Origin of the sequence: Marinomonas algicola (assembly GCF_014805825.1) — a bacterium.
GTDB lineage: Bacteria > Pseudomonadota > Gammaproteobacteria > Pseudomonadales > Marinomonadaceae > Marinomonas > Marinomonas algicola.
Map to the genome: position 1 here is coordinate 519045 of NZ_CP061941.1, position 57671 is coordinate 576715.

Below are 57671 nucleotides of genomic sequence, written 5' to 3' on the forward strand. Positions count from 1 at the left end.
TTATGTTGCCTTGACTCCGGGCGATGACTTTGGGTTTTATAATTCACATAAGTACGTTCGCTTTGCTTATACCTGTGATGAAGCTCGTTTAGAGGAAGCGTTATTAAGGATAGAAGCGTACATCACTCAAGAGAGCTAAAAAATAGACAAGGTAGGGGGTGTGTTTCCCTATCTTGTCTGTTATATAGCCATTAGATTGAAAACGATTAGAGCTATTTGTAAAAACGGCTTATTTCCTTCAATACATCAATCGTTACGGCCGCTGGCATGGTGAGATTGGAAGGCTGCTGCTGCGGATCCGTAATTTCATATTGGCCTGTAGGGAAGGTTGTGATCAGGCGGTCTGGCATAATCACACCATAATTGAAATAGCTGTGTACTAAAAGCCAATCCCTTCCCCCTTCTTCAAAAAGTGAATGGCCGCTACTGTAGCTTTGTATGGGTTCTTTTACTGAGAATGCTTCTTGTAATATTGTGGGTACAATGTCGTAGTGACTTGTGCGGTACTCGATTGTTTTTGCTGGTTTTTTGGGCCAGATTATTAACAAAGGCACCTGAGTTTGATGTGGTGTGAAATTGCTGCCATGTCCCCAATAATTTAATTTTGTCTCGTTAAACTCTTCCCCATGATCTGATGTAATTACAATAATACTGTTGCTATATAAATCTCGTTTTTTTAAATCATCAATGACGTTTTTTATCTGTGCATCAACAAAATGTAGCGCAGTTCTATAACGGTTTTTATAGGGGATTGGGTCAAAATCTGGCCCTAATTTAACGTGATCAACTCTGTCCCAATAAGGCTTAAATTTAGGTTCGTAGTCTTCCGGTGGGGCGTAGCCGTGTGCGGCATCAAAGAATAAAAAGCCAATAAAAGGTTCTTGCTGGTTTTGATCTAAAAAGGTTTGAAAGTTCTTCACCATTTGAAGATCTCTTTGAGCCGCGGTATTGCCTTCTGTCATCGTTGTAAGATTCTGGATGCTGCTGAAGACATTACGATGAAAGCTTGGGTTTATTAATGGCCCAGAGCCAAAGATGCCCGTATTATAACCCTCGTTTTGTAATGTCTGAAAAAAAACGGGAGCGTGTTGTGCTGCGGTGAAAGCATCCCAGTACGTCGCAGGTAGTGCATAAAATAAACTGAAAATCCCTCCTTTTGTAACGTTGCCGCCGCTGTGGTGATCCTTAAAGTATTGTGCGTGCTGCGCTTCTGTTAGCTTAAACGTATTCGGTGTTGTGACTGGCTCAAAGGCATCTGCCCGCCATGCATCAACGGTAATAAATATAACGTTTTGCCTCTCATTTGAGTGGGTCTTAAAAGGCGTCGTAGGGTAAGATAGATCCGAACGGGTATGCTGGTTATTTAGCTTGGGTTGTTGGTTTACTTGATGAGCATCAATCCAGCCATGTTTCGCCATAAACCGTACTGCGGTTGCTGGTTGGTAAAGAGGTATGTGGCGTGTCATGGCACGTATTTCGGTGTTACCATGGGCATCAAACCAAATGTGGATACCGTTCGCGCTTAAAAAGCTTATTAAAATTAAGGTAAAGCCAATTCGTATCGGTGCTTTTCTTTGCTTCGAGATTCTTTTTATCGAAAAAAATAGTAAAAGGAAAATCAGCGTGCATAAAGCAAAAATACCAATTATCGATAATAAAATTGAGTACCATGAGAGGTGGATGATTTGGCTGCCACCTTCCCCAAAGGCTAGGTTCCAAATAAAGCCGCTTAAATGAAAGCGATATAAAGAATATATTTGAGTGTCTAGTGTGAGTAGTAGGAGTACTGAACAAGCGCTTAACCATAATAGTAGGGTGTTTATGATTTTTTGCCTTATCAAGGTAACCAATAAGGATATAGGAAGTGTTAATATCACGCCTAAAATGCCTATTTGTCCAATAAAAGCGACACTTAAATAACCCGCACCCAGTGTGCTAGAAACGTGTATATAGGAAAGATATTGCAGTGAAATACCATAGGATAAAATAATACAAGATAGACTAAACAGCCACGATACTTTGAACCATTGTAAACGTGTTAAATTGGGTATAATCATTAAGATGCTCAAGTAACTGGATTGATAGAAGTATAGACAATTATTATATCTAACTAAATTTTAATAAAGTGACAAAGATTATGAATCTAATAAAAGTGAATTTGTGGCGTCGACTTGCCGCTGCTTTATATGACAGCTTCTTGTTGATGGCGTTGTATTTTGTTTTAGGTTGGATTGCTGTGTTGCTAAATGATGGCTTGGCCGTCGAAGGTCCTTGGATGTTTTGGATTTTATTGCTTGTTTCTTGGGCATTTTTTGTTAAGTTTTGGTGTCGTCCAGGGCAAACGTTGGGTATGCAAGTATGGAAAATAAAGGTGGTGGCAGAGGATGGTCGTGACCTGTCATTGCGTCAGGCCAGTGCACGTTTTGTGTTTTCTCTTGTGTCTTGGGCTGTTTTAGGAATGGGGTTTTTATGGTGTTTAATCGACAAAAATGCCTTGTCTTGGCATGACAAGCTGAGCGACACCAAGTTAATTTATATCGATCACAAGAAGAATAAATAAAGTTAACTTACTCTTCTCATCAATATAAGACCTATTAGAAAGCAAATTGAAATAGGTACAATCACACCTATCAAGGGTGAAAAACCAATGGCTAAGCTCATTTTACCAAATAGGCTGAGGCCATTTTGAAATACTAAGCCAATCATAACGCCTGAAAATATTCGACCTCCCATAGTTGAAGATCTAAGAGGCCCAAAAACAGTCGAAAGCGCGACGATAACCAGAGCAATTGAGGCTAACGGGCTTAGTGCTTTACTCCAAAATTCGAGTTTATATTGTGCACTATCAAGCCCTTGTTGAGCCAAGTAGGTCTGGTATTGACTGGACTGGCTTAAGGAGAGCGATTCGGGCTCTTGAGCCGCTAGGAATAAGTGTTCGGGCTTAAGTGATGTTTGCCATAAACGTGTTTGGTAGTGAGTTGTTTCAACAGAGTGCTCGAGAAAGCGAGTGGTGCTGGTGTTATTTAATTGCCATTGATTGTCTGAAATATGTTCCGCTGTATTTGCTTGGCTGATGTCAGACAGCTTTTTGCCATCAGGTGTGAATATTTGTAATCCATAGAGTGTGCCATTTTTATCCGCTGCGTTGATATAAATGAATTTACCTTCTGAGCGAATCCAAACCCCACCAGTCAGTGAAAACTGGTTGTCTTTTTGGTTTCTTAGTTTTTCAATAAGGTCGGCTTGCTGTTCAACTTCCGGTGCAATGTATTCCATTGTGATCATGCCAAAAGCAGAAATTAATAAAATAGGTTTAATCGCCGAATAGCCTATTCTCCATAAGGGGATGCCAGCGGCTCTTATAATAGTAAGTTCTGAGTTCGCCGCCATGGCGCCGAGCCCGACAAGTGTTCCAATTAATGAGGCGATGGGAATGTATTCTGTAAACTTGCCTGGTAAGCGAAAAACCAATACTTGTAAAAGGGAATTAATTGGAAATGAGTCGTTTACTTTTTTGACTTGGTCGATAAAGGTAAGTACGAAATCCATTCCAAGCAACACAAAGGTAACAATTAAAAAGGACCAGAAAACACTGAATCCAATGTGACGATCAAGCTTTTTCATGAATTTTGGCTCTGCTTTTTAAACGTAAATCCGATAAATCGTAATAGTAATACCATCGCGAAAATAAGAAAAATCCCATGAACCCACCAAAGTCCAAATTCTTGAGGGATCTTTTCTTTGTCGAGAGCGGTTCGGGCCCAAATGAGTATGCCTAAATATAAAATAACCAGAATAATGGCAGGTAAAATTTTGAAAAAACGGCCTTGTCTAGGGTTTACATGACTTAGCGCCGTGCCAATAATGGCAAGGATAGGGATCATCAATACAATTGAGATGCGCCATTGCATCTCCACATATTCATCCAGTTTGGTGCTTTTCCAAATGGCTGTGGTTGGACGTGTAACAAGGTCGGTGATTTCTTTTTGTTCCGAGTTCTCTAGTCGTACGGCATAAGTGTCGAATGTGGTGACTTTGTAGTTATTGGTTCCTGGTATGCCTTCGTATCGTGTCCCATCTTTGAAGATGAGGTAGTTATTTCCTCCCTCATCATCCATTTTTACTTGTTCTACATAAGAGGCCAGCGTTTGCACAGGGATGTCATTGTTTTTAATCTGTATGAAATCAGAAATAAAAACATCGTTCATCCAGCCCTCATTTGGTGTTAGGCTGGAAACGTAGGTTGTTTTTTGGCCTCTTCCTTGGAAGCGTCCGGGTTTTACAAAGTCAAACGCAGTTAATTGATTTTGCTGTTGATAGGCTTGTTCAACTTGGTATTCGCTGTAAGGCGCAATCCAGAATGAGAAAATGGCGTTGAGCGTCGTTACGATCAGGGCAATTCCAATAGTATAGCCAGTGAGTTTTAGCTTACTTATGCCACATGAAAATAAGATAGCCATTTCATTTTCAACATACAATCGCCCATAGGCTAAAAGTAGGGAAAGGAAAAAAGCGAGTGGCAAAATCATTTGTGCAAAGCTGGGTATATGGAACGCTAAAATAATGAAAAGAAATTCAAACGTCATTTTTCCTTCAGCGGCGTTGCCTAGATAGCTAACGAAGCGACCACTTATAATTATGAGCAGTAATATAAGGGAAACCGCGGCCGTTGATACGAGAACTTCTTTTGCCAAGTATCGGAATAATATCAAGAGTACCTCGTTTGTGTTGTGTGCGCTTTTCGTTGTTAACGAATGTTTAGAAAGTTGACAATAGATATAAAGTCCCCATTATCACGTGCTAGTATGGTGATTATCCAGTTTTTTTTGAAATTATAATTAGAGGGTTTATAAATGAACACGGCATTATTCGATCGTTTGTCAGCAGTTCAAGCCGATTTGCTTGTGGCCTTTGTTCCAAGTGACTCTGCATTACCAGATTCAACAAGTTGGTTGAATGAAAGCTTAGATGGCAGTATTGAACAGCTAAGAACATCAAAAGTGTTTTCTGGTAAATTAGCTGAAACTTTATTGTTGCCAGTAACGCATCAGGATTTTGCTCAACCGATTTTACTTGTTGGTGTGGGTAAAGAACGTGCGTTATCTGATGCGCAAGCGCGAAAAGTCATTGCGTCTGTCGCATCGCAAATAAAAAAATTACCCTATAAAAGTGTGGCTGTTGCCAGTGCTGAGTTAGTCGTAAAAAATCGCTCAGAAGTGAATGTGCTTACCTTGGTTGCTCAATGGATTAATGAGGGCTTCTATGAGTTTTTGGGCTTTAAAAAAGAACCTGAAGTAGCGCCTGACGTAGAAACAATTTTGCTGCAAGGCACCGATGAAGTGGCACTTAATATCGGCGTTGCAACGGCCAAAGGGTCACATTACGCTCGTCAGCTAGGCAATTTACCTGGCAACGTTTGTACGCCGAGTTACTTAGCGTCTCAAGCTCAGCAACTGGGTGAAGAATACAAATTCAGTGTTGATCTACTCGATGAAAACCGTATGGATGAATTAGGAATGCAATGTTTGCTTTCTGTTGGTCGTGGTAGTGATCAGCCTAGTTACTTAATTGTTATGGAATATAAGGGCGGAGAAGACGGTGATGCGCCTCATGTGTTGCTTGGTAAAGGTATTACCTTTGATACGGGTGGCATTTCGTTAAAACCTGGTGCCAAAATGGATGAAATGAAATACGACATGTGTGGTGCAGCCAGTGTATTTGGAACCATGAAAGCGATTTGTGAATTGCAACCTAAAATGAATATTACTGCTGTGGTTGCGGCGGCTGAAAATATGCCAAGTGGAAGAGCGACTAAGCCTGGTGATGTTGTGAGAACCATGTCTGGACAAACGGTAGAAATTTTAAATACAGATGCGGAAGGTCGTTTAGTGTTGTGTGATGCATTGACATACATAGAGCGTTTCGAGCCTAAGTCAGTGGTTGATATTGCCACATTGACTGGAGCTTGTGTAGTGGCTTTAGGTAGTGTTAATTCTGGAATGTACGCGAATAATGATTTGGTTGCCGCGGACCTTAAGACAGCAAGTACCACTTCTGCTGATAAATTATGGCAGATGCCGCTTGACGAAGAGTACCAGCAGCAGTTGGACAGTAACTTTGCTGATATCGCTAATATTGGCGGTCCTGAAGCGGGCTCTGTCACAGCGGCTTGTTTCTTGTCTCGTTTTACAAAAGCTTACCCTTGGGCTCACCTTGATATTGCCGGAACGGCTTGGTCTGGTGGTGCATCAAAAGGTGCTAGTGGTCGACCTGTTGCGTTATTGACTCAATACCTATTATCTAAAGAAAGTGCTTAATTCAAACCCAAGCTAAAACAGCTAAGTTGCATTTTTGTCATGATAGCAGAGGATTAAGCGTCGTATGGGTCTTAGTCCTCTGTTGAGCTTTTATAATACGTGATGTTTTTTAGAATTAGCCAAACGTTAGGTATTATCTTTTTGATTTTTAAAAATAATTTTTTCTTTTGATCTTTGATCAATCTATTTATCTGATCTCCTTCTCATATCATGGGTAGACTTTTGGCTCTTGCAATGAGAAAGTTATTTAATTGAATTCCTTAAAATCTTAACTAATTGCTAGGCGTTGTTATGTCTGATTTCCCTGAAGAACATGAACATACCGTTGTAGAACCTGATGAGAATGTCTTGATAGCGGCGTTGAGAAATCAAGATGATATTCCTATTCTAATGGATATAGTAGGCGACCATGTGTCTCTAAATATGAGTCAAGAGGGGCATCTTTCTGACACAATGCATCATGAACAATCCGACGATCAACACGCCACAACCGATTTTTTGAGTGAGGCTGATACGAAACCTATTGTTGTATCTGAAGTTGGGGTGGCTAGTTCCCTCCATTCCGAACGCATTCAAGCGGCCGTGCAGAAAGCAATGGAAAAATTCTTGCCAGATATCGTGCAAGAAGTTGTAAAAGAGTTGCAGGCTGACTCAAAAAAAATTGATACTATGTAATTCAGTCGATTTTTCTACCTCCCTTTTTGATGTGACTATTTGTTCTGCTTCTATGGCGGGCTATAATGCAAAAAATTCCTTTTTACGTGATGACGAGCTTTAAGAAACCATAATGGAAAAAACTTACCAACCTCAAACAATTGAACAGCCGATTTACCAAAAGTGGGAAGAGTCAGGGTATTTTTCTCCTCAAGGTGATGGGACTCCTTTCTCTATCATGATTCCGCCACCAAACGTTACGGGCAGTTTGCATATGGGGCATGCTTTTCAGCATACCTTAATGGATGCAATGATTCGTCGTGAACGTATGCTCGGTAAGCAAACTTTATGGCAGCCAGGTAGTGATCATGCCGGTATTGCGACTCAAATGGTGGTAGAGCGCCAGTTGTTAGCGGATGGTATTAAGCGCCATGACTTAGGCCGTGAGAAGTTTCTTGACAAAGTTTGGGAGTGGAAGGGGCAGTCTGGTGGCACAATTTCAGGACAGATGAGAGTGCTAGGTGACTCCGTTGCTTGGGAAAAAGAACGTTTTACCATGGACCCTGGTATGTCAGATGCGGTTCAAGAGGTGTTTGTACGTCTTTATGACGAAGGCATTATTTACCGTGGCCAAAGGTTGGTGAATTGGGATCCAAAGTTGCACACCGCCATTTCTGATCTGGAAGTATTGTCTGAAGAAGAAAATGGTTTTATGTGGCACTTCCGTTATCCACTGGCAGATGGTGCAAAAACGGCCGATGGCAAAGATTATATTGTCGTGGCGACAACTCGACCAGAGACTATGTTGGGTGATGCGGCTGTTGCGGTTGCACCTGATGATGAGCGTTATGCTGATTTAGTTGGTAAAGAGGTGTTGTTGCCATTAGTGGATCGCCGTATTCCAATTATTGCGGATAGCTATGTCGATAAAGAGTTTGGCACTGGTTGTGTGAAAATCACCCCTGCCCATGACTTTAATGATAATGAAGTCGGTAAACGTCACGACCTGCCATTAATTAATATCTTTAATGATGATGCCGCGATTAACGACATTGCGCCTGAAAAGTACCGTGGTTTAGATCGTTTTGACGCACGTAAAGTCATTGTGACTGATTTTGATGCGCTTGGCTTCTTAGAAAAAGTAGATGATCATAAACTCAAAGTGCCTCGCGGTGATCGTTCTGGTGTTGCGATTGAACCTTACCTAACGAATCAATGGTATGTCGCGGTTGAATCTTTGGCGAAACCCGCTATTGAAGCGGTTGAGAATGGCGATATTCAATTTGTACCCAAACAGTGGGAAAACACCTATTTTTCTTGGATGCGTGATTTACAAGATTGGTGTATTTCTCGTCAGTTATGGTGGGGGCATCGTATACCGGCTTGGTATGATGCGGAAGGTAAGTTCTATGTTGGGAACAGTGAAGAAGACGTTCGTGCTAAATACAACTTAGCGGCAGATCTTGAACTTAATCAAGATAATGATGTGCTTGATACTTGGTTCTCTTCAGCATTGTGGACGTTTGCAACTCAAGGTTGGCCAGAAGAAACTGAAGACTTCATGAAGTTTAGCGAGTCTGATGTATTGGTAACTGGTTTTGATATTATTTTCTTCTGGGTGGCCAGAATGATTATGATGACCTTGAAGTTTACCGATAAGGTTCCTTTTAAAACCGTTTACATCACTGGGCTCATTCGTGATGAAAAGGGACAAAAAATGTCGAAATCTAAAGGGAATGTTATTGATCCATTAGACTTGATTGGTGGGATTTCATTAGAGTCGTTGGTTGAAAAGCGTACTTCTGGAATGATGCAACCTGCTTTAGCTAAGAAAGTTGAAAAAGCCACAAGGGAAGCCTATCCCGATGGTATTCAGGCTTACGGTACCGATGCCTTACGTTTTACCTTGTGTTCTCTGGCGTCAGGTGGTCGTGACATCAAGTTCGACCTAAACCGTCTAGAAGGCTATCGCAATTTTTGTAATAAAATTTGGAATGCAACCCGTTATGTTCTGATGAATACAGAAGATCAGAATTGTGGACAAAATGGCGAAGACGTTACACTTTCTTTGGCGGATCAGTGGATTATTTCCCGTCTGCAGAGAACGGAGGAGGTGGTTAATCATGCTTTCGACACTCATCGTTATGATTTGGCATCACAAGCTTTATACGAGTTCATGTGGCATGAATATTGTGACTGGTATTTAGAATTATCTAAACCTGTTCTGTGGGATGAAAGTGCGACAAATGAACAGTTAACAGGGACTCGCCGTACTTTAGTTCGCGTTCTAGAAGCTTTCTTGCGTTTGGCGCACCCTATGATGCCATTTATTACAGAAGAAATTTGGCAGAAAATAGCGCCAATGGCGGGTATTGAAGGTGATACTATTATGCTTGCCAGCTACCCTCAAACCAACTCTGATAAGATAAATGAGCAGGCCGAAGCGGATGTTGAGTGGGTTAAAGGCGTTATTGAGGGTATTCGTAATATTCGCGGTGAAATGAACATTGCTCCGTCGAAGCCATTGACTGTATTAATGCGCAATGGTTCCAGCGAAGATCAGCGTCGTTTAGATTCTAATTTGGCATTTTTGCAAAAACTGGCTAAATTGGAATCCGTCACTTGGCTTGCTGAATCGGATAATGCGCCTATGTCTGCAACCGCTTTGGTTGGTGATATGGAAGTATTGGTTCCAATGGCAGGGTTAATTGATAAAGAAGCTGAATTAGCGCGTTTGCAGAAAGAAATTGACAAGTTTGAAAAGGATTTGCAGCGCATTATGGGGAAATTAAATAATGCTGGCTTTGTTGCTAAAGCGCCTGAGGCGGTAGTAGAGAAGGAAAAAGCAAAAGCGAATGACATTGAACTTGCGATGAATAAGTTACAGCAACAAAAAGAAAGTATTGAATCCTTATAGGGAATGAATATTACACAAAAGTCGGGAGCCTAGGCTCCCGTTTTTGTAGGCTAAAAATAAAAAAAAGAGGCAGCCACGAATGAATAAAAAAATTGGGAAAGTGAAATGGTTCAATAATACTAAAGGTGTTGGCTTTATTGCTCAAGCAGATGCTCCTGATGTGTTTGTGCATTATAAATCGATTTCAGTGGACGGGCATAAAATGCTCAGAAAAGGCCAGCAAGTGTTTTTTCAGTTGGTACAAACAGAGTTCGGATTGCAGGCGGCAGATGTTTCTTTGGTTGAACCCATTAATTAAGAAACGCTTGTCTCAGTTAAGCGGCAGGTTAGAAGTTTAGGTGGTGAAATTGTGGATCATGAGTACTGGATGGAACAGGCGTTATCTTTAGCGGATCGGGCTGAGTCAAAAAGTGAAATTCCTGTGGGAGCCATCGTTGTTTTAGATAATGAAATTATTGGACAAGGCTATAACGCCCCAATATCAAATGTTGATCCTACCGCACACGCTGAAATTCAAGCGATTCGTTCGGCTTGCAATAGAGTCGGTAATTATAGGCTACCAGGTAGTCGTCTTTATGTGACACTTGAGCCTTGTTCAATGTGTGCGGGTGCGATTGTTCACGCACGCATTGCTCAATTGATTTATGGCGCTGTTGAGCCTAAAAGTGGCGTTGTTTGCAGTCAGCATCAGTTTTTTTCTGAAGGTTTCTTAAATCATAAGGTGGACATTGTCGGGGGCGTGCTTGCAGAAAAAGCGTCAGAAAAATTGAGTGGTTTTTTTCAATATCGAAGAAAGCAAAAAAAAATGCTCAAGAAAATGGATTGATAGGATCATTTTTTGATTTTATCATCAATAATATTGACTCTTTGCTAGCCTCCCTTCACTGCCTTGTTTTAAAATACGGTCAAATTCCACCAAACTACTCATAGCGAGGCAATATACGGCATGCTAACTCTGCATGGTTCTTCCGCTCTTTCCGCATTTCAGAAGTCAAAAATCCTGTCAATGATGCAAAGCATTGTTCCAACAGTGATAGATGTTGATGCCCAATTCTTACATTTTGTAACGCTTGAAGATGGTCAGACCCTGTCTGAAGAAGAAAATGGTATTCTTGACCGCGCGTTAACTTATGGTGCGAAAACATCGAATGTAAAAGAATCGAGCTCACGCTTTTTAGTGATTCCTAGGTTAGGGACGATTTCCCCTTGGTCTTCTAAGGCAACGGATATTCTGCATAACTGTGGACTGTCTCAAATCGTAAGAGTTGAGCGTGGAGTGCAATATTTTATCCATAATCATTCTGAATTATCAGAACATGAGCTGTTGCAATTAGTGGATGTATGTCATGACCGTATGACTGAAAGTGTTTTGGCTAATGTGGAACAAGTCTCTCAAATATTCCATCAATCTACCCCTGCACCAATGACGCAAGTTGATGTGCTGAATGGTGGTAGAGTGGCGTTAGCCGATGCAAATATCTCTTTAGGTCTGGCTCTAGCCGAAGATGAAATTGATTATTTGGTGGAAGCGTTTACTCAATTAGGTCGTAACCCTAATGATGTTGAGTTAATGATGTTTGCTCAAGCAAACTCAGAGCATTGTCGTCATAAGATTTTTAACGCAAGTTGGACTATCGATGGGATAGATCAAGAGCGTTCTTTATTTAAAATGATCAAGAATACTCATGAACACAACCCAAAAGGCACATTATCGGCCTATAAAGATAACGCGGCTGTCATGGAAGGGCATATGGCAGGACGCTTTTACCCAGACTCTCAAACGAAAGAGTATGGGTTTCATCAGCAGGCAATTGATATCTTGATGAAAGTCGAAACGCATAATCATCCAACCGCTATAGCGCCGTTTTCTGGTGCTGCAACAGGATCGGGCGGTGAAATTCGAGATGAAGGTGCGACCGGTGTGGGTTCTAAACCAAAAGCGGGTTTGACTGGATACACAGTATCAGACCTTAAAATTCCTAATTTTGTTCAGCCTTGGGAAAGTCAATATGGTAAGCCAAATCGTATTGTATCACCTCTAGATATTATGATAGAGGGTCCTATTGGCGGCGCGGCATTCAACAACGAATTTGGTCGACCAAACATATTAGGTTATTTCCGTACTTACGAGGAAAAGATAGCCGGGCCATCGGGTGAGGAAGTACGTGGTTATCATAAACCTATTATGTTGGCAGGAGGTTTAGGTAATATTCGCCGAGATCATGTTGAAAAAGGCGAAATTCCGGTAGGCGCTAAGCTGATTGTCTTGGGTGGCCCTGCAATGCTAATTGGACTGGGTGGTAGTGCCGCGTCTTCTATGGCCTCTTCAGACGGCAATGAAGACTTGGATTTTGCGTCGGTTCAACGTGGTAACCCAGAAATGGAAAGACGTTGTCAGGAAGTAATTGACCGTTGTTGGCAGTTAGGTGAAAACAACCCAATTAGCTTTATTCATGATGTGGGTGCGGGTGGTTTGTCGAATGCTTTGCCGGAGTTAGTCAAAGATGGTGAGCGCGGTGGTAAGTTTGATTTAAGACGTGTGCTTAATGATGAACGTGGTATGTCACCGTTGGAAATCTGGTGTAATGAATCTCAAGAGCGTTATGTAATGGCGGTTCCGCCTGCTCGGTTGGCTGAATTTACGGCGTTGTGTGAACGCGAGCGTTGTCCATTTGCTGTCGTTGGTGAAGCGACAGAAGAAATGCACTTGTCTGTAGAGGATACGATTTTTGCCAATCAGCCTGTTGATTTGCCTATGTCAATTCTGTTCGGAAAACCACCAAAAATGCACCGCGATGCCTCTAAAGAAGACAGTGCTGGTGATGATTTTGATGGGACTCAAGTCAACCTAGTTGATGCGGTTAAGCGGGTTTTATCTTTGCCGACTGTCGCAAGTAAGAACTTCTTAATTACGATTGGTGATCGTTCTATTACCGGCATGATCGCAAGAGATCAGATGGTTGGTCCATGGCAAGTGCCTGTTGCTGATGTTGCCGTTACGACATCTTCATTAGACAGTTATACAGGTGAATCAATGTCGATGGGTGAGCGTACACCTTTGGCTATATTGGACGCTCCTGCATCTGGTCGTATGGCGGTGGGTGAGTCACTAACAAACTTGGCCGCCTCTCTTGTTACTAAGCGCAGTGCCATCAAACTGTCTGCAAACTGGATGGCCGCCGCTGGACACCCAGGTGAAGATGAAAAATTATACCAAACAGTAAAAGCGGTTGGTATGGAGTTCTGTCCTGCTTTAGATATTGCCATCCCTGTTGGTAAAGATTCCATGTCAATGAAAACAGTGTGGGAAGAAGGAAATGAAACTAAAAGTGTTACGTCACCATTGTCTTTGGTGATCACCGCTTTCGCACCGGTTTCAGACGTACGAAAAACGCTCACTCCTGAATTATCTAATGATCAAGATAGCAGTTTGATATTGCTTGATTTGGGTGAGGGACAAAATCGTTTAGGTGGTTCTGTTCTTGCTCAAGTGTATAACAAAATTGGTCGAACTGTACCTGATGTTGATAAACCAGACTTGTTGGCGGCCTTTTTTGATTCCATTCAAGCGCTTAATTCAGAAGGCAAGTTGCTTGCTTATCATGACCGTTCTGATGGCGGTTTATTGGCGACACTGACAGAGATGTCATTTGCAAGTCATCTTGGTTTAAATGTTGAACTTGATGCTGTTGTTGCGAATAAAGGTGAGATGACGGCCGCTTTGTTCAACGAAGAGTTAGGTGCTGTGATCCAAGTTCGTAATTCTGATAAAGAAAGTGTACTCAATTATCTAAATGAAAAGGGTGTGCAGGCTTCTACGATAGCAACGCTTAATGGAACGGATCAAATACAAGTGAGTTATTTGGGTAAGGTTGTTTTTGAAGACAGTCGAACTCATTTGCAGCGTATATGGTCAGAGACAAGTTTCCGGGTACAAGCTATGCGTGACAACCCAGATTGTGCACAACAAGAATTTGATGCTTTATTAGATGAAAAAGATCCTGGTCTTCATAGTCGTTTAACCTTTGATATCAATGAAGATATCTCATTACAAGTGCAGGATTATACTGATAAACCTAAAATTGCCGTTTTACGTGAACAAGGTGTGAATGGTCATGTTGAAATGGCAGCGGCTTTCCATAAAGCGGGTTTTGCACCTTTTGATGTGCATATGAGTGATATTCTTTCAGGTCGTGTCAGTCTTGAAGGGTTTAAAGGCCTGGTTGCTTGTGGTGGTTTCTCATATGGTGATGTTTTAGGTGCGGGTGAGGGGTGGGCCAAATCCATTCTATTTAATAGAGTCGCTCGAGAGCAATTCTCTGCATTTTTTGCTAGAAAAGAGACATTCGCTCTTGGTGTTTGTAATGGTTGTCAAATGTTGTCAAACCTAAGAGAGTTGATTCCAGGTACTGATCATTGGCCTAAGTTTGTACGTAATGAGTCATCTCAGTTTGAAGCGCGTTTAGTCCAAGTAGAAGTCCAAGCGTCAAATTCTATTCTATTTAAGGGGATGGAAGGTTCTTCTATGCCAATCGTTGTGGCCCATGGTGAAGGCTTGACAGAATATAGGGATTCCTCTGATTACGCTTCTCTTGTAGAAAACGCCCAAGTTGCTTTGAAATATGTGGATAATTATGGTCGAGCGACAGAGCAATACCCATTTAACCCAAATGGTTCGGCGCATGGTGTTACAGGGCTTACCTCTGAGGATGGTAGAGTAACTATTATGATGCCGCATCCAGAGCGTGTATATCGAACGGTTCAACACAGTTGGCACCCAGCTGACTGGCAAGAGCAAGCGCCTTGGTTGCGATTATTCCATAATGCGCGCCGCTGGTTAGGTTAAGGAGGCGTTTAAAGGTCCTATGCAAAGTGAGATTGCATAGGGCCTTTTACTTTTTATATGATTTTTTTGGAAAAAAGTTAAAAATCACTTGCCAAAGAAAAAGAAAGAGGTATTATACGCATCCACTGAGACGGACGGTGCTTCACAACATCGAAGCAAACTAAATAGTCTCAACGCTCTTTAAAATAGTTAATCAGATAATTTGTGTGGGCGCTCGCTGGAGACTTCGAAAAATTTGAAGTCTTACGAGAGTCCAAACACTTTCAATTCGTTCTTGTTTGTTTGATTTATCAAATAAACATTTAAGTTTAGTTAGAGTTAAATTTGAGTAAGCAAGCTGATTTATCAGCACAAGATCTTAAACTGAAGAGTTTGATCATGGCTCAGATTGAACGCTGGCGGCAGGCTTAACACATGCAAGTCGAGCGGAAACGATGTAGCTTGCTACAGGCGTCGAGCGGCGGACGGGTGAGTAACGCGTAGGAATCTGCCTAGTAGTGGGGGACAACATGTGGAAACGCATGCTAATACCGCATAAGCCCTACGGGGGAAAGGAGGGGATCTTCGGACCTTTCGCTATTAGATGAGCCTGCGTGAGATTAGCTTGTTGGTGAGGTAAAGGCTCACCAAGGCGACGATCTCTAGCTGGTCTGAGAGGATGACCAGCCACACTGGGACTGAGACACGGCCCAGACTCCTACGGGAGGCAGCAGTGGGGAATATTGGACAATGGGCGCAAGCCTGATCCAGCCATGCCGCGTGTGTGAAGAAGGCCTTAGGGTTGTAAAGCACTTTCAGAGGGGAGGAAAGGTTGTTGATTAATACTCAATAGCTGTGACGTTACCCTCAGAAGAAGCACCGGCTAACTCTGTGCCAGCAGCCGCGGTAATACAGAGGGTGCAAGCGTTAATCGGAATTACTGGGCGTAAAGCGCGCGTAGGTGGTTTGTTAAGTCGGATGTGAAAGCCCAGGGCTCAACCTTGGAATGGCACCCGATACTGGCAGGCTAGAGTACGATAGAGGAGTGTGGAATTTCCTGTGTAGCGGTGAAATGCGTAGATATAGGAAGGAACATCAGTGGCGAAGGCGACACTCTGGATTGATACTGACACTGAGGTGCGAAAGCGTGGGGAGCAAACAGGATTAGATACCCTGGTAGTCCACGCCGTAAACGATGTCTACTAGCCGTTGGGTTGTAATGACTTAGTGGCGAAGCTAACGCAATAAGTAGACCGCCTGGGGAGTACGGCCGCAAGGTTAAAACTCAAATGAATTGACGGGGGCCCGCACAAGCGGTGGAGCATGTGGTTTAATTCGACGCAACGCGAAGAACCTTACCTACTCTTGACATCCAGAGAATTCGCTAGAGATAGCTTAGTGCCTTCGGGAACTCTGAGACAGGTGCTGCATGGCTGTCGTCAGCTCGTGTTGTGAAATGTTGGGTTAAGTCCCGTAACGAGCGCAACCCTTATCCTTATTTGCCAGCACTTCGGGTGGGAACTTTAAGGAGACTGCCGGTGACAAACCGGAGGAAGGTGGGGACGACGTCAAGTCATCATGGCCCTTACGAGTAGGGCTACACACGTGCTACAATGGCGCATACAGAGGGCGGCGAACTTGCGAAAGTAAGCGAATCCCACAAAGTGCGTCGTAGTCCGGATTGGAGTCTGCAACTCGACTCCATGAAGTCGGAATCGCTAGTAATCGTGAATCAGAATGTCACGGTGAATACGTTCCCGGGCCTTGTACACACCGCCCGTCACACCATGGGAGTTGATTGCTCCAGAAGTAGCTAGCTTAACCTTTCGAGGAGGGCGGTTACCACGGAGTGGTCAATGACTGGGGTGAAGTCGTAACAAGGTAGCCCTAGGGGAACCTGGGGCTGGATCACCTCCTTAAACGATACGAAGCTCTGGTGAGCGTTCACACAAATTATCTGATGACTACTTTATAGCGGCAATTGTACTAGGATAGAGTTCTAAGCAAGGTGTTGATGAAAGTGATTGTGTGATGACCTGTCATCATATTGTTTGTCTTATTCATAAATGTCTGACTTAGTGCTTTGCACTAAACTTGCTCTTTAACAATGTAACTTTTTGAAATAGACGATAATCAAGCGTCAAACCGGTGGAAAGCATCTTTCTCTTTATTGAGAATAACCTGGATGACTTTCTAAAATCGTAAAATCCAGTGATGACACAAAAGCATCGTTGGTATGTGATCTGAGTGTTGTTTTGATACTGGCTCTTCTTTAAGAAGCGTTAGGTATCAAAAAACTACTTTGGGTTATATGGTCAAGTGACCAAGCGTGCACGGTGGATGCCTTGGCAGTCAGAGGCGATGAAGGACGTGGTAATCTGCGATAAGGTTCGGGGAGTTGATAAACAAACTTTGATCCGAACATTTCCGAATGGGGAAACCCACCCGCTTGCGGGTATCATTAACTGAATACATAGGTTAATGAGGCGAACTCGGGGAACTGAAACATCTAAGTACCCGAAGGAAAAGAAATCAACCGAGATTCCCTAAGTAGCGGCGAGCGAAAGGGGATTAGCCCTTAAGTTGATTTGGTGTTAGTAGAACAAGCTGGAAAGCTTGGCCGTAGAGAGTGAAAGCCTCGTATACGAAAACGCCTTATCAATGAAATCGAGTAGGACGGGACACGTGGTATCCTGTCTGAATATGGGGGGACCATCCTCCAAGGCTAAATACTCCTGACTGACCGATAGTGTACCAGTACCGTGAGGGAAAGGCGAAAAGAACCCCGGCGAGGGGAGTGAAATAGAACCTGAAACCGTGTACGTACAAGCAGTGGGAGCGGACTTAGTTCCGTGACTGCGTACCTTTTGTATAATGGGTCAACGACTTATTTTCAGTAGCAAGGTTAACCATTTAGGGGAGCCGTAGGGAAACCGAGTCTTAATAGGGCGTTTAGTTGCTGGGAATAGACCCGAAACCGGGCGATCTATCCATGAGCAGGTTGAAGGTTGGGTAACACTAACTGGAGGACCGAACCCACGTACGTTGAAAAGTCCGGGGATGACTTGTGGATAGGAGTGAAAGGCTAATCAAGCTCGGAGATAGCTGGTTCTCCTCGAAAGCTATTTAGGTAGCGCCTCGTATCTCACCATTGGGGGTAGAGCACTGTTTGGGCTAGGGGTCATCCCGACTTACCAACCCCATGCAAACTCCGAATACCGATGAGTGCAATTACGGGAGACACACGGCGGGTGCTAACGTCCGTCGTGGAAAGGGAAACAACCCAGACCGTCAGCTAAGGTCCCAAAGTTACAGTTAAGTGGGAAACGATGTGGGAAGGCTTAGACAGCTAGGAGGTTGGCTTAGAAGCAGCCATCCTTTAAAGAAAGCGTAATAGCTCACTAGTCGAGTCGGCCTGCGCGGAAGATATAACGGGGCTAAAACTGTACACCGAAGCTACGGATGCAAGATTTATCTTGCATGGTAGAGGAGCGTTCTGTAAGCCGTTGAAGGTCAAGCTGTAAGGCAGGCTGGAGGTATCAGAAGTGCGAATGTTGACATGAGTAACGATAAGGGGAGTGAAAAACTCCCCCGCCGGAAGACCAAGGTTTCCTGTCCCATGCTAATCAGGGCAGGGTGAGTCGGCCCCTAAGGCGAGGCAGAAATGCGTAGTCGATGGGAAACAGGTTAATATTCCTGTACTTATGTATATTGCGATGGAGAGACGGAGAAGGCTAGGCTAGCACGGCGATGGTTGTCCGTGTTTAAGGTAGTAGGTTGAAGGCTTAGGTAAATCCGGGCTTTCTTAAGACCGAGAGCTGATGACGAGTCCTCTTTTGGACGAAGTAGTTGATGCCATGCTTCCAGGAAAAACTTCTAAGCTTCAGATATACATGAACCGTACCCCAAACCGACACAGGTGGTCAGGTAGAGAATACCAAGGCGCTTGAGAGAACTCGGGTGAAGGAACTAGGCAAAATGGCACCGTAACTTCGGGAGAAGGTGCGCCGGTTAGTGTGAAGGATTTACTCCGTAAGCATTGACCGGTCGAAGATACCAGGTGGCTGCGACTGTTTATTAAAAACACAGCACTCTGCAAACACGAAAGTGGACGTATAGGGTGTGACGCCTGCCCGGTGCTGGAAGGTTAATTGATGGGGTTAGCGTAAGCGAAGCTCTTGATCGAAGCCCCAGTAAACGGCGGCCGTAACTATAACGGTCCTAAGGTAGCGAAATTCCTTGTCGGGTAAGTTCCGACCTGCACGAATGGCGTAACGATGGCCACACTGTCTCCACCCGAGACTCAGTGAAATTGAAATCGCAGTGAAGATGCTGTGTATCCGCGGCTAGACGGAAAGACCCCGTGAACCTTTACTATAGCTTCACAGTGAACTTTGAACCTACTTGTGTAGGATAGGTGGGAGGCTTTGAAACTAGGACGCCAGTTCTAGTGGAGCCAAACTTGAAATACCACCCTGGTATGTTTGAGGTTCTAACTCAGGTCCCTTATCGGGATCGAGGACACTGTGTGGTGGGTAGTTTGACTGGGGCGGTCTCCTCCCAAAGAGTAACGGAGGAGCACGAAGGTGTGCTCAGCATGGTCGGAAATCATGCGAAGAGTGTAAAGGCAAAAGCGCGCTTAACTGCGAGACAGACACGTCGAGCAGGTACGAAAGTAGGTCTTAGTGATCCGGTGGTTCTGTATGGAAGGGCCATCGCTCAACGGATAAAAGGTACTCCGGGGATAACAGGCTGATACCGCCCAAGAGTTCACATCGACGGCGGTGTTTGGCACCTCGATGTCGGCTCATCACATCCTGGGGCTGAAGCCGGTCCCAAGGGTATGGCTGTTCGCCATTTAAAGTGGTACGCGAGCTGGGTTTAGAACGTCGTGAGACAGTTCGGTCCCTATCTGCCGTGGACGTTTGAGATTTGAGAGGAGCTGCTCCTAGTACGAGAGGACCGGAGTGGACGAACCTCTGGTGTTCCGGTTGTCACGCCAGTGGCATTGCCGGGTAGCTATGTTCGGACGGGATAACCGCTGAAAGCATCTAAGCGGGAAGCCTCCCTCAAGATGAGATCTCACTGGGACATAAGTCCCCTAAAGAGCCGTTGAAGACTACGACGTTGATAGGTTGGGTGTGTAAGTGCTGTGAGGCATTGAGCTAACCAATACTAATTGCTCGTGAGGCTTGACCATATAACACCAAAGTGGTTTTAAGTGATAAAGAGAGACTGAGAAAACTCGAAGAGAGAAGGGTCAAACGGCATCATGAAAAGATCATAGAGACACAGATTACGACGCGCATCAGCGATGATGTGGCTGGTTTGATACTTGGTTATCGCTATTTCAAAAAAGCATTGTTAAAGATTCAAGCACGTACTGGCGTGTTGTGAGTGAACAAGCTGGATTAAGCCTAAGGGCTTAACACAGGCACTCAGAACGAACGCAACCGGTTTGCTTGACGATCATAGAGACGTTGAACCACCTGATCCCATCCCGAACTCAGAAGTGAAAAGCGTCATCGCCAATGGTAGTGTGGCATTCGCCATGTGAGAGTAGGTCGTCGTCAAGTTTCAATTAGAAAGCCCTGATGGCTCACGCCGTCAGGGTTTTTTTTCGTCTGTAGATCGGGATTTAAGCTGACAATAGGGTATAGGGACATCTTGGGGTCGTATGTGGTGCCGTCCCATAAAGAGTGTCTTCTTTCGATAACTTTACTTTTTTTATCCGTTAATTAAACTTTTGGCTTTTTGATAGGCGACTTACCGGATATTGATAAGTCGTGCGGTTGATATCAATAGTCACTTTGCTTAAATACTCAATCGGCCTAGATGAATGCGAGCCTATATTTTTACGACTTTTGGAAGGCTGTGATAAGCGTTTAGAGCTTGGTTACAAAAATGACTGTCTAAATAAAGGTGTTTATCTTGATACTCCTGGAAATAATCTTGAATATGCTCATGATTATGTAAGAAGTCATTGTGCGGTATGCTTTTAAGTGACTTTCTCCATTCATCTTTTATCGATTCAGCAGGCTCAGGGAGAGTGGACATGACACTTTTTGAAGCGGTAAATTTACTTTGCATTGCTAGCTGTAGGAGGTCTAGCCCTGCATAACCTAATTTACTTCGTCCTTTTTTATCAATATATACCAAAGGTAGAAATGGGGCCAATGCAGGAAAAATCGTATTTTGATAAAACTCAACCTCCCAATAAGAGGCCGCAACTTTTATAAATTGCTCAAAGCTTGAAAGTGGGCCAAAATTAGCGTCTTTTAACGGTAAAATTTCGACTCTCGGTTTATTTGGGTTAACGGTGTCGTTGGAAACATCGATGTATAAATCCCCTAGAATCATAGCATTTTGAAAATACTCATCTCTTAGAGAGCCCCATTGTTTTTGCAATGGTATGCCCTTTGTTAATTGCTCTTTTATAAGTAATAGGCCGGGCAGTTGTGTTTGAGGAAGGCACTCTTTAAGTAAGGAGAACACCTTATCCCGAATTTCTTTACAGCGGCCTAAAGGATAGAGCTTCCCTTCAAAGTGAGGGTGTTTCGGAAGCAGCTCTAAGTCTGCAATTTGACGTAAATGGGCAAGATCGTTAATGATTAGTTCTATTTGACTCGACGATAAATCTGTCGAGCCTATTTTATTTTCAGTATGCATGTGTGTTTTCTTGTATGTTAGAGAGGCGGAAGTATAAAATTATGAGCCTCTCTACATTTTAATTATGGATCAATAGGATAAACAGGTATCAACTTCGTTTGCTGCACCTAGAATGACGGCGACGCGCTGATGTATACCCGTTGGTTGGATATCCAAAATACGTTGTGTATGGGTATAAGCTTTACCACCAGATTGCTCTAATAGCATAGCCATTGGATTTGCTTCGTACATTAGACGTAACTTACCTGGCTTTGCAGGGTCTTTCTTATCCCATGGATAAATGAAAATACCGCCACGACATAAAATTCTATGGACGTCTCCAACCATGGCCGCAACCCATCGCATATTGAAGTTTTTTTGTCTTGGGCCTTCCTTCCCTGAGATAAGGTCAAGCGCATATTTTTGCATCTTGTCAGACCAAAAGCGTTGATTTGACATATTTAGAGCAAACTCCTGAGTGTCTTTTGCGACAGTTACTTTTTCATGAGTGAGTATGAATTCTGATTTATTCACATCTAGAGTATACATAGCCACACCATTTCCGGTCGTGAATACCAGCATAGTTGAAGGGCCATATAAAACATAGCCTGCGGCAACTTGCTCGTTACCCGGGATTAAAAAGTCATTCTCAGTGGCCGGTTGGTCACCTTTTCGTGAGTAAATGGAAAAAATGGTGCCTACCATCGCATTAATATCAATATTAGATGATCCATCTAACGGATCGAAGGCAATCAGATACTCTCCATCCGTGTGAGCTGGAACTATGTCATCCTCTTCTTCGGAAGCGATGGCGCGAACTTCTGGTAGAGCGAGAAGAGCACTTTTAAGCATATCGTTTGAAATGACATCGAGCTTTTTCTGCTCTTCACCTTGAACGTTTTCATTACCGGCCATTCCTAGAATGCCCGCTAAAGAGCCTTTCTTCAAAGTTGAAGAAATCTCAATGCAAGTTTGAGTCGTTACGGTTAAAACATTCTGTAAAGAGGTTGGAATTGAGCTGGCTGAAAGAACAGTAGATAAGCTTTGCATAGAAAGAGAATTCCTTTGGGCTCTGATTATAAATTAGAGGAAAATTATGCCAGTTACTCAGGCAAGTGTCAGTAAAGAGTCTCATTAATAGGTGAAGAAATAAAGTTATCGTTTAAACGAGTGAGTAAGGTATGCTCTTTGTTATTTTAATTGGGGTAAAATCGAAATTATGAGTCACTTTTTACATATAGTAGAGCTTGATGGCATCGGGGGAATGAAAGAATTGTCCTATGAAGAATTGCCAAAAAGTGTCCCTAAGGAAGGCCGTCTATGGGTTCACTTAGATCGAGGTATGGAGTCTGCGCAACCTTGGCTTGCTTCGTTAGAAGACTTGCCTTCTTCAGTTGTAGACGCGCTTTTTGCAGAAGAAACACGTCCACGGGTAGATCATATTGGAGATGGATTATTATTGACTCTTAGAGGCGTTAACTTAAACCCTAATTCGTCACCTACCGATATGGTTTCTTTGCGTATATGGGTGACGCCTCACTTTATTATTACAATGAGGCGGCGTCGTTTATTGTCCATACAAGATATATTTTCTGAATTGAAACAGGGTACTGGACCTCTATCTACTTCAGATATCCTTACTCGGTTAACCAAAACACTTACTGTTCGTATGTCTGGAACCATTGATACTTTAGAAGATAAGCTCATGGATTTAGAGGAAAGTATGGGCGAAGGCATAGAGCTTAGCCAAAGGGCATTGTTAGTTGAGAAACGTTTGGAAACGGTACGCTTAAGGCGTTTTCTGATTCCTCAAAAAGAAGCCATTGCCAAGCTTTCAGTAGATCACTCAGGGTTATTTACTGAAGAACAGTTAGTCGATATTCGAGAAACGGTAAATGATTTAACACGGTATCTTGAATCACTAGAGTCTCTAAGAGAGCGTTCATTATTTATGCAAGAAGAGTTTGTTAATCTGCAGTCAGAGCGCATGAACGCCCGAATGTATGTACTTTCGCTTTTGTCGGGAATTTTTCTGCCATTATCCTTTTTAACCGGATTATTTGGAATCAATATTGGAGGGATGCCGGGTGTCGATAATGGTATGTCGTTTTGGTATTTTTGTATTGCTCTAGTAGTATTGGGAGGGGTTCAATATCTTATGATGAAGAAAAGCCGTTGGTTTTGACGGCTTTTCAGTGACCCCAAGATTATTTGGCTTTCAAGGTTTTTACGCCATCTTGTGTTGCCAGTAGCAGTACATCAGCAGAACGAGCGGCAAATAGACCATTAGTAACCACACCAACGATAGCGTTAATTGCGGTTTCTAGCTCGACAGGGTTAACAATGCTCATATTGTAGACATCTAAAATATGATTGCCATTATCTGTCACTACACCTTCTCGGTATACAGGGTCTCCTCCAAGCTTGACTAACTCTCTTGCGACATAACTACGAGCCATTGGGATCACTTCAACTGGAAGAGGGAAATCACCAAGTACATCAACCAGTTTAGATTGATCTGCAATACAGATAAATTCATCACTGCACGCGGTAACAATTTTTTCACGTGTAAGTGCCGCACCACCCCCTTTTATAAGGTGTAAAAAGTGATTGCTTTCATCGGCGCCATCAATATAAACCGCAATCTTATTAACGGAGTTTAGATCGTAAACAGTAACACCATGCTTTTTAAGGCGTTCGGCGGATGTTTCAGAGCTGGCAACGGTACCTTCGAATAGCTGTTTATGTTTAGCCAATTCGTCAATAAAAAGGTTCGCTGTTGAGCCTGTACCAACACCAACGATGGTGTCTTTTTCAAGCTTTGGCAATATGTATTCAACCGCCGCTTTCGCAACGGCAAGCTTTAGTTCATCTTGTGTCATAGTCATAAGAGGTGAAACCTTTTTGTGGCCAGTGTAGGGAGCACATTATAGACCTTGCGACCATCTTCAGAAAGTAGCTTTGCCTAAAGAGTGTGAAATCGGTATATTTCTTATCTACTAAGATTTTAGCGTGACCATATGAGTTACGTGAAGTCTTTTTCCAAATGAATACAGCTATCCTACTGGAAAAATATATGCCTCATACCATGATCAAAAAAATTCTGCAGGCACGTGTCTATGACGTCGCCGTGGAAACCCCGTTATCTAGAGCAAATCAATTATGTAATCGCTTTGAGAACGAGATTATTTTAAAAAGAGAAGATCTACAGCCGGTTTTTTCTTTCAAAATTCGTGGTGCATACAATAAAATTTCTCAGTTAACCGATGAAGAAAAAAATCGCGGTGTGATTGCCGCATCAGCAGGAAATCATGCTCAAGGGTTGGCTTTAGCCGCTAAAAAATTGGGAATTAAGGCAACCATTGTAATGCCTGAAACCACTCCAGAAGTGAAAGTCACCGCTGTCCGAAATCATGGCGCCGAGGTGGTGTTATTTGGGGATGCTTATGATGCGGCTTTCGGAAAATCTCAGGAAATCATGCAAGCATCTGGGCAAGTATTTGTTCATCCATTTGATGACCTTGACACGATTGCGGGACAAGGTACCGTTGGCATGGAAATCTTACGTCAACACGAAGGCAATATTGATGCGATCTTTGTTCCTGTTGGTGGTGGAGGACTCATTGCGGGGATTGCGGCCTATGTGAAATATTTACGACCAGAAATTAAAATTATTGGGGTAGAGCCTGAAGATGCGGCTTGTTTAAAATATGCGTTAGAGCAGGGTAAACCGACTCGTTTAAGTCAAGTTGGCATTTTTGCTGAAGGCGTGGCCGTTGCCCAAATTGGAACCAACACATTTAATATTGCTAAAGATACGGTTGATGAAGTGGTTACTGTGACAACCGATGAAATGTGCGCCGCCATTAAAGACATATATGATGATACCCGTTCTATTACTGAACCTGCTGGCGCATGCGCTGTAGCAGGGTTGAAAAAATACATTGAAAGAGAAAATGTTCAAGGAAAGACCTTTATTGCGATTAACAGTGGGGCGAATGTAAACTTTGATCGTTTGCGTCACGTGTCAGAGCGCGCTGAACTCGGTGAAAAACGAGAAGCCATTATTGCGGTTAAAATCCCTGAACACCCAGGAAGCTTTAAAGATTTTTGTGATGCTATGACCGGCCGCAGTATCACCGAATTTAATTATCGTTTTTCTCATGAAGATGAAGCCGTCATCTTTGTTGGTATTCAGATAGGAGGCCCAGATAGCCTTACGAATTTACTGCATGACTTAAAGGACTATGATGTAATTGATTTAACCGATAATGAAACGGCCAAAGTGCATGTTAGACATATGATTGGAGGGCATTTACGCAGTAACAAAGGGGAGTTACTCTACAGCTTTGAGTTTCCAGAGCGTCCAGGTGCGCTGTTAAAATTCCTAACTACCTTAGGCGGGCAGTGGAATATTTCTATGTTTCATTATCGCAATCACGGTGATGCTTATGGACGAGTACTCGTGGGCTTACAGGCCGTTGGAGAAGAAACCGACGTGACTCGTTATTTAGATGATTTGGGTTACCCTTATCAAGATGAAAATGACAATCTCGCGTGCCAGCTGTTTTTCAAATAACGCTCGTCTAAAACATTCTTAAATGTGTATTAGCCTACACTTCTTTAAGTGTAGGCTTTGTCCTATAAGCTTTCGCTTAGCAAACTAAAATCGGTTATCATAGCCGCCATATTTTATCAGAGAGACTTTGCTTAAGTACTCTAAAGCTCAAAGTTTCATTGGCTCAAAAAACGTAGATTTTCCTCGAGAAGCGCGCTTTTGTGGAAGCCATTCATTTATCAAAAGGCGATCAATCGTGAATATTCAAACCCTCCTCAATACTCGTATCCAAAACGCTATGGTGGCCGCTGGTGGTCCAGAAGGCTCTCCGGCTATTGTTAGGCAATCTGCCAAAGTGCAATTCGGAGATTATCAAGCCAATGGCATTATGGGCGTGGCAAAAAAACTGAAAATGAACCCTCGTGATTTTGCTCAGAATGTTCTCGAACATCTTGATTTAACGGATATATCAGACAAAGTAGACATTGCAGGCCCAGGCTTCATTAATATTTTCTTGAAACCTGAATGGATGGCGCAAGAGATACGGCGGGTATTAAATGATGCTCGGTTAGATGTGCAGCAGGTGTCCCAGCCACAAACGATTGTAGTTGATTATTCTTCACCTAATCTTGCTAAAGAAATGCACGTTGGTCATTTACGCTCAACGGTAATTGGTGATTCAGTGGTTCGTACTTTAGAGTTTTTAGGCCATCATGTTATTCGTCAGAATCATGTCGGTGACTGGGGAACTCAGTTTGGTATGTTATTGGCGTATATGGAGCGTTTACGCCAAGAAAGCAGTGAAATTAGCATGGTTTTGTCTGACCTGGAAATATTTTATCGTGATGCTAAGAAGTGCTTTGATGAAGATGAAAGCTTTGCGGTTCGCGCTAGAGAATTAGTCGTCGCTCTGCAATCAGGCGATAAGCAGTGCTTGGCGTTATGGAATGAATTTATAGATATTTCTTTAACACACTGTGAAGAAACCTACAAAATGCTCGGTGTGTCTTTGAAGCGCGAGCATGTGATGCCAGAAAGTGCATACAACGATGATTTAGCGTCTGTGGTGACTGAGTTAAATCATCAAGGTTTGTTAACTGAATCAAAAGGGGCTCAATGTGTTTTCATGGAAGAGTTTGCTAATAAAGAGGGGGAAATTACCCCTGTAATCGTACAAAAAACCGGTGGTGGTTTCTTGTATTCAACAACTGATTTAGCGGCTTTACGATTTCGCCAACATACATTAGGCTTTGATCGTGGATTGTACTTTGTTGATGCGCGTCAATCTCTCCATTTTCAACAGATTTTCACTCTTGGACGCAAAGCGGGTTTTGTTAAACCGGAAACGAGCTTAGAACATATGCCTTTCGGTACTGTAATGGGTCGTGATGGTAAACCTTTTAAAACCCGTTCTGGTGGTGTAGCCAAATTATCGGCGTTGCTTGAAGAAGCGCAAGAGAGAGCCTATACGCTGGTGTCTTCTAAAAACCCTGATATGGCTGAAGAAGAATTAAAAAATATTGGTCGAGTGGTAGGCATTGCGTCGGTAAAATACGCCGATCTATCGAAAAACCGGACTAGCGATTATGTGTTCAACTGGGATCAGATGCTGAGTTTTGAAGGGAACACCGCCCCTTATTTATTGTATGCTTATTCACGCATTGCCAGCATCGTTAAACGCTCAGAAACTGAATTAAGCACAATTGAAGGCGTTATTTCCTTATCTTCCATTCAAGAAAGAGCATTAGCAGTAAGGTTGTTGCAGTTCTCTGAAGCATTAGAGCAAGTCGCTAATGATGGTATGCCTCATTTTATGTGTACTTACTTATACGACTTAGCCGGTGTCTTTATGAGCTTCTACGAGGCTTGCCCTATTCTTACCGCTGAGCCAGAGGTAAAAGCAAGTCGTTTACTGTTGGCTATAAATACAGCGTCTACTCTTAAAAAAGGCCTTGAGCTTTTGGGCATTGAAACCCTAGAAAGAATGTAATTTTATAGGTTTTATTATGAATATTTACGTAGCGTACACGGGTGGCACCATTGGAATGGTTGACTCTGAACAGGGCCTCGTACCTGATCCTGATTTTGCTCAAGCAGTAGAAATTATGCTGCAAGACGACTACCCAAATGACAACATGACGGTGTATTGCTACGAACATTTGATTGATAGTTCTAATGCACGTCCAGAGGATTGGCAAATAATCGCTCAAGATATCCAATCTAATTGGCACAAGTACGATGCTTTTATGGTACTGCATGGCACTGATACTATGGCTTACAGTGCAGCGGCGTTGTTCTACTGCTTCCAAGCGCCCACGAAACCAATTGTAGTAACAGGGTCGCAAATACCACTCTTTAAGACCCGCAGTGATGCTCGAAATAATATGCTGGGTGCGATAGAGGCATTAAAAAATGGCCCTAATGGGGTATTTTTGTTTTTTGCTGGTCGTTTGATCGAAGGGAATCGAGCGCATAAAGCGCATACAACGGAGTTGGCGGCCTTTGCATCGCCTAATGCACCTTTACGAGGATGGCTTGGTATTGATTGGCAATGGTCTCAAGATGTGAATGCTTCAGACAAACAAAAGACAGACATTTCTATTCCCAATATGACTTCTGGCGCGGTCACCATTTTACCTGTTTTCCCCGGTGTTAGCGCGGATCACTGGAAGGGGCTACTTAATAGTACGAACCTAAAAGGCGCCGTGCTGTTGAGTTATGGTGCAGGTAATGCCCCAGATAAAGATCAAGCCTTGTTGGGGTTACTAAAGACAGCCACAGACAATGATGTTGTTATTGTTAATGTGAGTCAGTGCGGCTCTGGGCGGGTTGTCGCCGGTGCGTATGCGGCAGGCTCTGCTCTAGTGAAAGCGGGCGTCATTTCTGGGAAAGATATGACCTACGAAGCGGCGTTTGTGAAGTTGCATTTCTTGAGTGGTTTAGGGCTTTCAGCAAAAGAAATTAAGTTGGCGTTCGACAAAACGCTGGCTTTGGATACTTGATAAGTCTCTCTTGCATAAAGTTAGCCTTTGCATAAGACAGTTGAAAAAAAACGAGTTTCATCGCCCTATGAATAATAAGTTTGTGAAATGCGTTATTTTTTTAGCTGTTTAACTTTAGCATCGAGTCGCTCTAACTGCAGGTCAAAGTGCTCTAAATCTTCCACGAAGTGAGTGAATTCTATCTTACTAGGAAGTAAGTCACTGTCGTTTTGCAGGTAATCAATCAAGGCCATTTTTGCGTGGTGGCTGGTGGTTTTTGTCCAGTCCCATTGTTTACGCATTATTTCGGCCACAATAGAAGCGGGTAAATCGCCTATTTTATCGGCCAAAACACCTTCCCAATCCAGTTCAAAGTGCTCAGATACCTTATGTAAGGTCATCAGTGTTTGCGCATTACCTTGAATTAATAAGTCACCATCAAAAAAGCCATTGCCATCCAGCAGTTTACGGTAAGCAGAACTGTCTCCAGATACATGGGTATCTTTTCGGTTATTTAGATTCGCTTCCTCTAATGACAGAGGCATGCTTAACGCGATACCTTCTTCAAGAATTTGAATTAAGATAAGTAGGGAGAAGTCTTCTATTTCTAACAACACATTTTGGCCTGCCAGTTTGCTTAAGCGCTTTTGTGATGGCAAGTCTTGTTGAAAGGCGGAATTGATGGCATTTTCGACCAGGCTTAGGGCGCTTAAACTCAGTAGGCTCATGATTATCTCGATTGAGGTAGGGTGAATTCAAATTAAATTTGATGGAGTTGAATAACATTATTCTCGCGACTTTTTCCTGCTTCGTCTAGACGTTGTAGGTAGATTTGCCAAAGTTCTTCTTGATTTTTACCAATATTGAACAAATAGTCCCAAGAATAGAGTCCAGTATCATGCCCATCATCAAAGGATATTTTGAGTGCGTAGTTGCCTGCGCCCTCAACGTTGAGAATGCCGACTGCTTTTTTTCCGTATTGTAAAATAGGAATCTGTTGACCATGGCCTCGAACCTCAGCCGAAGGGGAGTGTATTCTCAGGTATTCGGCACTGAGTCGGTAAACCTCGCCATTATTAAAACCAACCTCAAGTTCTTTGGACTGTTTATGATAATGGATTTTGGTCGGTAAAAGCGCAGCCATAAATTAGCCTCTTAAATGACATCCCTGTCAGATTGTATAAGCGTGATTGGAAAATTACAGAATAAAGCGACTTAGGTCTTCATCTTTAGCGACTTCACCTAGATGCTCATCAACGTAAGCGGCCGTTACTTCAACAAATTGACCTTCAGGCATGTCGCTAGCGGAGTAAGACATTTCTTCCAATAAACGTTCAAGTACCGTATGCAATCGACGTGCACCAATATTTTCAGTGGTTTCATTCACCTGAAACGCAATTTCAGCAATTCGTTGAATACCTTCATCAGTAAAGTTTAAAGAAACCCCTTCGGTTGCGGCTAAGGCAACGTATTGTTTTGTTAGAGACGCATTTGGTTCAACGAGAATTTTTTTAAAGTCTTCTGTTGTTAACGCATCTAATTCAACACGGATAGGAAGACGACCCTGTAACTCAGGAATCAGATCCGATGGTTTAGAAAGATGAAATGCACCAGAGGCAATAAACAAAATATGGTCAGTTTTGATCATGCCGTATTTTGTGGAAACAGTACAGCCCTCAACCAAGGGCAATAAGTCTCGTTGAACACCTTCCCGTGAGACTTCTCCACCACTGCGTTCTGAACTTTTCGCTACTTTATCAATCTCATCTAAAAAAACAATACCGTTTTGTTCGACGGCTTCAATCGCTTGCGCTTTGAGCTCTTCTTCATTGATAAGTTTGGCGGCTTCTTCATCACGTACTTGACGATACGCTTGTTTTACCTTCATTTTACGTTTGCGTGTTTTTTCATTGCCTAAACTGGAAAACATGCTTTGCAGCTGGTTGGTCATTTCTTCCATACCAGGAGGCGCCATGATCTCTACCCCTACAGGGGTTGCAGATAGATCAATATCAATTTCTTTATCGTCTAATTGTCCTTCACGCAATTTCTTACGGAATATTTGACGTGTACTGCTGTCCTCTGTCGGTTCCGTTCCACGAGCGGGTGGTAACAGCGCATCAAGGATACGGTCTTCAGCCGCGTCTTCCGCTTTGTGGCGCAGTTTTTCCGTTGCTTGTTCACGGAACATTTTAATGGCCATCTCAACTAAATCTCGAATGATGGATTCCACGTCGCGGCCAACGTAACCTACCTCGGTAAATTTTGTGGCTTCAATTTTGATAAAAGGCGCATTAGATAACTTGGCAAGACGGCGAGCAATTTCAGTTTTACCCACACCCGTTGGTCCGATCATCAAGATATTCTTAGGGGTTACTTCGGCGCGCATTTCTTCCGGCAGCTGCATTCGGCGCCAGCGGTTTCTTAGTGCAATGGCAACCGCTCTTTTGGCCCCTTGTTGGCCAATGATGTGTTTATCAAGTGCGTTTACCGTTTCACGAGGAGTCATGGTCATTGTCATTAGAAAGGGTTCTCCCGCTGGATTAGGTTGAAGATTTGTCTTCAAGTGTCGGATCTACAATAATGGTTTCTATTGTTAGGCTGTGATTGGTGAACACACAAATATCAGCGGCAATAGACAAACTTTTTTCAACAATTTCTCGAGCTGACAAGTCAGTATTGTCAATAAGGGCTCGAGCAGACGCCTCTGCATAATTACCGCCAGAGCCTATGGCTAGGGCGCCATGTTCTGGCTCAACAACATCACCATTGCCCGTAATAATGAGTGTACTGTCTTTATTGGCAACAATCAGCATGGCTTCAAGCTTTCTGAGTGCTTTATCAGAACGCCAATCTTTGGCCAAATCCACTGCCGCTCGCACGAGCTGGCCTTGATGCTTTTCAAGTTGGCCTTCAAAACGTTCAAATAAAGTAAAGGCATCGGCGGTACCACCGGCAAAACCGGCTATTACCTCGCCTTTGTATAAACGACGTACTTTACGTGCATTGCCTTTCATTACGGTATTACCAAGAGACACTTGGCCATCGCCACCCACGACGACTTGATTACCTTTACGTACTGTCAGAATAGTTGTCATGTTTTACTCCATTTTCGATATTCTAAACGTGTGGGCTTTTATTGCGTTTTCAAGGCTGACGGCGAATATTGAATGCGAGAAGTGGCCAGTAATGTTGGCATAAAGGCAAGTGGAACCCTGTTCAGTCTTTGGTGGGGTTCCACTGAGATACTAGGTGTTATTCGTCTTTTTTAATCCTATAGGTATAGGATTGGATGTCTTGAGAGACAAGTTTATCTTGTGCGCGGTTCATTTTTGAGCGAGATTCATAGGGCCCCAACACGACTCGAAACCATGGGCGGCCGTCTTTGCCAGTGGTTTGGCGAATACTGGCGTTTAGCCCTAGCAAAATCAACTTGGCTCTCATTCGATCGGCATCACTGTTGCTTCTAAACGACGCGGCTTGAATCATATAAAGAAAGTCTTGCTCTCCACGGGGCGTTGATTGGTAGGCATCAACATGACTGGTATCGACTTTGCTGTCTTGGAGAATTTGATAAAATTCAAAGTTGTCTTTTTTAGGTGCTGTTGCGGCCGGCTTAGTTTGTGCGTTTTTTGCCGGTTCCGGCTTTTTTGGCTCAACTTTTTTGGGTACGGCTTTTTGGGGTTCAACGGCTGAGGACGATGGTTGAATGCTCATCTTTTGAGACGCCGGTGGCTGTACTTTACTTAATTGAGCCAAACCAAAGATAAAGGCGCCTGCTAACAACAAAATGAATAGCCAAAGCCACCATCTTATTTTGTTTTTTGCTGGAGGTTTTGCGGGCGCACTTTTTCGTGTTGCCCCTTTTTTGGGTTGTGAGCCTTTAGCCGCCATAATAATTAACACTGCCTGAATGGTACTGTAGAAATAGGCCTTATTATGAGGCCTGCATCAATAAGTTTCCAGTGGATCGACGTCAATTGCGTAGCGAACTTTACGCGTAAGTGGATTTTGCTCCAAAGATTTTGCTAATTGAGAGATTAGTTGATGCAGTGGTGCTCTATTTTCCGATTTAAAAGTGACAATGTATCTGTGTTGGCCTGCTTTTCGGACAATAATAGCCGAGTAGGGTCCCATTACTTGGATTGGGTAATTGAAGTGATGAATAACATGTTCGGCTTCTAGGCGTACTTGCTCAAGTAATAAGTAGGATTGTTGCTCATCAACCGATTCACTGCGTATGAGTACTTGATGCAAATAGGGTGGTAAGCCTAATGTTTTTCTTTCTTGTAAACCTTGAGTAGCAAAATACTCGTAGCCTAATGTGCACAAGCTTTCGATTGCCGGGTTTTCAGGGTGATAGGTTTGTAAAAGGACATGCCCAGGTTTTGATGCTCGTCCCGCTCTTCCTGCTACTTGAGTAATCAATTGAGCCGTGCGTTCCATGCCTCTAAAGTCGGACGAGAATAACCCAACATCAGCGTCCATCACAACAACTAAGGTGACATTCGGAAAGTGATGTCCTTTGGCCAGCATTTGAGTGCCTACCAAGATGGCTTTATCATGCTCATGAATTTTTTGAGTGATGTTATTGAGAGACTCTTTACGAGATGTGCTGTCACGATCAATTCTCAGAACAGGCGTGTCTTTAAATAGATGGGCCAGCTGTGTTTCCACCTGCTCGGTTCCTTCGCCTATGGTGACTATTTCATGGCTGTGACATTCTGCACATTGGTTTATGAGCGGTTCATGGTGGCCACAATGATGACAATGTAATTTATTCGCTCGCTTATGCACAGTCAAATTCACGTCACAATTTTGACAGGTCGCAATCCAACCGCAGTCATGGCACATTAACGTGGGCGCATACCCGCGTCTATTTAAAAAAATCAACACCTGTTCCTTGCGTTTAAGGTGAGTATTGATTTGCTCTAATGTGGTTTCACAAAAACCTTTAACAAGCGTTTTTCCCCTAAGATCGATTCTCTCCATAGATGGGATGATCGCACTACCTGCTCTTTGTCTGAGTTTAATCCACTGAAACTTATTTTGAGCTGCGTTATGTAAGCTCTCATAAGAAGGCGTGGCGGATCCTAGGATAACACTGGCATTGACACTTTTTGCTCGAATTAAGGCCAAATCCCTTGCGTGAAAACGAAAGCCATCTTGCTGTTTATAAGAAGCATCGTGCTCCTCATCTAAAATAATTAGGCTCAGATAGGGGGCAGGAACAAAAATAGACGACCTCGTACCGATAATCACCTTTGCCTTACCAGAGCGCGCCATTAGCCAACCGTCTAAACGTTCTCTGTCGGTCATGTTCGAATGCAAGAGCACAATGTCTGTAGTAAACCGATCTTCAAAGCGCTTAAGGGTTTGCGGTGTTAAGCCAATTTCGGGTACTAAGAGGAACACTTGTTGGTCTTGTTTAATAACGGTTTCAATGAGGCGTAAATAGACTTCTGTTTTACCGCTGCCAGTAATGCCATCTAGTAATGCCACATTGAAGCGGCCAAGAGACTGTACGAGCTTATTTACCGCGCTCGCTTGCTCATTATTTAAGGTTGGTGGCACTTGTTTCTGATGGCCATGGTGTTCAACATTCTTACTAAAGTGTCGCAATTCTCTTTGAATAAGCCCTTTCTCTTCAAGTGCTTTGGCTGTCGTGTTTTGTAAATCATGCAAACGCATAATATGAGGACTGAGCCCATTAGGATGCGTGTTTACTGTGTTCAAAAAAGCGAGTTGTTTCGGGGCTCTTTTTAGTTCGCTTAAATCAATTTTTTGACCGAGTTCGGTAAGTAACCACCAGGTTTCGCTACGAAAAGTATCGGATTCACCTTTTCTTAATAGTGCTGGCAAGGCATGGAAGAAGACTTCCCCAATAGGGTGATGATAATAGCGGCTGGCCCAGTTGCATAAATCCATAATCGCCGTAGGCATGATAGGCGATTCATCGTGTAACGAGGTAAATGGCTTAACGTGTTCGGGATCCCATTCTGTCTGATGGCACAGTTCAACAATAATGCCTAATCGGGTTTGCTTGCCAAAGGGGACTTTTAAACGCATTCCAGGAAGCAGTTGGTGGCGTAATGCGATGGCTTTCGGCACTTTATATTCAAATAACGTTCTCATTGGGACGGGTAAGGCTACTTTAACATAGGGTTCTGGGGTGAGTAGCCGTTCTTGCATACAGTCCTCTTGATATAGCGAATAGAAATAAAGGCGAGTAATACAATAGTGTACGCTAACTGACTGTCTTAGTGTGAGTTAGTTTTGTCATATTGACTGGGTAAATACGTCCATAATCTGTCTTTTTTATTCCCTAGATACTCACTTTACGGAAGGAATTGTATTTATCATTAAAAAAGGTTGCTAGAGTGGCATTTCATGCCTAAAATAGGCGCCTCTTGGTACCACTGTACAATGTCTGTACAACGAATCGTGCGGTGCTTGGCCTCTTAAACAAGATGATACTGATTAATTTAATGGGTATTTGTTTAAGACTAGATCAGGTGGCGGCACACCAAATCATAAGGTGATTAAAATGAAAAAAGATATCCATCCTAACTACTCAGCAATTACAGCAACTTGTACTTGTGGCAACACATTAAACCTAAACACAACGTTAGGTAAAGACCTTCACGTAGACGTATGTAGCCAATGTCACCCATTCTACACTGGCCAACAAAAAATGATGGACACGGGTGGTCGTGTTGATCGTTTCAACAAACGTTTCGGAGCTCGTCGTTCTACGAAATAATTCGAAGAATGTTGATGATCTCATTAAAAAAGCGCCAGCTATGCTCGGCGCTTTTTTTATTTCTCTGTACCTCATATTCACACTCTTCTTGTTTAGCCGAGGGGAACATAGCCTCAGCCGAAGTGAAAAGAGTGGTAGATGGCGATACAGTTTATTTTAAAGATGGCCGAAAAGTCCGCTTAATTGGTATTAATACGCCAGAACTTGATCATAAATTCGGTAAACATGACGCTTATGCCATCGAAGCGACACAAGCGCTGACTGAATTGTCCGGTCGGACGGTTTATTATCAATCTGGATTAGATAAACAAGATCGTTATGGACGATATTTATACTACTTGTTTGATAAACATCGAATTTCAATATCAAGTCAGTTATTATCTAAGGGACTGGGTTACCGCATAGCTGTTCCTCCAAATACGCAATATCAAGACTGCTTACAAAAATCTGAAAAGCAAGCACGAGATAAGCGTATTGGTGTGTGGGGACAAGCGTTACAATGGCAGCCACAAGCTGGCTTTGTGATAGCACGAGTAACACTTACTTCTATCTATCGAAATAGGGGTGGTTGGTGGCTAGATACAAACCGTAATCTAACCATTAATATTCCTCAATATGTTATGAACCAATGGACGCCTCAAGACGTATACTCACTTGCGGGTCAGTTAGTTGAAGCGCGTGGTTGGCAGCATTATCGTAAGAATAAACAACCCGATAAAGCAAAGTGGGTATGGCAAATTAAGCACCCAAACGATTTGATTCCCGCTGAATAATAATAAGCTTCGTAAGTTGGGATCCAGTTGATCGAAGGCATCTCTTTAAAGAGACTCGCTTTTCAATTACTCTGGTACGAGTGAAGCAAAGAATAGTATTATTTTGTACGTTACAAAGCATTGTACGGCAATTTTTCACTAAATTAACAAACAAATAATAAACGGAAACATCAAAATGGCAGAAGATATGAAGCAAGCTGCTCTGGATTACCATGAGCATCCGGTTCCAGGCAAACTAAGTTCAACTATTACTAAGCCTACAGCAACGGCAGGTGACTTATCACTGGCCTACAGCCCAGGTGTCGCTGAACCATGCCGTGAAATTGCAAAGAACCCAGAAGACGTTTATCGATATACAGGTAAAGGAAACTTAGTTGCTGTTATTACAGACGGATCAGCGGTGCTTGGTCTTGGAAACATTGGTCCATTGGCCAGTAAACCTGTAATGGAAGGTAAGGGAGTGTTGTTTAAACGCTTTGCTGGTATTAACTCTGTTGATGTGGAAGTAGAGTCAGAAAGTCCACAAGCCTTTATTGATACGGTTGCTCGTATAGCGAACACCTATGGCGGCATTAACTTAGAAGACATTAAAGCACCAGAATGTTTTGAAATTGAACGCCAATTAATTGAGCGCTGCAGTATTCCAGTATTCCACGATGATCAACATGGTACCGCTATTGTAACGGCGGCCGGTTTGTTGAATGCATTGGAATTGCAGAACAAAAACATCGAAGACGCTAAAATAGTGTGTCTTGGTGCTGGCGCAGCGGCAACAGCATGCATGAAACTGATTATTGCGTGTGGTGCTCAGCGTGAAAACATCTATGTATTGGATCGTAAAGGTGTGATTCATTCAGGCCGTGACGACTTGAACCAATTTAAAGCGATGTTTGCCATTGAGACGGATGCCCGTACATTAGATGACGCAATGGAAGGTGCAGACGTGTTCATCGGTGTCTCTGGTCCAGATTTGTTGTCAGGGGATCAGTTGAAAAAAATGTCAGCTAATCCAGTTGTTTTTGCTTGTTCAAACCCTGACCCAGAAATCAGTCCAGCATTAGCGCACTCAGTACGTGATGATTTGATTATGGCAACAGGTCGTTCTGATTATCCAAACCAAGTGAATAACGTTCTGGGCTTTCCGTTTATTTTCCGTGGTGCGTTAGACGTTCGTGCAACTAAGATAAACGAAGAAATGAAAGTAGCTGCTGTGCATGCATTGAAAGATCTTGCTAAAGAAGCGGCGCCTGCAGACGTTGTTGAAGCCTACGGTGGTGGTGCACTGTCTTTTGGTAAAGAATACATCTTGCCTAAACCAATGGATTCTCGTTTGCTAACGATTGTCTCCGCAGCGGTCGCTCAAGCGGCAGTAGATACTGGCGTTGCGACACTACCATACCCAGACTTTTACCCTTTAGAAAATCTAGATCGTTTCTAATTGGTGTATACAAAAGTCTGTGTAAAAAAGGAGAGCCTCGGCTCTCCTTTTTTTGTGGGTACATATTGGTTCGCCGAGATGAAATAGTTGTTTAACCTCCGACATGAATGGCGCTTAGATCTGTCTTCAGGTCGACAATATAGTGTGTGGATATAAGTATTGTTGGGTTAAACCAAGTGAAAAGTTGGTTGAGCTTTAGCGCAGCAATGATCAGCAATATCAATGTCTTATCGGGTTAAATCAAGCGAAAAGTAGATTGTGCTTTAGCGCAACAATAGTCAGTAATGTCAATGTCTTGTCGGCCTGAAGGCCGACCTACAGGACGCAGCAATAGTCAGTAATATCAAGGTCTTATCGGGTTAAATCACGCGAAAAGGTTGTGCTTTAGCGCAACAATAATCAGTTATATCAACGTATTGCCAGGCTAAAGCAAGCGAAAAGTAGGTTGTGCTTTAGCGCAACAATTGCTAACCATTTCAACGGGTTGTTGGGGGGGGGAAACGTATTGTCGGGCTAAAGCCGCGACCTACAGGCCGACAATACGGTGTATGGAAACGCGTAGGTTTAAATCATTATGCCTTCACCCACGACTTCGTCTTGATAGCTTGGCATCCCCGTCAAGAGTACAAAACCGTCTTCCCTCGATAGGTTCGTATCCAGCCTTGATGTCCAGTAATCCACTTCGGTTTCGTTCAGCGGTGTCTCGATCACCGCGTTGGATACTTGCTCCACAAAGCTTCTATTATCCAATGCCCCCCATTTGGCTTGGTATTGCTCTGATGCCATCAGCGCTTGAGCTTGACCAAACAGAGTGAGGCCACTTTCTTGATACTGACTTAACTCCTCTAAAGTAACGCTTTCTCCAGCCACCAGTTGTTTCAGGGCGGCAAGGTATTTCAGTGTGTAGGCGGATAAGTTTGTGGCGGCGAAGTTCTCAGTGGTGTCCGAGAAGGTAACCACTTCAACGCTGTTCAGGGTATCCGTTTCCACATAGGCTTTATCTGTATACACCAAGGTGATTTTGCCGTCAGAGGTTAAGAGAGTTTGGTAATCGGTGGAGGCTCTAAATTGCTGCGCTGTATCGATGCCGGCGCCACCGTTAAGGATGTCGCTGCCGTGTCCGCCTATCAAGGTATCATTGCCTTCACCGCCGTTGAGTATGTCTTCGCCTGCGTCTGGCATTAAACCGCTTTCGGTTACATCAAGGGTTTGAGCCAGTTGTAAGTTACCGTTGTTATCGGCAATCAAGGCCGTCGATTTGCTGTTATCGACTAATTGCACTAACCAGGATTCCAGTGTTGTGCCGCTATTCACCTGATTCACCGCATTGTTGATGTCTTGCTGGGTGACGTTATTGGCTCCCCACATGGCATTCAGTAGGCCGCTGACTTGCGTTTGCACGTCGGTTTGATCGGTAAAACCTGACTTAGCTTGCCAAAAATCCAGTGCCAGAGCCGCTAATTGATCCACATTGTGTTGGCCCGATGCAAAATCATTTAACTCGGCAAGGGTCGGCAATTGCCCAACGACCGCTGTATATAAGACCGCAATGGCTTTTAAACGCGCGACATCCGAGGCTAAGAAGGCATAGTCTTGGTTGCCTTGTAATACGAAGTTACCCTGTTCAAAGTTAGCGACGTTTGCTTGAGAGGTATCAACCGCAAGCGCTTCGCCTTCGATGATGTACACAGGTCGAGTATACCAATCGCCGGTGAATGACGCCGATACCGCGCCTAAATCAGAGAAGTCAGCATCATCAGGTATGTAGGTGGTTTGTATTTTGCCATCGGCTGTTAAGCTAAAGGTGAATTCTCCTTTGCTTTGTTGGCCGCCTTGCAGTACGTCATCACCGGTGCCGCCATTTAAGGTGTCGTTACCCGTGCCACCAACGACGGTATCGTTGCCCGCGTCCCCGAATAAGACATCGTCACCGCCTTTGGAGCCGACAAGGTCATTGCCGTCACCAGCGTGCAGTTCATCGTCTTCCGCACCGAGGATAATATCTTGGTTACCCGCGCCTGCGAAGACCACGTTATTACCCGCACCACCGCGGACTTGAATACCGCTGCCGACTATGACAGCAAATTCAATGTCGCTGAGATCCAATATGGTGCCAGGCGACAGTTGACGGGCATCAATGACGAGCGCTTCAGTATGGTCAGGGTTGGCGTTCCCTGTTACTTTTATGGATTTACCTCCCGATGTTTGGTTCACACCCAATTCAAAGGTTATTTCATTCACCCATATTTGATTACCACTTTCCGCAGAATTGTTTAAAAAATCTTGTGCTGAGGCCATAAAGTTATCTTTATCAGATTCCTCACTGTTTGCTGCTGCAACATTGATTAGACTAACAAGGACTTTTTCAGTGTTTTTAACTTTTGCTGTTTCATTCGTTCGAGCTTTGATACCGATACCCGTAGGTAAACTCACGGTGGTGACCACCACATTGCCCGACTCATCCGAAAAGTGCAGAGGCACATCGGCTAACGTTGTGGTCGAGTCCGTATCCGGACGGTCTTCGTTAACAGGGAAAATTGAGAGTATCTCAATGGCACTGCCGTCTTCATCTTCTTCTGTGGAAGAGCTAACAAATGCGCCATCAACAAGGACAGCATCCGCTGGCGGCGCGGCTGGTGTCGTTGGTGTTTCTGGTACAGGTGTTACACCAAACGAAAAGGTATTCGGCGTTGTATCTATTGTATTTATTGAACCTGAGTCATCAATCACACTAAAGGTGAAAGCATCATTACCAAACGCGGTAGGCGCATACACTAAATTGCCTAAATCGGCGAGATTAATAATCTGTCCGTCGGTTACGGTGACGCCTGACAGTGTTAGTAGACCGCTGTCTAGCGACTGCACATCAATGCGTACACCAGATAATCCGTCGTTTTCCTCATCGGTTAAGGTAAAGTCAGAGGCGGCAAAGGTATGCGCTTGTAAGCCAATAATAGAAACGGACTTATCAGTCCCTTCGGGTGCATCGTTGACGGCGATAATATCAATATTCACCGTTTGATTGGCCGCTAAGCCGTCGATACCATCGGAGGCGCTGACGGTAATGGCTGCCGCATTACCACCATTGACATTACTCTCTCCTGTGTATTGGATATTGCTGGCGGTATCCAAGTAGGTATTGATGTCAGCGGCTGAGCCTTCTAGGGTAATTTGAGTGCTGCTGATTAAGACCTCAGTAACACCACTGCCAATAGAGGCGCCGTCAGTAGGTGCCGAGAAGCTACCCGCTGAGAGGTCTAAAGTGACTGTGATGTTATCTCCTTCTAGATCGGCAAACTCAAAGAAAGAAAGATCCACATTTCCCGTCACGTCTTCTGTGACGGAAATGTCGCTTGGTGTTCCTGTGACCGTTGGTGCGTCATTCACGGCTGAAACCTCAATGCTTCGAGTGTCTGAAGTTTGGTTTCCTGCTCCATCGGTTACATTAAAGGTCACCGTACGATCCAAGGTGCTTGGGTTATCTGATGCACTGTGGTAGCGAATCGCCTGCAGCACATTTTGAATATCTGCCTCCGTTGCTGATGATAGGAATGCTAGCGTCCATACCGTGTTGCTGGTAACGCTTGAGGTGGTTACTGTCCCTATATTGGTGGTATCTGAGCGCAAATCAGTACCGTTGATGTTAATGCCAGTTGTTGTTCCTGTTGCTAGGGACAGAGTATCAGATGCTTCGGCGTTGGCAGAAATTTGTACGGTTAATACAGAAGAGCCTGAGCTTCCTGCTTCGGTTAATGTCATCACACTGTCAATCGCCGCTGCTAAATCATTCTCCGTATAAGCGAGTGAACCGCTCGTAATGGCCACCGTTGGATTCGTGGTGTCGATGGTGACGGTTAAGGCCGATGAGGCGACGCTGACATTGCCCGCGGCATCCGTGGCTTTGGTGGTTAAGGTGTGTGCACCGTCTGTTAAGGTACTGGATGTGATCGACCAATTGCCTGAACCATCGGCGGTTACCGAGCCTAATGAAGTGGTGCCATCCGTATCGTACAGGGTAACGCTAGCGCCTGCTTCCGCTGTTCCTGTCACCGTGGGTGTGGTGTCGCTGGTGATGTTGTCACTGTTCGACGAGCCAGAATCGGAGGCGTCAGCAAGGTCTGCTACCGACGGCGCACTTGGCGCGGCGGTGTCGATGGTGACCGTTAATCCTGATGAGGCGACTGAGGTATTGCCAGCGGCATCCGTGGCTTTGGTGGTTAAGGTGTGTGCACCGTCTGTTAAGGCACTGGATGTGATCGACCAATTGCCTGAACCATCAGCCGTCACCGAGCCCAATGAGGTGGTGCCATCCGTATCGTACAGGGTAACGCTAGCGCCTGCTTCCGCAGTTCCTGTCACCGTGGGTGTGGTGTCGCTCGTGATGTTGTCACTGTTCGACGAGCCAGAATCGGAGACGTCTGCAAGATCCGCCACCGACGGCGCATTTGGTGCGGCCGTGTCGATGGTGACGGTTAAGGCCGATGAGGCGACGCTGACATTGCCCGCGGCATCGGTGGCTTTGGTGGTTAAGGTGTGTGCACCGTCTGTTAAGGCACTGGATGTGATCGACCAATTGCCTGAACCATCAGCCGTCACCGAGCCCAATGAGGACGTGCCGTCCGTATCGTACAGAGTGACGGTCGCATTGGCTTCCGCGGTTCCTGACACCGTAGGCGTGGTGGTGCTGGTGATGTTATCTGTATTTAATGAACCAGAATCGGAAGTCGAATCCAGATCCGCTACCGACGGCGCATTTGGTGCGGCGGTGTCGATGGTGACGGTTAAGGCCGATGAGGCGACGCTGACATTGCCCGCGGCATCCGTGGCTTTGGTGGTTAAGGTGTGTGCACCGTCTGTTAAGGTACTGGATGTGATCGACCAATTGCCTGAACCATCGGCGGTTACCGAGCCTAATGAAGTGGTGCCATCCGTATCGTACAGGGTAACGCTAGCGCCTGCTTCCGCAGTTCCTGTCACCGTGGGTGTGGTGTCGCTCGTGATGTTGTCACTGTTCGACGAGCCAGAATCGGAGGCGTCTGCAAGATCCGCCACCGACGGCGCATTTGGTGCGGCCGTGTCGATGGTGACGGTTAAGGCCGATGAGGCGACGCTGACATTGCCAGCGGCATCCGTGGCTTTGGTGGTTAAGGTGTGTGCACCGTCTGTTAAGGCACTGGATGTGATCGACCAATTGCCTGAACCATCAGCCGTCACCGAGCCCAATGAGGACGTGCCGTCCGTATCGTACAGAGTGACGGTCGCATTGGCTTCCGCGGTTCCTGACACCGTAGGCGTGGTGGTGCTGGTGATGTTATCTGTATTTAATGAACCAGAATCGGAAGTCGAATCCAGATCCGCTACCGACGGCGCATTTGGTGCGGCCGTGTCGATGGTGACGGTTAAGGCCGATGAGGCGACGCTGACATTGCCCGCGGCATCGGTGGCTTTGGTGGTTAGGGTGTGTGCACCGTCTGTTAAGGCACTGGATGTGATCGACCAATTGCCTGAACCATCAGCCGTCACCGAGCTCAATGAGGTCGTGCCGTCCGTATCGTACAGGGTAACACTAGCGCCTGCTTCCGCTGTTCCTGTCACCGTGGGTGTGGTGTCGCTGGTGATGTTGTCACTGTTCGACGAGCCAGAATCGGAGGCGTCAGCAAGGTCTGCTACCGACGGCGCATTTGGTGCGGCCGTGTCGATGGTGACGGTTAAGGCCGATGAGGCGACGCTGACATTGCCCGCGGCGTCCGTGGCTTTGGTGGTTAAGGTGTGGTTACCCTCCGTTAATGTACTGGATGTGATTGACCAATTGCCTGAACCGTCGGCGGTAACTGAGCCCAATGAGGTGACGCCGTTGGTATCGTACAGAGTGACGCTGGCGCCTGCTTCGGCGGTGCCTGTCAGTGTGGGCGTAGTGGTGCTGGTGATGTTGTCACTATTCGACGAGCCAGAATCGGAAGCATCAGCAAGATCGGCTACCGATGGCGCACTTGGCGCGGCGGTGTCGATGGTGACCGTTAACCCTGATGAAGCGACTGAGGTATTGCCCGCGGCGTCCGTGGCTTTGGTGGTTAAGGTGTGGTTACCCTCCGTTAATGTACTGGATGTGATTGACCAATTGCCTGAACCGTCGGCGGTAACTGAGCCCAATGAGGTGACGCCGTTGGTATCGAACAGGGTGACGGTGGCATTGGCTTCCGTGGTACCTGTTAGCGTGGCTGTGGTGTCGTTGGTGATGTTGTCACTATTTGACGTGCCAGAATCGGAGGCGTCAGCAAGATCGGCTACCGATGGCGCACTTGGTGCCGCGGTGTCGATGGTGACCGTTAATCCTGATGAAGCGACTGAGGTATTACCCGCGGCGTCCGTGGCTTTGGTGGTTAAGGTGTGGTCACCCTCCGTTAATGTACTGGATGTGATTGACCAATTGCCTGAACCGTCGGCCGTAACCGAGCCTAATGTAGTAGAGCCATCATCGTACAGGGTGACGGTGGCATTGGCTTCCGCGGTACCTGTTAGCGTGGGTGTGGTGTCGTTGGTGATGTTATCTGTATCTGATGAGCCAGAATCTGAGCTACTCGACAAGTCAATGGTTGGGGCTGATATCAGATTGTCCAGTGTAAAGTCGGCGTTATTCGTGCCAGTTGGCGTCGTTGCGGTCAGGGCGTTAGGCGTGCTGGCCGTGTCGGTAATGTCTTGCCCCCCGGCAAAGCTAAGAGTGACATTACCATTATAAGAAACAAGGTCGCCGCCAGAAACCGTGACATCATAAGCATTTCCACCTGCTGACGTCACATTGGTTACCGTGCCCGTTGTACCGGATACGGCAAAATCGGCACTGTCAATGTTTGTAACGGCTTCGCTGAACGTCACTCGCCACACTAAACTGTCCGCATTGGTGATTTCATTACTTGGCGTTTGGCGATCTATACTGACCACAGTAGGCGCGATATTATCGATTACTTGCATCGTAAAGCTGGCCGCCGCCGATGTACCACCATCCCCATCGTTTACTGTCACGGAGAAAGAACGATCCCCTGGGGTAGGCGCACTGTATTGTAAATAGGCTAAAATACCCTGATGCCCTATACTATTTTTTGATGCGGCCCCTGTATTATTAAAGTCGATACGTAGATCAGTACTGCCTTGGCCCGTTTGGCTGGCATGGACTGTACCCATGTCGACGAAAGCGCCACTATCAGAATACCAAACGGTATCTCCTCCAGAGGGTGTATCGTTAGCACTCTCCTCTGCAGAGCCGAATTTTAAAGTTGTATCATCTAAATCGCTTAAAAAAGACCCATTCTCTGTACCTGAGGTCTGTTCAATCAACAGGTAGCCGCCATTAAAATCATCACTGTCTACATCGAGTACAGCAACCAAATCGCCTTGTACATCAATATATTCAGAAACATTAATTGGTGTGTTAGGCGAGCCATCGCTAAGATTACTAATGACTGGGATGTCATTAACGGCCGCAACAGAAACGGTTTGAGTGCTGGCGGCACTGTCAGTCGTGCCGTCGTTGACGGTAAAACTAATAGTCCGATCATTTGTCGTGGGGGCTTCTGACGTATTATGATAAGTGACCGAACGTAAAGCGGCTTGCCACTGGGCCGGTGTTGCCGTTGTGCCAGCCGAGGTCAGCGTTAAGATGCCTGTGCCACTGGCGTAACTGGCGGCAATATTCCCCATGCTTGAACCGTCGTTAGTAAAGGCCAAAACATCGGCATCCGTCTGAAAATTATTGGTGATGGAGACTGTTGCGGAGGCTAAATTATTTCCATCTGAATCGGTTACGGTTAGGCTAGTGTCAACCGCTAACGCCGCCGCGTTTTCGACATACGCGGTCGTGGTACCGGCCACCGTAATCACTGGTGCGGCATTGCCAGCAACCGCCGCACTGATAACGATGTCATCGAAAGCTATCGAGCCTACTTCTCCACTGTTGACGCCACCAGAGATTGATACTCTGAACTCATCAATGTTCTCCCAATCAGAATCAAAGGTAATGACTTTGTTACCACTGGTTTCGGTCCCTAGGTTGTTATCATTTGTATTATGGCTTGTTGTGGCAGCAGAGAGCTTTACGCCATCTCGATAACCTTCGATAACAATAATTTCACTGTTTAAAGTATAATTACCAATTACGAATTGATCTAGCTGAAACTCTTCTCCGTCGTTACTCACAAAGCTTACAGACTCAAACTTAGTCTCGTTATACTGAGTGTTCTGAACGTAAAACAGAATAGTGGCATCGGCGGTCGGGGGCGATGATACAGCATGTCGAGCTTCAGTTTGATTAGATACATATATATAGCCCCCATTCCCACCAGTGGTATCCATAGAGACATCAAATCCTATGCCATCAACATTGGTAATGCTCGGGTCATGTGATATGAATCCATTGTTAGTTACTGTCTCTGAGTTCGTAAAAGCGATGGTTCCTACCGCTGGGCCTAGGGTGTGTAAAAAGGTACTGTTGAGTCCGTTGAATGGTTGTTCTGTGTATTGATCTATTTTTCCATACGCAAACTCTAGATTCCAGTCTCCGCCTTTGTGTGTGTCGCCCGTTAAATCGTCTGAGGCCGCAATGTCCGCCGCAGTAATGGCGGACAGTTCTTCTAAAAATGTTTTCCCTAGCGCGCCTTCAGCAAGGTTACAAGCGTATAACAGTAAATCGCCATTTTCAGACAAGACGGATTTTAGGCTGTTCAGCGCTTGGGCGTGTTCCTCTAAGGTATCTATTGTCAACGAATCACCGGCTAAGTGTAATTCTCCTGCCTGACCGTGGGAAAGAATGGACAAGGACTCAAGGTCTTTGAGTCCATTTAATGAGGCAGCCAACCCTTCAAAGCCGGCATTTGGCTCTAAGAAAATGATGTGGGCGGTAGAATCAATGCCATTAAGCAGGTCTTGATAACCTGCTACAGACGTATCCACTACTACAGCATGTCTTACTAGGGATGTGGTTGATGATAATGTGTTTGGTTGGGTGTGCTGCGTAGTGTCCATAAACAGTCCTTTTGTGTTAAATTTTTTTTGAAATACTTATCTAAAATCTGGTGTTAAAATCTGTACTGAACTTTAACTCTTATTATTAAATAATTGTAGCTGTATTTTTTAAAAAATGAGGGTGAAGTGCTCATAATAGGTTCGATTTTTTAATTTTTCTTTTGTGTAATTCCGTGTAATTGAATATTTTATTTATTTTGTTTATATAAAGGTGGTAGTAGTTATTATAATTTTTTTATGACTAAAATTTTAGACAAAAATGGAGAAAGTATGGACGTATTTATTGGTTCTATTCAGGTTTTTGGTTTTAATTTTAATCCACGCAGTTGGGCACTGTGTAACGGACAAATTGAAAGCATTCAGAGTAATACCGCGTTATTTTCTTTACTTGGGACCTCTTATGGTGGTGACGGTCGCACAACGTATGCTTTACCTGATCTTAGAGGGCGGTCCGCCGTCGGCATGGGGCAAGGACCAGGCCTTTCACACTATTTTATAGGAGAGTCTGCTGGAAATGAAAAAATGTCTTTGACGTCGGCAGAGATGCCTTCACATACACACTACCCTATTTATTCTGGCGGAACCGCTAGTGGTGCGGTCGTGAATGTAGCGAAAGTGCAAGGTGGGCACCAGATGCCTTCAGCAGGCGATTATATTGGAATGCCAGGTAATAGTTTTGGCACTGCACCAGAAGGGAACTTATATGTGGACTCCGCCGCGGCCGGTAACGCTGGCATTGTGCCGATAGGTGGTGTGATAGGTGGGGGGTTTGACAATAGTGCGTTGACTATTGAGCCAACCGGAGGAAATGAGTCTTTTTCTATTGTGCAGCCATTCTTAGTGAATAATGATTCTATTGCGCTTTTTGGGATTTATCCTAGTCGTAACTAATCATTGTTTTCTCTTTTTTCTTTCGTTTTTAAAGATTATCGTATTTTTAAGGGGTTATTTTATGGATGCTTTTCTAGGTAGCATTAATACTTTCGGATTTAATTTTGCGCCAAGGGGCTGGGCGCTTTGTCAGGGTCAGTTATTAGCGATTTCTCAAAACTCGGCTTTGTTCTCTTTGCTTGGTACCACTTATGGTGGCGATGGCCGTACCTCGTTTGGTTTGCCTGATCTTAGAGGGCGAGCGTCTGTTGGTATGGGGCATGGACCTGGCCTTTCAAATTATTCATGGGGAGAGAGGGGAGGGAGTGAAACCAGAACCTTAACGAGTCTAAATTTACCCTCACATACACATAATCATACTTATTCTGGCGGCACAGGTTCTGGTGCAGCCGTGAATGTGGCGAAAGTGCAAGGTGGGCACCAGACGCCTTCCGCAGGTGATTATATTGGCATGCCGGGTAATAGTTTTGGTACTGCACCTGAGGGCAATTTGTATGTGGACGACGCGGCCGCGACGGCGGCCGGTACAGTGTCGATTGGTGGGGTGATTGGCGGAGGGTTTAACAGTCACGAATTAATGATTGCTAATACTGGCGGTGGTCAATACTTTCCTATTTTGCAACCATTTTTGGCCATAAACTACTCTATTGCTATGCAGGGGATTTTTCCTAGCCGTAATTAACCTTTGTCTAATGTGATGTGTAAATAAGTCACTGTAGTGGTTAAAGGCGTTCTCAGAATACGGCTCTCTGGATTAGAGGCCGTATTTTTTTAATTAATGTAGCTCTGTACCTGCAGAAAGTTTTGCCAACTGCGCAAACCGGTAACCACTAAAAACACCGTATTGGTTTGCTACAATAGACAATTCTACCGATTGGTTGTTGGATAACGCCACGATTAGGTTGTTTTCTTGAGACACTCTGATAATGGTGCCCGCTTTTACATTATAAGTGGGTAAGGTGCTGACGTTGGCTTCAATTAATTGCACTTGTTCTTGACCCATGGTGAAGCGCGCTCCTCCTTGTAGAGTGCATGCTCTCACTTGATTACAGAGTGCCTGAGCGGACAATGTTGCCCAATTTAACACTAGATCATGTTCCTGTACTTTTGGTGCGCTATAAGTCGGCGTGCCTTCTTGCGGTTGTCTTGAGAAACCGCCTTGCTGTTGCCGTTGATTCTCTAAATCGTCAATAAGAACCGGACATTGTTGTAACGTTTTATGGAACAAGGTATTCGGGTTGTCGTACGGTTTTATTTCAAAGGTTGACTGAGCAATGATGTCACCTGTATCAAGGGTGTCTTCTAGGTAATGTAGCGTTACGGTGAGTTGCTTTTCGCCATTATAAATATGCCAAAAAATAGGATTAGCACCGCGGTACTCAGGTAAAGCGCCTGCATGTATATTAATCATTTTGTATTGAAAAAGAGTTGTCAGCGGCATGGGGATTTTCTTCCCGCAACAAAACACGGCACCTAGGTTGCTTTGCCATGTATCAATGGTCGCCGCGAGAGCCAGCTCGCCTTTTTTAGTCTCTTGAGCAAAGGACAGCGTGTTAATTTGAGCTTGCGCTAAATGATATTTAGCCTGAGCTTCTTCTTGAGGCTGATCCCCCATGAATACGACGCCTGCAAGCTTCCCTTGAGAGTGTAAAAAATTGGCCAGTGGAATGATGGATAATCCAGATGCAAACAAGGTAATACGTAATGACATGGCCTTTCTCCTTTAGGCTAGCGTGGCAATAAAACCAGGGGCACCTGTCAGTTTATAATAGAACTTTAATCTGTCGCCACTGTTAACCAAGAGATCGTCTGGTTCGGGGGTTTTAGGCTTGAAGTTGATGCAAATGGAAGTGTCTATTTTAGGGTGGGAAATACCTGAGTCGTATTCGTTAATGTTCTCTTTATTAAAAATGGTTGCGGTAGCAGAAAGCATAAGGGCTTTTTTGTCTAATCCCTCTGAATGGGGAATTTGCACCTGTTGACCTTCGAGTAAATTAAAATTCTCTCCAAAGGGGATGGCCTTCATTTTTTTGAGGGTGCTGATGTCTAATGAGAACACCTCCCCTAAGATCACTCTATTGCTCAACGAGGCGTCTGATAAAAAGTCAGAATGGGCGCGTTCTTGGCCTTCCCATTGGTCGCAGTATTCGTCTTGTCCTGAATTTAAGAAAGCCGTCACTGTGAGCTTTTCGGGTAATAAAATGGCGTCTTCAGCAAGGTATTTCGCTAAATGATGGGCAAAATGCAAATGACCTTCTCGGCTGAGGCCGTGCTGAAACGCTTCCATCACTAAAATATCGATTGCATGATCTGGTTGGTAGTCCATTATGTCCATACATAGAATGTCTTGAATGTACTCCTCAATGCCCATTTTAGACACTAGGTTTTGCAGTACTTTTATGGCTCCAGGTTGAATGTCAATCAAGGTGATTTTTAGCCTATTCTGGCGTGTGTTGTGTTCATTGTTGTTTGTTGTATGGTAATGCGCGATTAAGGGTAAAAGTAATGGGGCAAACGGGCCGCAAGCAGGGTAAACAATGTGCAATGTGTCTTGGTTGTTTTTGCCGTTGGCGAATTCAATTGCTTGATGCAAACCATTTACAAAGGCTTTGACTCGATAAATGTCTTTTACGGTATTAATGCAATCTTTTACGGCCATCACTAGCCCTGTGGCATTAATGTAAGAGGTTTCGATTTCGGCCTCGGTGAGTTCTGACTCTTGGTAAAGTGCGTGCAGCTCAGTAAACGAATCTGTAAATAAGCTGACCAATTCATCGTGGGGTAAATGGTCAAATAAGCCTTGTGTTAATGCGCTTAGACTGAGCGCGATCTTGTCGGTACGGATGTCGGCTTTTGGGGTGAGCTGATCTCTAATGGATTGATTAAGTAATTGCTGTAATTGAGGGTCAATGCTGCTGACCATTGTGCTGGTAAGTTGGGCTTGTGATAACGGGTTTTTATTCATGATTTGAATCCATTTAGCGTGCTTAATAGAATAAAATAAAAAGATTAGACAGTATTAATCTGAGGTTACCGTATAAATTTACAATTGGGAACTGAAACTAGTTGTTAATTAAAAAGAGAATTAATTTTAAATTCAATGCTAATTTATTTAATAATTTATTTTAAATAGAGATCGAATGTTAAGCGATTTCTTATTTATATGATCGTGGTTTGTATGATTTTTAAATAGATGGTATGAATGGATGGAACAATATTATGTGGAGCCAGTATTAATACTTTTAGGGAAAAGGCTATCAAGTATCATATTGATTTTCTTTGATTAAAAGAATCACTTTCTTCTCTGACATTAAGCCTATGGGGAGAGAAACTATTTAATGGAGTCTTACTGATTGATATAGATAATTTTTGTTTCTGGGGTGGGTTGAAGTAGCCTCTATCCTTAGAAACCATTCGCTTCCCAACATTGCCATTGCTCTTGGGTCAATACCGAGTCGATCGGTCCCTCTATTTGCGTGTTCGCATTAATGCAGTGATGAACGCATTTCTCAAGTGTATCGCGTTGTTCCTCTGAAATAGTGCCTTGGTTTTGCTGGAGAATGTAGTCCGTAAAGTCTTTTTCTGTTGCGCTTGAGTACAGGGCTTGCATCGTTGGTTCTAATCCAAGTTGTAGGATATCAAAGCACTTTAAACTCAATGCCCATTCCTCTTTTTTGGCTTGCGTAGCCTTTTTGTGTCCTCTTTTATCTGATTGTACCCGGTGCTAGAGTCTTTTTAGATAGGGTAGTGCTAAGGCATTAGTATCCAAGTGGTCAGGTAAAAGACTGTTTTCTTTTATGTGATTTTTGTGTTTTGGGTAATCAAATGAAAAACATGGAAAATCGGTAAAATGGTAGGTTGCGGTCAAGGTAGCATTGGGTTCTGGATCGGCATTGGCCATGGTGAGCGGCAAATTTAGTGAACATTGGTTGTCGGTGAGCCAATGTTCGCCATAGGCTTGAATGTGCGTTGTGTGGCGTAAATCGGCTGAATGCCCTTCATAAAACGGAATAGTAAAGGACGATTTAATATGGGGGACCTCTTGTTGACTCAGTGCTTTCGCGGTGTCTCTTGAGAGAGTAAAGACGTTGCCAATATGGTGTGGTTGAGCGTCTTTACTGTTGGGGATTAACCAAGTGTCTAACACAACTTGTTGTGGCACAAGGCATCCGGTGTCTTTTAGTGCGGGAATAAGGTGCCTAAAAATGGATACTTGAGGTTCATTCATCAGCATTGCCATCATGGTTTCAGAGACTACGATGTCGTATTCTTTTATGGGCACGTCCCATTTCAAAATATCCGTACATTGAATTGTTTTGATGTAATCTGATACGTCTAATGCTTGAATAATAAGGTCTAATCTATCAAGCGATTCTTGGTGGATGTCCAATAAGGTGATTTGCAGCTCTTGGGGTTGAAAATCGATGCAGTAACGGCAGAACCAGCAGTCCGAACGGGCCGGTTCCGCCATAGAGTAAGTTGACTTTTTGGTGTTGGGCTAACTGATCTTCAATGGCTTGATGAACGCCTCTTATGAAGACCTGTGTGCGTAAGAACTCCTCTGCACATTGTGCGGCGGTGGTCATGGAAACGGCTTTACCTTTTGGTGTTCTGGTGGCATTTTCATCGACAAAAAAATCAGGGTGCAGATCAATTTTTGTGGCATCGCAAAAGTAGGAGACAAGGTGATCGACACATGGTTTATTTGCATTCAACGCTTGATGGCTGGATTGTATTATTTGATCTATAAGGTGATTCACGGCCTGTTTCATGTGTTTTTTGTCCTTTTATTTTGTTGCCATTTTGTTTGTAGACTCTGAGCCATTTCGTTAGCGGTTGGCGTGTTGAGATGGATGAGTTGGTCTATGATTTGCCATACATTATCATCGTTTATTCCCGCCGATCCATAGGGGTGATCGATTGCTGTCGTTTCATACCCCGAGTTAAAAAATAACGTTTTCAGCCAGTTGTTGACCATGCAGTCAATGACTAAATGCACTCTGTCGATGGGGCTGTTGTTTTCCACCTGATGGAAGTAATTCGCGTTCATATACCAGCATTCACCAACGGCAAAGTGAATGGGATGATCGTTTATGTGGAAGGTCACCTGCTGATGCGTTTGGATGGGAATGTGCAGTCGTGCGCAACCGTCTTCAAAGCTGAGGCTGTTATCGTTATGACGGCGTATCTTTCCTCCCGCTTTTAATCGCATTAATCGGGCTGAAACCAGTGTGCAGTTTAGGCTTGTTAATATCTCTTGAAAATAATCGCATTGCTCTAAATACGCTGTGTTCTGATAACGTTCTGGGTCGCTCTCCACCACGGCGCCATTATCGAGGCCGCCATCAACAGACCGTAAGGGCAGCACATTCCATTCTCCGTTGTGAACGCTGTTATTCACATGATCAAGCCAAGGCCTCTCCAAAATAGTATTGAGGTCGGCGGTCAATCTTTGTTGATCAAACATTAAGGGTAATTTGTGAAAAGCGTCAGTCATAAAATGCGTCTCAGTAAAATACAGGTCTGTGTGTTGGCTGAGTGTTATATGAGCAATTGATAAAAAGGAATAAAGTGAGTCTAGGAACGTGGTGTAAAAGAGGCTTCTTGTTGCGTTAACCGACTTTTCCTTAATCGCTCAGCGTAATAATATAGTTGAGAAATTAAGGGAAAGACACGGCTTATTCGTTTTTTGGTAAAGCTTAGAACAAATCCTCTAGTACGGTATCTTGATGCTTGTTTGAGGTGTTTGCTCCATTTTTGTCATCCGATGTGGGTGACGGTGAGGTTCGAAAAGCAGGAACATTTTGTTTTCTGAATATTTCAAAGATGGCGTTCTTCTGGCCGGGCAGGGCTCTTTCTCCGGTCGTTGGGTCGATACGCACTGTGATTAAGCTCGAAGGCTTCTTGATATAAGAGGGTTGAGTGCCATCGAGTGCCACTCTCATATAATCAATCCAGGTAGGAAGTGAAACTGAACCGCCCCATTCTCCGCGCCCGAGTTCACTGGAGTTGTCAAAACCACTCCACACAGTTGTTACCGTGTCACCATTAAAACCAGAAAACCAAGCGTCACGACCATCATTTGTGGTACCCGTTTTACCGGCAATGTCATCACGCTTCAGAACCCGAGCTCTACGTCCCGTACCGTATTTAATAACATCGCGCATCATGTCGTAAATGATGTAGTTTACTTCAGGGTCAATCACTAAAGGCGCTATGGGTAAGATTTTGTCACCATCGGCTGATTCAAATACGCCCATCTGGCGGTTGTCTACCTGATGTTGACTTTTGTCTGCTTGAGCGTTGGCTTCTTGTGCGTTGCTTTCTTGAGATTGTTCGCTGGCTAATAGGTCGTCTATACTGACTTCTACTAGTGTGCAATCCGTACAAACGGTCGTTGGCTTGGCTTGGTATAGCTCTTCGCCTTCTCGACCTTCTACTCGATCAATTAAGTAAGGTTCTATTTGATAGCCTCCGTTTGATAAGACGGCATAGCCTTTGGCAATTTGCATCGGAGAAACGTTAGCACTGCCAAGAGACAATGAGAGGTTATTTGGCAGTTCATTTGGGTCAAAGCCAAACCGCTTTAAAAACGTTAACGTTGGTCTAACTCCCATTTCATCTAACAGGCGAACTGAGACAATGTTTTGTGAACGATAAAGCGCTTGTCGCAACCGTGTTGGGCCATAAAACTTGCCTCCGTCGTTGGTCGGTCTCCATGCGGTAGCCAGGTTTGGATCATTAAAGACAACAGGGGCGTCATTTATGATACTGGCCGCACTGTAGCCTTGGGTCAGTGCACTGGTATAGATGAAAGGTTTAAAGCTAGAACCAGGTTGACGTTTTGATTGGGTAACGCGGTTGAATTTATTCTGGAAAAAGTTCAGCCCACCGACCAAAGCTTCAATTTGCCCGTTGTGTGAGTTTAAAGATACCAACGCACTTTGAACCTCTGGAATTTGCGACAGTTTCCATGTCAGTTCGGGGTCGGGTTTAACATAAAGGATATCGCCTTCGACGACTATGTCATTGGCTTTCTTGGGTGCGCTTCCACGGCGACTGTGATCAATATAAGGTCTTGCCCAGCTTAACGCTTCCCAAGGTAGCGTGTGCCTTTCTCCAGAAGGTAGGCGAATTAAGGCGGACTGATCTTCAAGTTTTAACACAAGCGCTGGAGTCCATTGGCCAACAGTGGGAATATCTGATAGGGCATCCAGCTGTTCTTCTTGAGTGGCATCAATGAGATCTGTTCTGGTGACGACAGCACCTCTGTAGCCGTGCCTTTCATCGTATTCTGCGAGGCCATTTTCTATGGCTTTATTGGCGGCAATTTGTTTACGTGAGTCGATTGTTGTATAAACCGAAAGACCCGCTTCATAAAGCGCATCACCAAAGGTTTTATATAGGTCAGAGCGCACCATTTCCGCTACGTAGTTGGCTTCGATGTCTGAGCGAATGCCATAATTGAGGGCGGTAATAGGGGATTCAACGGCCTCCTGATAGCTGTCTTTATCGATTTTTCCAAGCGTCAACATGCGTTGTAGAATCCAGTTTCGGCGAATCAATGCTCTGGATGGGTTGGCAATCGGGTTATAGCGAGAGGGGGCCTTTGGTAGCCCTGCTATCATGGCCAATTGCGCTAGGTTTAACTCGTCTAAGCGTTTGTCGTAATACACTTGCGCCGCCGCTTGGAAACCGTAGGCCCGTTTCCCTAGGTAAATCTTATTCATATAAAGCTCAAGTATTTCTTGTTTGCTGAGCTCTTGTTCCATTTTTAAAGAGATGAATATTTCGGTAAATTTACGGGTAAAAGTCTGCTCAAACGATAAAAAGTAATTGCGGGCAACCTGCATGGTAATAGTACTGCCGCCGCCTTGTTTTTCCCCGGTGGTTATGAGTTGAAGAACGGCTCGACCTAAACCAAACACATCCACCCCTGGATGATGATAAAAATTTGTGTCTTCGGCCGATAGAATGGCCGCTTCAAGCAAGGGAGGGATTTCATCATAGGAAATTGGTGTGCGACGTTTTTCGCCAAACTCTCCAATTAATTTATGATCGGCCGTGTAAATTCTCAGGGGAACTTGCAGTTCAATCTCTCTGAGTTCTTCTACCGTTGGAATTTTATCTTTAACGCTTTGGTAAATACCGTATGTGATGGCGGCGGCGGATAACGCGCCTAGCAATCCAAGAATAAACAGTATTTTAATGGTCTTTAGCATATCAGTTCGACTACAGGTAAAAATGAAAGCGCTATTATAGCGAATTCTTGCTTGTTAAGGTGCTTAACTTTTCGTCAATTCATGTTATCTTTTTGTAATGTCGAATTAACCGTCGTATAAACTAGATGAATTCGGTATAGACGTTGTATAAAACAGTGTTAATAGCTCAAGGATGAACTATGAAACTTTCGCCTTCTCATGGACTTTTGATCTTGTCAGAGTCAGGTTTTCGCTTACTGACGTATAAACAAGTGAAACAATCAGGTTCTATTTTATTCAGTAATATGGGGGATAACGAACCAAATCAAAGTGCCTTACTAAGTGACGAAATGAGACAGCGGTCTTTTATAGACAGTGTCGTGGCGTTGGAAAAAAACTGGCCAGAACGCTATCGTTTAGACGGTCGAAAAATTAAAAAATGCGCTCTTCTCATCCCTGTTCATTGGCTTGTTCATGTTAGAGAAAATCTACCTAAGATAGGCAGTAATTACTTACTTTCATTGGCAAGTTTGTCTTTGGTGTCTGAAAAAATCCGATTGGCTCCTGAGAAACTGTATTATGGCTATAAAGCGGTAGACTCCGACGAGGAGGATCTCTTTGATATTTACGGCTGCGCTATGGAGTGGATAACCAGAGTGGCCGATATTTGTGATCAAATCGAATTAGTGAGTGTTTACTTATATGATGTAAATGCGGTTTATTCAGAAAAGTCACTCGATACCTTGTTGGAAATTGAAGCGTATAAACCATTGAAATGGCAGCAGCAGAAGCAGTTTCAATTAGCGAAACAGTGCATGAGTGCGAGTCTTGTCTTGGCCTTGATTGGCTCTGTTTCCTTGTATTTTCTTAATCAACAACAAGCGGCGGCTGTACGTGTGGTTGAGAACGCTAGGTCACAATTCCAAACGTTGGCTCCTCCTCCGAGTACCTTGGTTGGTTTTAGGGATTTGCGGGCGGCGTTGTTGGCTATTCCATTACATATAAAGGTAACGACCTTTGAATTTGATCAACAGCAAATGCTTTTAACTGTCTCTGGTGGGAATGACAGACTAAAGGATTTGCTTATTGAATGGCAAAAAAAATGGCCTAAGGTTGAGTGGCGTATGCGTTATTTACCAGACTTAGGCACGCTTAAAAAAGATAAAATGCGTCAATACAATAATAACCAAGCACAGGAGGTGCAGCATGCCATTATTACGGGCAAGGTTACAGGGAAAGCTATCGGGAAAGAGACAGGCAAACAAGCGTCTTTATAGGAGGCTAGATACACAGCTAGTCGAGCGTATTCTGCAAAATGCGCCGTTAACGTACGCAAACGTTGGGTTACTCATTTTATTACAACTGTGTCTTTGGGGTGGCAGTGCGGTAACCCTTTGGCAAGATGCGCAAAAAACGCATCTGAAAATAGAACGCGCGCAAACCAAGCTGGTCTTTCAAAATCGACTATTGGCAGGCGATTACTTTCCTGAGTCATTAAAACAGTATGATTGGCTTAGTTGGAAATGGATAAAAGTGTCATGCGATCATCCCTTTCCGTTAGGTCAAAAACCTATAAATCAATCCTTGAACGATAACCGTTCAAAAGAAGAGTCGCCGGTTATAGGAAAGGCGCATTTGCTCTCATTGTGTTTGGAAATAGAAGGCACAGCAGAGGATCAAGAGTGGCGTG

At 44.2% G+C, this 57671-nt stretch carries 39 protein-coding genes and 3 rRNA genes (2 of these 42 cut by a window edge); 22 read left to right on the forward strand and 20 right to left on the reverse strand.

What is annotated here, in order from left to right:
* A protein-coding gene (locus IEZ33_RS02415; protein ID WP_191602147.1) for an aminotransferase class I/II-fold pyridoxal phosphate-dependent enzyme crosses the window boundary here: on the forward strand, positions 1 to 139 show its 3' end. The gene continues 1028 nt to the left of window position 1, outside the view; the window shows 139 of its 1167 coding nt (coding positions 1029–1167); the start codon falls outside the window, past its left edge; the stop codon is at positions 137 to 139.
* Positions 140 to 212: 73 nt separating this feature from the next.
* On the opposite strand, the gene IEZ33_RS02420 is transcribed toward IEZ33_RS02415, so the two are convergent.
* Entirely contained in the window at positions 213 to 2057 is a 1845-nt protein-coding gene (locus tag IEZ33_RS02420; protein WP_191602148.1) for a DUF3413 domain-containing protein, read from the reverse strand.
* Between the two features lie 80 nt (positions 2058 to 2137).
* Between IEZ33_RS02420 and IEZ33_RS02425 the strand changes: the two genes are divergently transcribed.
* Positions 2138 to 2560, forward strand: coding sequence for an RDD family protein (locus IEZ33_RS02425; protein WP_191602149.1), 423 nt, complete (start codon positions 2138 to 2140; stop codon positions 2558 to 2560).
* Positions 2561 to 2562: 2 nt separating this feature from the next.
* On the opposite strand, the gene lptG is transcribed toward IEZ33_RS02425, so the two are convergent.
* Together lptG and lptF are read right to left on the reverse strand one after the other, a co-directional pair.
* Complete coding sequence (lptG, locus tag IEZ33_RS02430; RefSeq protein ID WP_191602150.1) at positions 2563 to 3624, reverse strand: LPS export ABC transporter permease LptG; 1062 nt, start codon at positions 3622 to 3624, stop codon at positions 2563 to 2565.
* Positions 3621 to 4712 carry an LPS export ABC transporter permease LptF gene (lptF, locus tag IEZ33_RS02435; RefSeq protein WP_191602151.1) on the reverse strand — a complete coding sequence of 364 codons (1092 nt, stop codon included), beginning with the start codon at positions 4710 to 4712 and terminating at the stop codon, positions 3621 to 3623. Before lptF ends, lptG begins: the two co-directional genes overlap by 4 nt.
* A gap of 141 nt (positions 4713 to 4853) precedes the next feature.
* Between lptF and IEZ33_RS02440 the strand changes: the two genes are divergently transcribed.
* The 9 genes from IEZ33_RS02440 (at position 4854) to rrf (ending at position 20289) form a co-directional block, all read left to right on the forward strand.
* Positions 4854 to 6317 (forward strand): leucyl aminopeptidase, encoded by a 1464-nt coding sequence (locus tag IEZ33_RS02440; RefSeq protein ID WP_191602152.1) that lies wholly within the window; start codon positions 4854 to 4856, stop codon positions 6315 to 6317.
* Positions 6318 to 6608: 291 nt separating this feature from the next.
* Entirely contained in the window at positions 6609 to 6992 is a 384-nt protein-coding gene (locus IEZ33_RS02445; protein WP_191602153.1) for a hypothetical protein, read from the forward strand.
* 112 nt (positions 6993 to 7104) lie between these two features.
* Positions 7105 to 9888: a valine--tRNA ligase gene (locus IEZ33_RS02450; RefSeq protein WP_191602154.1), complete on the forward strand. Its 2784-nt coding sequence runs from the start codon at positions 7105 to 7107 to the stop codon at positions 9886 to 9888.
* 79 nt (positions 9889 to 9967) lie between these two features.
* Positions 9968 to 10186, forward strand: coding sequence for a cold-shock protein (locus IEZ33_RS02455; RefSeq protein ID WP_191602155.1), 219 nt, complete (start codon positions 9968 to 9970; stop codon positions 10184 to 10186).
* 48 nt (positions 10187 to 10234) lie between these two features.
* Positions 10235 to 10714: a tRNA adenosine(34) deaminase TadA gene (tadA, locus tag IEZ33_RS02460; RefSeq protein WP_191603502.1), complete on the forward strand. Its 480-nt coding sequence runs from the start codon at positions 10235 to 10237 to the stop codon at positions 10712 to 10714.
* A 120-nt stretch (positions 10715 to 10834) separates the two neighbouring features.
* Positions 10835 to 14734 (forward strand): phosphoribosylformylglycinamidine synthase, encoded by a 3900-nt coding sequence (gene purL, locus IEZ33_RS02465; RefSeq protein ID WP_191602156.1) that lies wholly within the window; start codon positions 10835 to 10837, stop codon positions 14732 to 14734.
* A 360-nt stretch (positions 14735 to 15094) separates the two neighbouring features.
* Positions 15095 to 16632, forward strand: a 16S ribosomal RNA gene (locus IEZ33_RS02470).
* A gap of 394 nt (positions 16633 to 17026) precedes the next feature.
* A 23S ribosomal RNA gene (locus IEZ33_RS02475) occupies positions 17027 to 19913 on the forward strand.
* Between the two features lie 261 nt (positions 19914 to 20174).
* A 5S ribosomal RNA gene (gene rrf, locus IEZ33_RS02480) occupies positions 20175 to 20289 on the forward strand.
* The 16S, 23S and 5S rRNA genes sit together here, the layout of an rRNA operon.
* A gap of 271 nt (positions 20290 to 20560) precedes the next feature.
* Here rrf and IEZ33_RS02485 read toward each other — a convergent pair.
* Together IEZ33_RS02485 and IEZ33_RS02490 are read right to left on the reverse strand one after the other, a co-directional pair.
* Positions 20561 to 21382, reverse strand: a complete 822-nt coding sequence (locus tag IEZ33_RS02485; RefSeq protein WP_191602157.1) for a hypothetical protein — start codon at positions 21380 to 21382, stop codon at positions 20561 to 20563.
* A gap of 69 nt (positions 21383 to 21451) precedes the next feature.
* Positions 21452 to 22411 (reverse strand): class 1 fructose-bisphosphatase, encoded by a 960-nt coding sequence (locus IEZ33_RS02490; RefSeq protein ID WP_191602158.1) that lies wholly within the window; start codon positions 22409 to 22411, stop codon positions 21452 to 21454.
* Between the two features lie 169 nt (positions 22412 to 22580).
* Here IEZ33_RS02490 and IEZ33_RS02495 point away from each other — a divergent pair, with 169 nt between their 5' ends.
* Positions 22581 to 23546 (forward strand): zinc transporter ZntB, encoded by a 966-nt coding sequence (locus tag IEZ33_RS02495; protein WP_191602159.1) that lies wholly within the window; start codon positions 22581 to 22583, stop codon positions 23544 to 23546.
* A gap of 22 nt (positions 23547 to 23568) precedes the next feature.
* Here IEZ33_RS02495 and rpiA read toward each other — a convergent pair whose 3' ends face one another.
* On the reverse strand, positions 23569 to 24243 hold the full coding sequence (gene rpiA / locus IEZ33_RS02500) for a ribose-5-phosphate isomerase RpiA (protein WP_191603503.1): 675 nt from the start codon (positions 24241 to 24243) through the stop codon (positions 23569 to 23571).
* Positions 24244 to 24407: 164 nt separating this feature from the next.
* Between rpiA and ilvA the strand changes: the two genes are divergently transcribed.
* The 3 genes from ilvA to IEZ33_RS02515 all read left to right on the forward strand — a co-directional run bounded on the left by ilvA (position 24408) and on the right by IEZ33_RS02515 (position 28921).
* Positions 24408 to 25940, forward strand: a complete 1533-nt coding sequence (gene ilvA, locus IEZ33_RS02505; RefSeq protein ID WP_191602160.1) for a threonine ammonia-lyase, biosynthetic — start codon at positions 24408 to 24410, stop codon at positions 25938 to 25940.
* 235 nt (positions 25941 to 26175) lie between these two features.
* Positions 26176 to 27909: an arginine--tRNA ligase gene (gene argS / locus IEZ33_RS02510; protein WP_191602161.1), complete on the forward strand. Its 1734-nt coding sequence runs from the start codon at positions 26176 to 26178 to the stop codon at positions 27907 to 27909.
* A gap of 16 nt (positions 27910 to 27925) precedes the next feature.
* Positions 27926 to 28921 carry an asparaginase domain-containing protein gene (locus IEZ33_RS02515; RefSeq protein WP_191602162.1) on the forward strand — a complete coding sequence of 332 codons (996 nt, stop codon included), beginning with the start codon at positions 27926 to 27928 and terminating at the stop codon, positions 28919 to 28921.
* A 92-nt stretch (positions 28922 to 29013) separates the two neighbouring features.
* Here IEZ33_RS02515 and IEZ33_RS02520 read toward each other — a convergent pair whose 3' ends face one another.
* The 6 genes from IEZ33_RS02520 to IEZ33_RS02545 form a co-directional block, all read right to left on the reverse strand.
* Entirely contained in the window at positions 29014 to 29628 is a 615-nt protein-coding gene (locus tag IEZ33_RS02520; protein ID WP_191602163.1) for a ubiquinone biosynthesis accessory factor UbiJ, read from the reverse strand.
* Positions 29629 to 29660: 32 nt separating this feature from the next.
* On the reverse strand, positions 29661 to 30044 hold the full coding sequence (locus tag IEZ33_RS02525) for a gamma-butyrobetaine hydroxylase family protein (RefSeq protein ID WP_191602164.1): 384 nt from the start codon (positions 30042 to 30044) through the stop codon (positions 29661 to 29663).
* A 54-nt stretch (positions 30045 to 30098) separates the two neighbouring features.
* Positions 30099 to 31421, reverse strand: a complete 1323-nt coding sequence (gene hslU, locus IEZ33_RS02530; protein WP_206696893.1) for an ATP-dependent protease ATPase subunit HslU — start codon at positions 31419 to 31421, stop codon at positions 30099 to 30101.
* Between the two features lie 22 nt (positions 31422 to 31443).
* Positions 31444 to 31998, reverse strand: a complete 555-nt coding sequence (hslV, locus tag IEZ33_RS02535; RefSeq protein ID WP_191602165.1) for an ATP-dependent protease subunit HslV — start codon at positions 31996 to 31998, stop codon at positions 31444 to 31446.
* Between the two features lie 157 nt (positions 31999 to 32155).
* Positions 32156 to 32794 carry an SPOR domain-containing protein gene (locus tag IEZ33_RS02540; protein ID WP_191602166.1) on the reverse strand — a complete coding sequence of 213 codons (639 nt, stop codon included), beginning with the start codon at positions 32792 to 32794 and terminating at the stop codon, positions 32156 to 32158.
* Positions 32795 to 32851: 57 nt separating this feature from the next.
* Positions 32852 to 35092: a primosomal protein N' gene (locus IEZ33_RS02545; protein WP_191602167.1), complete on the reverse strand. Its 2241-nt coding sequence runs from the start codon at positions 35090 to 35092 to the stop codon at positions 32852 to 32854.
* Positions 35093 to 35447: 355 nt separating this feature from the next.
* Between IEZ33_RS02545 and rpmE the strand changes: the two genes are divergently transcribed.
* The 3 genes from rpmE to IEZ33_RS02560 all read left to right on the forward strand — a co-directional run bounded on the left by rpmE (position 35448) and on the right by IEZ33_RS02560 (position 37874).
* Positions 35448 to 35663, forward strand: coding sequence for a 50S ribosomal protein L31 (gene rpmE, locus IEZ33_RS02550; protein WP_191602168.1), 216 nt, complete (start codon positions 35448 to 35450; stop codon positions 35661 to 35663).
* A gap of 14 nt (positions 35664 to 35677) precedes the next feature.
* Positions 35678 to 36436: a thermonuclease family protein gene (locus IEZ33_RS02555; protein ID WP_240009611.1), complete on the forward strand. Its 759-nt coding sequence runs from the start codon at positions 35678 to 35680 to the stop codon at positions 36434 to 36436.
* A 175-nt stretch (positions 36437 to 36611) separates the two neighbouring features.
* Positions 36612 to 37874, forward strand: coding sequence for a malic enzyme-like NAD(P)-binding protein (locus IEZ33_RS02560; protein WP_191602170.1), 1263 nt, complete (start codon positions 36612 to 36614; stop codon positions 37872 to 37874).
* Between the two features lie 564 nt (positions 37875 to 38438).
* Here the strand turns inward: IEZ33_RS02560 and IEZ33_RS02565 are convergent.
* Complete coding sequence (locus IEZ33_RS02565) at positions 38439 to 46889, reverse strand: Ig-like domain-containing protein (protein ID WP_191602171.1); 8451 nt, start codon at positions 46887 to 46889, stop codon at positions 38439 to 38441.
* A 270-nt stretch (positions 46890 to 47159) separates the two neighbouring features.
* On the opposite strand from IEZ33_RS02565, the gene IEZ33_RS02570 reads away from it, so the two are divergent.
* Entirely contained in the window at positions 47160 to 47780 is a 621-nt protein-coding gene (locus IEZ33_RS02570) for a phage tail protein (RefSeq protein ID WP_191602172.1), read from the forward strand.
* 61 nt (positions 47781 to 47841) lie between these two features.
* Positions 47842 to 48462 (forward strand): phage tail protein, encoded by a 621-nt coding sequence (locus IEZ33_RS02575; RefSeq protein ID WP_191602173.1) that lies wholly within the window; start codon positions 47842 to 47844, stop codon positions 48460 to 48462.
* Between the two features lie 93 nt (positions 48463 to 48555).
* Here IEZ33_RS02575 and IEZ33_RS02580 read toward each other — a convergent pair whose 3' ends face one another.
* From IEZ33_RS02580 to IEZ33_RS02610, 7 genes are all read right to left on the reverse strand, one after another.
* Positions 48556 to 49491: a methionyl-tRNA formyltransferase gene (locus IEZ33_RS02580; RefSeq protein ID WP_191602174.1), complete on the reverse strand. Its 936-nt coding sequence runs from the start codon at positions 49489 to 49491 to the stop codon at positions 48556 to 48558.
* Between the two features lie 12 nt (positions 49492 to 49503).
* The gene (locus IEZ33_RS02585) at positions 49504 to 50745 is read right to left on the reverse strand and encodes an SAM-dependent methyltransferase (RefSeq protein ID WP_191602175.1); all 1242 of its coding nucleotides are present in this window, start codon (positions 50743 to 50745) and stop codon (positions 49504 to 49506) included.
* 438 nt (positions 50746 to 51183) lie between these two features.
* Entirely contained in the window at positions 51184 to 51438 is a 255-nt protein-coding gene (locus tag IEZ33_RS02590; protein ID WP_191602176.1) for a hypothetical protein, read from the reverse strand.
* Positions 51439 to 51504: 66 nt separating this feature from the next.
* Positions 51505 to 52251: an SAM-dependent methyltransferase gene (locus IEZ33_RS02595; RefSeq protein ID WP_191602177.1), complete on the reverse strand. Its 747-nt coding sequence runs from the start codon at positions 52249 to 52251 to the stop codon at positions 51505 to 51507.
* Positions 52145 to 52552 (reverse strand): hypothetical protein, encoded by a 408-nt coding sequence (locus IEZ33_RS02600; RefSeq protein WP_191602178.1) that lies wholly within the window; start codon positions 52550 to 52552, stop codon positions 52145 to 52147. The genes IEZ33_RS02595 and IEZ33_RS02600 overlap by 107 nt, the downstream gene beginning before the upstream one ends.
* On the reverse strand, positions 52549 to 53277 hold the full coding sequence (locus IEZ33_RS02605; protein WP_191602179.1) for an aspartyl/asparaginyl beta-hydroxylase domain-containing protein: 729 nt from the start codon (positions 53275 to 53277) through the stop codon (positions 52549 to 52551). The genes IEZ33_RS02600 and IEZ33_RS02605 overlap by 4 nt, the downstream gene beginning before the upstream one ends.
* Positions 53278 to 53479: 202 nt before the next feature.
* Positions 53480 to 56002 (reverse strand): penicillin-binding protein 1A, encoded by a 2523-nt coding sequence (locus tag IEZ33_RS02610; protein ID WP_191602180.1) that lies wholly within the window; start codon positions 56000 to 56002, stop codon positions 53480 to 53482.
* Between the two features lie 179 nt (positions 56003 to 56181).
* On the opposite strand from IEZ33_RS02610, the gene IEZ33_RS02615 reads away from it, so the two are divergent.
* Positions 56182 to 57258 carry a hypothetical protein gene (locus IEZ33_RS02615; RefSeq protein ID WP_191602181.1) on the forward strand — a complete coding sequence of 359 codons (1077 nt, stop codon included), beginning with the start codon at positions 56182 to 56184 and terminating at the stop codon, positions 57256 to 57258.
* Positions 57188 to 57671: the 5' portion of a hypothetical protein gene (locus tag IEZ33_RS02620; protein WP_191602182.1), read on the forward strand. Its footprint extends 395 nt past the window's final position; only the first 484 of its 879 coding nucleotides appear in the window; its start codon is at positions 57188 to 57190; the stop codon falls past the right edge of the window. Before IEZ33_RS02615 ends, IEZ33_RS02620 begins: the two co-directional genes overlap by 71 nt.

Excerpts from the sequence above, each read along its gene's own strand:
- purL (WP_191602156.1), top strand. The coding sequence starts at position 10,835 with ATGCTAACTCTGCATGGTTCTTCCGCTCTTTCCGCATTTCAGAAGTCA.
- IEZ33_RS02490 (WP_191602158.1), bottom strand. The coding sequence starts at position 22,411 with ATGCAAAGCTTATCTACTGTTCTTTCAGCCAGCTCAATTCCAACCTCT.
- IEZ33_RS02610 (WP_191602180.1), bottom strand. The coding sequence starts at position 56,002 with ATGCTAAAGACCATTAAAATACTGTTTATTCTTGGATTGCTAGGCGCG.
- IEZ33_RS02515 (WP_191602162.1), top strand. The coding sequence starts at position 27,926 with ATGAATATTTACGTAGCGTACACGGGTGGCACCATTGGAATGGTTGAC.
- ilvA (WP_191602160.1), top strand. The coding sequence starts at position 24,408 with ATGAATACAGCTATCCTACTGGAAAAATATATGCCTCATACCATGATC.
- hslU (WP_206696893.1), bottom strand. The coding sequence starts at position 31,421 with ATGACAATGACCATGACTCCTCGTGAAACGGTAAACGCACTTGATAAA.
- IEZ33_RS02600 (WP_191602178.1), bottom strand. The coding sequence starts at position 52,552 with ATGAAACAGGCCGTGAATCACCTTATAGATCAAATAATACAATCCAGC.
- IEZ33_RS02595 (WP_191602177.1), bottom strand. The coding sequence starts at position 52,251 with ATGGCGGAACCGGCCCGTTCGGACTGCTGGTTCTGCCGTTACTGCATC.
- IEZ33_RS02455 (WP_191602155.1), top strand. The coding sequence starts at position 9,968 with ATGAATAAAAAAATTGGGAAAGTGAAATGGTTCAATAATACTAAAGGT.
- IEZ33_RS02495 (WP_191602159.1), top strand. The coding sequence starts at position 22,581 with ATGAGTCACTTTTTACATATAGTAGAGCTTGATGGCATCGGGGGAATG.
- IEZ33_RS02520 (WP_191602163.1), bottom strand. The coding sequence starts at position 29,628 with ATGAGCCTACTGAGTTTAAGCGCCCTAAGCCTGGTCGAAAATGCCATC.
- IEZ33_RS02565 (WP_191602171.1), bottom strand. The coding sequence starts at position 46,889 with ATGGACACTACGCAGCACACCCAACCAAACACATTATCATCAACCACA.
- IEZ33_RS02440 (WP_191602152.1), top strand. The coding sequence starts at position 4,854 with ATGAACACGGCATTATTCGATCGTTTGTCAGCAGTTCAAGCCGATTTG.
- IEZ33_RS02450 (WP_191602154.1), top strand. The coding sequence starts at position 7,105 with ATGGAAAAAACTTACCAACCTCAAACAATTGAACAGCCGATTTACCAA.
- IEZ33_RS02585 (WP_191602175.1), bottom strand. The coding sequence starts at position 50,745 with ATGAATAAAAACCCGTTATCACAAGCCCAACTTACCAGCACAATGGTC.
- rpmE (WP_191602168.1), top strand. The coding sequence starts at position 35,448 with ATGAAAAAAGATATCCATCCTAACTACTCAGCAATTACAGCAACTTGT.
- IEZ33_RS02570 (WP_191602172.1), top strand. The coding sequence starts at position 47,160 with ATGGACGTATTTATTGGTTCTATTCAGGTTTTTGGTTTTAATTTTAAT.
- IEZ33_RS02555 (WP_240009611.1), top strand. The coding sequence starts at position 35,678 with ATGATCTCATTAAAAAAGCGCCAGCTATGCTCGGCGCTTTTTTTATTT.
- IEZ33_RS02525 (WP_191602164.1), bottom strand. The coding sequence starts at position 30,044 with ATGGCTGCGCTTTTACCGACCAAAATCCATTATCATAAACAGTCCAAA.
- IEZ33_RS02575 (WP_191602173.1), top strand. The coding sequence starts at position 47,842 with ATGGATGCTTTTCTAGGTAGCATTAATACTTTCGGATTTAATTTTGCG.
- lptG (WP_191602150.1), bottom strand. The coding sequence starts at position 3,624 with ATGAAAAAGCTTGATCGTCACATTGGATTCAGTGTTTTCTGGTCCTTT.
- IEZ33_RS02560 (WP_191602170.1), top strand. The coding sequence starts at position 36,612 with ATGGCAGAAGATATGAAGCAAGCTGCTCTGGATTACCATGAGCATCCG.
- IEZ33_RS02580 (WP_191602174.1), bottom strand. The coding sequence starts at position 49,491 with ATGTCATTACGTATTACCTTGTTTGCATCTGGATTATCCATCATTCCA.
- hslV (WP_191602165.1), bottom strand. The coding sequence starts at position 31,998 with ATGACAACTATTCTGACAGTACGTAAAGGTAATCAAGTCGTCGTGGGT.
- IEZ33_RS02545 (WP_191602167.1), bottom strand. The coding sequence starts at position 35,092 with ATGCAAGAACGGCTACTCACCCCAGAACCCTATGTTAAAGTAGCCTTA.
- IEZ33_RS02445 (WP_191602153.1), top strand. The coding sequence starts at position 6,609 with ATGTCTGATTTCCCTGAAGAACATGAACATACCGTTGTAGAACCTGAT.
- IEZ33_RS02615 (WP_191602181.1), top strand. The coding sequence starts at position 56,182 with ATGAAACTTTCGCCTTCTCATGGACTTTTGATCTTGTCAGAGTCAGGT.
- IEZ33_RS02485 (WP_191602157.1), bottom strand. The coding sequence starts at position 21,382 with ATGCATACTGAAAATAAAATAGGCTCGACAGATTTATCGTCGAGTCAA.
- IEZ33_RS02425 (WP_191602149.1), top strand. The coding sequence starts at position 2,138 with ATGAATCTAATAAAAGTGAATTTGTGGCGTCGACTTGCCGCTGCTTTA.
- IEZ33_RS02605 (WP_191602179.1), bottom strand. The coding sequence starts at position 53,277 with ATGACTGACGCTTTTCACAAATTACCCTTAATGTTTGATCAACAAAGA.
- rpiA (WP_191603503.1), bottom strand. The coding sequence starts at position 24,243 with ATGACACAAGATGAACTAAAGCTTGCCGTTGCGAAAGCGGCGGTTGAA.
- IEZ33_RS02540 (WP_191602166.1), bottom strand. The coding sequence starts at position 32,794 with ATGGCGGCTAAAGGCTCACAACCCAAAAAAGGGGCAACACGAAAAAGT.
- IEZ33_RS02420 (WP_191602148.1), bottom strand. The coding sequence starts at position 2,057 with ATGATTATACCCAATTTAACACGTTTACAATGGTTCAAAGTATCGTGG.